The sequence below is a fragment of the Collinsella aerofaciens genome (genome assembly GCF_015555045.1).
In the GTDB taxonomy this organism is placed as follows: Bacteria; Actinomycetota; Coriobacteriia; order Coriobacteriales; family Coriobacteriaceae; genus Collinsella; species Collinsella aerofaciens_W.
Genome location: NZ_JADNJQ010000016.1, coordinates 1 through 52366, shown reverse-complemented (window position 1 = coordinate 52366; position 52366 = coordinate 1). Strand labels below are relative to the sequence as shown.

Genomic DNA, 52366 nt, shown 5'->3' with positions numbered 1-52366 from the left:
GTCTCAAGAAGGAGTAACATCGGGACTTGCAGCGACGGACCTCAGGACACTCTTACACCACGTCTGCGCGCGCGACCTTTGCATGCGAAAAAAATGGGGTTTTCAACAGAACTTCGTCCAGCTCTTGGCAAGCTTTTGGCCAGTTGGGGAGGGCTGTTGAAAACTTAGCAGTCCGTTCGGTGCCATTTTTGGTGCGTTCGCGCCAATGCGTGACTGACTGGGTTGAAATTCGTGTTTTCCTGTGCCTATGAAGGATCTACTTTGTGACATATCGGCTTTTAGGTACTGGCGTTTGCCCCCTCAGGTTCGCGCTTTGTGTCCGCCGCTTCCACGGCCGGAAGAAGACCGGCAGCGATATGATCTCGCCCGTAACCCGACTGCTGCGGTTGCGCTCGGCTTTCCGTTGCATACATTGGTTCGGACGAGAAACAAACGGACTTGTCCTGCCAGCATTAGGCAGCGGCTGTTTCTTGGTGAGCTCCCCAGGGAATCCGTGCTGGAAACGGAGCATGGATTTTTGATTACGTCTCCTCTACTGACGGCATTCATCATGTCACGGCATCTGACGGATCTTCAGCTTCTTTTGGTATTGGCGGAGATGTGTGGCTTGTTTGCGGTGTGTGCCCTGCCGGCGTTACTTGAGACGGAGCTTTCGCGTGCAATTGATTCGGGTGCGATTTCGACAACGTTCGGTTGGGCGCGCTGCCCGTCCGAGGACGGCACCGCCTCAAATTTATGGCGTCGAGACGCTTTGGTTTTGGGCGGAGACCTTGACCGTTTTTGTTCAGATGTTTGCGGGATGCGTTGCGGCAATAGATTTATGGCGGTATCGCAACTCGTTCCATTGGGTGCCGCGTCGCCTTTTGAGGTCGAGGCGTATTTGTTGCTTGGACTGCCGCGAGCCCTGGGAGGCGAAGGTTTTTGCGGCATAGAGCTTAATGTTGAAGTGATGCTAAACACAAGTGCTCGAGCGATTGTGGAAAAGTCCCGTGTATATATCGACCTACTTCTTTCTTCGCCGGACGGCAGGCGACAGGTGGCCATTGAATGTCAGGGAAAGGCCTCGCACGGACGCGCAGGGGATGGCTTGCGTGACGCTGACCGCATGACGGCCCTTCAGGCCATGGGCTACGATGTACTTCTCCTGACGCACAGACAGATATCCGATGAGGATAGATTCCGCGCGATCGTTAAGGCCATATGCAGGATGCTCGATGCTGAATATCGTGAAAAAAGCTCAGATGAGCAAAGGGCTGAGACATTACTCCGGTCTGAACTATTCGTTGACTGGACAAAATTGGGAGTAATCGACGGGAAGATGCCCGTTAGACACAAAACGGCTCAATCGTGGACGGCTGCGGTTCTAAGTGAGTAGACTTTTGGCACTTTGGCGACCAGGCCGTTTTGCAACAAGTCATTTACCTGCGGCTTTATAAAGCAATATGGGTGGTGTGCTCGGCAAGTTCCAAAAAGTCTACTCACTTAGTTTTTGACGAGAAGCCGATGCCGAAGGCGGTCCTATTTCAGGGCGTTAACAAGTTCGTGAGGCACGAAAAAGGCCCGAACCAATACGGTCCGGGCCTCATCGAGCTTGAGGTTATGTCTCAGGCGGTTGGCTTAGCCAAAGTAGCGCTTGAGCAGGCCGGCGAAAGCCTTGCCGTGGCGGGCCTCGTCGCGAGCCATCTCGTGCACGGTGTCGTGGATGGCATCGAGGCCGGCGGCCTTGGCACGCTTGGCAAGATCGGTCTTGCCGGCGGTGGCGCCGTTCTCGGCCTCAACGCGCATCTCGAGGTTCTTCTTGGTGGAGTCGGTCACGACCTCGCCCAGGAGCTCGGCGAACTTGGCGGCATGCTCGGCCTCCTCGTGGGCAGCCTTTTCCCAGTACAGGCCGATCTCGGGATAGCCCTCGCGATGAGCGACGCGAGCCATGGCCAGGTACATACCGACCTCAGAGCACTCGCCCTCAAAGTTGGCGCGCAGGTCGGCAACGATGTCCTCAGAGACACCCTCCATCTTGGCGACGCCCACGACGTGCTCGGCGGCCCACTCGAGCTGGCCCTCCTCCTGCTTCAGGAAACGAGAACCGGGAACGCCGCACTGGGGGCACTTAAAATCCTCGGGCAGCTGGTCGCCGTCGAACTCTTCCACATAACCGCAAACGGGGCAAACAAACTTCATGATTCGATCCTTTCGATCGATGGCGATTGCGCGCTCGTCCGGTCCCATAAGGGCCCTCTCCGGACGTGCGTCTTGACGAGTTCTATTATCCATAAATGCAACCAAATGTGAAGCCTATTAGGAATGATTTTTAATAAAACAATTTTGAGATATGAAGATGTTGATTGATTAACGATTGGCAGGCCGTCTTTGACCGCCGCTGAGTACAATCGGGCGAGCAAATGTTGACCTATCAACAAATGAAGGAGTTTCCTTTATGCATCTAGCCCGTCGTGCCTGGTGCCGAACATATCAGACGGTTTTTCGCATTGCATTGCCGATCCTGCCCTATACCGAGCCGCGCATTTTAGAGCATGCCGAGGATGTGCCCGCGGTGCTTCAAAAGCGCTCGATCCAGAAGGTCCTTATCGTGACGGATCCCGGCATTGCACGTTTGGGGCTCACGGCATCACTCGAGCGTGCGCTTACGGCTCAGGGGGTTGGCGTTGCGGTCTATGCCGAAACGCGTGCGAACCCCACGGTCTCGAATGTGGAGGAGGCGGCGTCCCTGTATCGAGAGAGCGCCTGCCAGGCCATTATCGGTTTTGGCGGAGGATCGGCCATGGACTGCGCCAAGGGCGTGGGTGCACGCATCACGCAGCCAAGCAAGCCCATCAACAAGATGCGCGGCCTGCTGCGGATTCATCGTCGCCTGCCGCTGCTTATCGCCGTCCCCACTACGGCGGGCACGGGAAGCGAGGTCACGCTCGCGGCGGTTATCACCGATGACGAGACGCACTACAAGTACCCCATTAACGACTTTGTGCTTATCCCGCGCTTTGCGGTGCACGACCCCGAGTTTACGCGCGGTCTGCCCGCCTCCATTACGGGGCAGACGGGCATGGACGCCCTGACGCATGCCGTCGAGGCCTTTATCGGGCGAAGCACCACGCCCTATACGCGCAAGATGGCGCGTCAGGCGGTGCTGCTCATCCACGACAATTTGCTCGATGCTTATGAGCGTGGGGACAACATACGGGCGCGCCGCAATATGCTTTCGGCAGCGTATAAAGCGGGTGTTGCCTTTACGCGCTCCTACGTTGGATACGTTCATGCCATCGCGCACAGTCTGGGCGGACGTTATGGGATTCCCCACGGTTTGGCCAACGCCATTATCCTGCCGCACATGCTTCGCGCCTATGGTGAAGCTGCTGCTCCTAAGCTCGCCGACCTCGCCCGCATGGCTGGTATCGCGCCGGCTAACGCACAGGACAACCTGGCGGCCGAGGCCTTTATCGATTGGGTCGATCGAATGAACGCCACCTTGGACATTCCCAAATATGTCTCGGGCATTCGCCGCTCCGACATTCCGCAGATGGCGGCGAATGCCGATGCCGAGGCCAATCCCCTGTACCCCGTTCCGCTTTTAATGGACCGCTTGGAGCTCGAGCATATGTATGAAGTCGTTGCAGGTGGTATGTTTGAGGGCGAGAACTAGGAGGGCACATGAACACCGAGGAAATTGCGCGCATCGTCGGCGATCAGCGCGCCTACTTTAAGACGCGCGCCACGTTTGATGTCGATGCTCGACGTCGCGCGCTCGTGAGTTTATGCGATGCGGTGCGGGCCCACGAGGCTGATATCGCCCATGCGCTCAAGACCGATTTGGGGAAGTCGCATGACGAGGCCTATATGTGCGAGATCGGCACGTCGCTTTCCGAGATTCGACATCAGATCGCTCACGTGGCTCGGTGGAGTCGTCCGCGCCTGCGTCCGTGCGATCTCGCTAACGCCGTGAGCGCGTGCAAAACGCAAGCCGTGCCCTATGGCGTCACGCTCATCATGGCTCCGTGGAACTACCCGTTTTTGCTAACACTCGAGCCGCTCGCCGGCGCCCTTGCCGCGGGCAATACCGTGGTCATCAAGCCGAGTGCCTATGCTCCGGCATCGAGCGCGGTGCTCAAGCAAATCTGTGAAGAGGCATTTGATCCGCGCCTGGTGACGGTTGTCGAGGGCGGGCGCGCCGAGAACGAAGCGTTGCTCGATGAGTGCTGGGACAAGATCTTCTTTACCGGTAGCGTTCCGGTCGGCAAGCTCGTCATGGAGCGCGCAAGTAAAAACCTTACGCCCGTGACGCTTGAGCTGGGCGGAAAGAGTCCCTGTATCGTGGATGCGACGGCAAACTTGAAGGTTGCGGCACGGCGTATCGCCTTTGGTAAGTGGCTCAACGTGGGGCAGACCTGCGTGGCGCCCGACTACCTACTGGTCGATGCGCGCGTGCACGATGAGCTGCTGGACCTTATCAAGGAGGAGGCCCGCCGTATGTTTGGCGAGCATCCGCTCGATAACGAGGACTACGGGCATATCGTCAACGCCAAGCATTTTGCGCGCGTGCGCGGGCTGATCGATCCCGATAAGGTTGTGCTTGGAGGTACCGCGCGCGAGACTTCGCTCAAGATCGAGCCGACGATTTTGGACGGCGTGACCCCCGATGACGCCGTGATGCAGGAGGAGATTTTCGGCCCCATCTTGCCGGTGCTGACGTTTGAGAGCCTAGACGAGGCCGAGACGTTTATTACGGATCGTCCGACGCCGCTGGCCCTGTATATCTTTAGCCAGGACCGTTCGGTTCAGCAACGCTTTGTGCGCTACGTGCCCTTTGGCGGCAGCTGTGTCAACGACACGATCATGCACTTGGCTACGAGCCATATGGGCTTTGGCGGCATGGGCGCGAGCGGTATGGGGCAGTACCATGGCCGCGAGAGCTTCGATACGTTTAGCCACAAGAAGAGTATCGTGAACAAGGCAACTTGGCTGGACGTGCCATTCCGCTATGCTCCTTACGCAAGCTGGAAGCACAAGTTCGTGCGCATGTTTGTGCATTAGAATCAGATGGTGTAGCGACAAACGGTCGAAAAGGCGCGGGTGGGGCGAATTTGTGTCCGCGCGAGTTCGTAGACTTCTCAATAAGGTTACACACCGGTTTATCCGGCCGTTAGGGGAGTTGCTATGTACGAGCCTTCACGTGTTCTTCTGTCATTTCACATTGCAGGATTTCAGTATGCCGATGGCGCTTTGGTCCTAGGCGATCTTAAAGCGGGCGATAAACTGACGCTGTGTGCCGAGCGCGATAATCCCCATGACCCCGAGGCAGTTGCGATCTACTATGGCAAGACCAAACTTGGCTACGTTCCGGGAAACGAGGTCGGCCCACTGTCCTTGATGATGTATTACGGCCACGAGGACGTATTTGAGGCCCGTGTGCAACAGGTTGCCCCCGAGCGCAGCCCGTGGCATCAGGTGCGCGTTGGGCTCTATGTGGTGGATGCTCGCTAGTCGGCAATGGAGGCTGCCATGTTTGATGACGATGACCTGTTTGATCTGACAGATGATCCGTTTGAGTGGGATGTGCTACTCGATGACGATGAGCTGGAACAGGACCGTAAGATGCGGCAGGACAAGAAAACTCAGAGTGACGCTTCGAAAAAGCAAGACAAGCGCCGCCGCGGACTGTTCGGTGGGCTCTTTGGATAACCGCCGCATCGCTACGTCTGTATACTTAGCACGAGTTGAACACGTTGCGAAATGAGGGCATAGACGATGATGTGGTTTACCGCCGACCTGCACCTGGGCGATACGAATATCTTGCACGACATGGACCGGCCGTTTGACTCGGTCGAGGAGATGAACCGCAAGGTCATCGATGCCATCAATGAGTGCGTGGCTGCGGACGACCGCCTCTATATTCTGGGTGACTTTACCTATCGTTTGCCCCTGGCGGAGGCGGTGCGCCTGCGCGAGCGTATCGAATGCCAGAACGTGACGCTCATCCGCGGTAACCATGACGGCGACTGGGAAGATTCCGACGTACCGCAGATTTGGGAAGACGTGCGCGATTACCTGGAGATTGCTCCCGGCTATGCCAAGGGCTATCGTCTGGTTATGAGCCACTACCCCATGCTCAGCTGGAACGGCAAGGCACGTGGCGCCATTATGCTGCATGGGCATATCCACAGCAGGGGTGACCGCGCCAACGCACGCAACCGCGATCGCGAGCGCCCTATCTTTCGCTACGATGTCGGTCTCGATGCCAACGATTACAAGCCCGTAAGCCGCGATCAGATTCTTAGCTTCTTTGGGTTATAGGGCGCCAGAGCCACCACAAAGGGGACAGGCACCTTTGTGGTGGTTCTGGCGCCGTTGCCATTATGGCGGCGGCGCCTTTTTTGTCCGCGCGGCGCGGTAGAGTGTAGCCGGTTGATATTTGCGTCCATCGAGGAGCTGCTATGAACGAGATCAAGTGCCCGCATTGCGGCGAAGTTTTTAAGGTCGATGCGTCCGGCTATGCGGATATCGTCAAGCAAGTACGCGATGCCGAGTTTTCGCGCGACCTGGACGAGCGTGTGAAGGCAGTCCAGCGCGAGGGCGAGCAGGCGCTGGAGCTTGAGCGCTCGCGTTCGACGGCTGCCTTGCAAAAGGCAGAGTCTCAGCGCAACGCTCAGCTTGTCGAGCAGAAGAACGCTGCAGCTCAGCAGCTGGCACAAGAAGTCGCCAAGCGCGATGCCGAGCTTGCCGAGCTGCGTGCCAAGCTTGAGGGCGCTGCCGCAGAGCGCGAGAGTGCAAGCCAGCGCGCGGCGGTTGAGGCCCGTGCCGATGCTCAAAAGGAGAATGCCGAGCTGCAGCGCGAGATCGATAGCCTGCGTGCGCAGCTTGGGCGCAAAGATGACGAAGCAAAGCTTGCCGAAGCCGCGGTACGCAATGCGACTCAAAATGACCTCGCCGCGCGCGATGCTCAGATTGCGGAGTTGCAGGCAAAGCTTGCCGCCGCAGATAAGGCTCAAGAAATGGCACTCGCAACTGCTGCGGCCGAGGCGCAGCGTAAGCTCGAGGCTGCGCAAAACGAAGCGAATCGTAAGCTTTCCGATTACCAGACAGAAGTGCGTGAGAAGTTCTCGAATGCTAAGACTCAGTCCGAGCGCGAGGCCGAGGGCCTTCGTGCACAGCTTCGTGAGCAAGAACTTTCTGCAAAAATGGAGCTGTCGAAGGCGGTCGCCGCGGCGGAACGAGAGCGCGATGAGGCACGTGCCAAGCTGACGAGCGAGCTGGCGGTGCGCGATTCTCGCGAGGAACAGGTCAAGGCGGCGCATGAGCTCGAGCTCGCGCAGGCCAAGCGCGCGAGCGATGACCTGATTCGCTACAAGGACGAAGAGATTGAGCGTCTTAAGGACATGAAGGTACGCCTGTCCACCAAGATGGTGGGCGAGTCGCTCGAGCAGCACTGCGAGACCGAGTTTAACCGTTTGCGCATGACGGCGTTTCCTAACGCGTACTTCGAGAAGGATAACGATGCGTCCGAGGGCACCAAGGGCGACTTTATCTTCCGCGAGTGCGACGCAAGCGGTAACGAGGTCATTTCGATTATGTTCGAGATGAAAAACGAGAACGACGAGACCGCGACCAAGCATAAAAACGAGGACTTCTTTAAGAAACTCGATCACGATCGTCGCCAGAAAGGCTGCGAGTATGCGGTGCTCTGCACCCTGCTGGAGCCCGAGAGCGAGCTCTATAACGCAGGGATAGTCGACGTGAGCTACCGCTATGAGAAGATGTACGTGATCCGCCCGCAGTTCTTCATTCCCATGATCACGCTGCTGCGCAACGCCGCCATGGGTTCGCTGCGCTATAAGCAGGAGCTGGCGGAGTACAAGCAACAGAACATCGACGTCACGAACTTCGAGGCCAAGATGGAGAAGTTCAAGAACGACTTCGGCCGCAACTATGAGCTTGCGAGCCGTAAGTTCCAGACGGCGATCGAGGAGATTGACAAGACGATTAGCCATCTGCAGAAAACCAAGGAGGCATTGCTGTCCTCCGAGAACAATTTACGTCTAGCCAACAAGAAGGCCGACGATCTTACCATTCGCAAGCTCACCTGGGGCAACAAGACCATGAAGGCGGCGTTTGACGAGGCGCGCGGGGCTGCGACAGGGGCAAACGATGAGCCCGCCGAGGCGGATTCGTATGAGGTCGAGGATGCCGAGTAGGGGATAGCGTATAGTGCAAAAGCGGGGCCGCTGGCGATATTGCCAACGGCCCCGCTTCGTTCCAGTATGTACGGCTAGTCCTCGAGCAGGTCCTCGATAAAGCCGACGCGGTAGTTTTTGAAGATGACCTCGCCGCCGTCTTGCGTGGCATCCAGGTCGACATCGCCCATGATGCCAAAGTCGTGGTCGCCATCCTCGTCGGCAAAAATCTGGTGCACGTGCCACACGTGATCGGTCTTCTCGTCGCTCCCGTCGATGGTAAACATCGCGGCGCTGCGGGCATCTCCGTCGGTGAGGATTTCCTCGTGCTGCTCATGGTAGGCATCGAGCGCCTTTTGCCAGCGGACCTCGCTCATGCCCCAGTCCTCGTCGAGTTCGCCCAGGTCGCGAACGTGCTCGCGGGCGGCAAGGGTCACGCGGCGGAAGAGTGCGTTGCGCACCAGCAGCGTGCAGCCGCGACGGTCCGCAACGACCTCGTCGATGCCCTGCGGCGGCGCGGCGTCGAGGGCCGCCGGGTTGCCGGCGTTCTCCCACTCGTCCACCAGGCTCGAGTCGACCGAGCGCACCACAAAGCCGAGCCACGAAATGATGTCGCGCAAGCGCTCATCGCGCTTCTCAATGGGCACGGTGCGATCGAGGGAGCGGTAGGCCTCGGCTAGGTAGCGCAGCAGAATGCCCTCGGAGCGGGCGATGCCGAGCTTTTGGATATAGCCCTTAAAGTCGCTCGCGCTCTCCAACATGTCGCGCAGGACGCTCTTGGGCGAGAGCTGGTAGTCGTTGGCCCAAGGTACTTCCTGGCAGTACTTGTCGAAGGCGGCATCGAGCAAATCCTCGAGCGGCTTTTCGTAGGTGACATCCTGGATGCGCTCCAAGCGTTCCTCATATTCGACGCCGTCGGCTTTCATCTCGGCCATAGCGCGGTCGCGCGCGGCGCGCTCCTGCGCGCGCAGCACCTGCTTGGGATCCTCGAGCGTAGCCTCGACCATTGAGATCAGATCCATGGTATAGGTCTCACTCTCGGGGTCGAGCAGCTCCAGCGCGGCAAGCAAAAACGGCGAGAGCGGCTGGTCGAGCGCAAAGTCCTCGGGCAGATCGACCGTCAGTGCATAGTCGATGTCTGGCGCGGCGTCAGTCGGGGCGTCGGGCGCGGGCGGCACCTCGGTGCGAACGACGACGCCGGAATCGATGAGCGTGGCGAAGATTTCGTCGGCGCGAACCTCGAGCTTAGCCTTTTCCTCGGGAGTCTGCAGGCTCGTCTCGATGAGGTCGTGTACGCGGGCTCGGGCATCGCCGCCCTGCTCGACCACGCTAATCACCATGGAGTGCGTGATGCGCAGGCGCGGCTTGAGCGTTTCGGGCTGCGTCTCGATCAGGCGCTCAAAGGTCTGCTTGTTCCAGGTGACAAAGCCCTCGGGGGCCTTTTTCTTTTTAATCTTACGGAGCTTCTTGGGGTCGTCGCCCGCCTTGGCCATAAGCTTGGCATTCTCGATCTCGTGCTCGGGTGCCTCGGCAATGACCATACCTTCGGTATCGAAGCCCGAGCGGCCGGCGCGGCCGGCAATCTGATGAAACTCGCGGGCGCGCAGACGACGCATCTTGTAGCCATCGAACTTGGTGAGCGCGGTGAGCACCACGGTGTGGATGGGTACGTTGATGCCGACGCCGAGCGTATCGGTACCGCAGATGACGGGCAGCAGACCCTGCTGCGCCAAGCGCTCGACCAGCAGGCGATAGCGCGGCAACATGCCAGCATGGTGCACGCCGACGCCGCATCCAAGCAGGCGCTTGAGAATCTTACCAAAGGCCGTCGAGAAGCTCGTTCCCTTTGCCGCTTCCTTGATGGCCTCACGCTGCTCCTTGCTGGCGATGCCAAAATTGGCGAGCGACTGCGCCGTCGCAAGGGCGGCATCCTGGCTAAAGTGCACGATATAGAGCGGGGCTTCGCCACGGCGCATGGCGAGCTCGACCGTGCCCTCGAGGGAGGTCGTCACATAGTCGTAGCTCAGCGGAACGGGACGTGGGGCATCGACAACCAAGTCGCAAGCAGTGCCGGTGTGTTCCTCGAGTGAGGCGGCGATGGCGGTGACATCGCCGAGCGTGGCGCTCATGAGCATAAACTGCGCGTGGGGTAGGGTGAGCAGCGGCACCTGCCAGGCCCAGCCGCGGTCGGGGTCGGCAAAGTAGTGGAACTCGTCCATGGCCACGCAGCCCACGTCAGCGCCCTCGCCCTCGCGCAGTGCATCGTTGGCAAGGATTTCGGCCGTGCAGCAGATGACGGGCGCTTTGGTGTTGATATGCGTGTCGCCGGTGATCATACCGACGTTATCGCGGCCGAGCACCTGTACCAGATCGAAGAACTTTTCACTGACCAAGGCCTTGATAGGGGCCGTGTAATAACAGCGCTTGCCCTGCGCCATGCCCATAAAGAGCATGCCCAGCGCGACGAGCGACTTGCCCGATCCGGTCGGTGTTCCCAAAATGACGTGATCGCCGGCAGCCAGGTCCATGAGGGCCTCTTCTTGGTGATCCCACAGCTCAATGCCGCGATCGCTCGTCCATTCAAAGAAGCGTTCGAAGGCTTGGTCGGGCGTGAGCCATGGTTCGGGCTCGCTGCCGTCCTCGGGCTCCCACCAGGTGGGGGAGAGCGCGCCGAGCGAGCCGAACTCGGCTTCGGTTCCGGTGCCGCCCGAGAATGAGCTGGCAGCGCCGGCGCCGGAGACGGTGCTGGCGGCGGTATCTGTCGTGGTCTGTGCCATGTGGTTGCTTTCTCTCGCGATTGTCCGCCAACTATTATGGCGTAGCGGCGGCGTGGGGTGCCAGCGCGCGAGAAAATGCAGGAAATGGGCGTTCTGCCCAGCCGTTTAGTGTAGTCGCTAGCTAAGTGAGTAGACTTTTTGCGATATTGCGAGCACATGGCTTTTGCGCAAGGGTTCTACCTGCGGTTTTATGTTTCGCTATGCGGGCTGTGCTTGGCTATTGCAAAATAGTCTACTCACTTAGGTTTGAGGGCCGTTCGCTGGAGCCTATTTGCGCTTGTTTGCCAACGCCGCGATCATCAGAAGCCCCTAGGACTCTTGCGGTAGACGCTTCTTGCCCTTGCGGGCACGGTTTCTAAAGTTCTCGACGGCCTCTTCCATGCCCAGAGGCACATAGGCGAGCTCATCGAGGTTATCGGGCAGGTAGCAGGCTAGGCTTTGCTCCTGCGCGCGGCCCGCCGCGAGCTGTTCATCGCTGGGCTGCGCTCCAGGTGTGGCGCAAATGCCATAGACGGCGGCACCCATCTCGCGCGTGCGGCGCTCGTACTCGGTCTCGGGATGCTCGGGATGGTCGCGGCGGACGTCGTCGCTTACCCAAAGCGTATCGTAGCCGGCCGCGGCAAACTGTCCCAGGGCGTAATCGCGCAACGGCTTGCTGTCGCTGCGCAGTGTGACGGTAGCGCCGGCTGAAAAGAGCGGGCGGTAGAGCATCAGATGGTGGACATGGACGAGTCGTTTTTTGGCGTACTTGGCCTTGGGCTGCGGCGTGGGAAAGTTGATGGTGATGGCATCGAGCTCGCCTGTGTCAAACAGCTGCGGCAGCGATGCGGCGCCTCGGGGCAGGACGAGTGCGTTGGTCAGTTCCTGTTCGCAGATTTTCTGTGCGGCATAGGCGATGCAGATGGGCTCCTGGTCCATACCGATAAAGAGGGTGTTTGGCTCGTGGGCCGCGCGTTCTACAAGGTACGTTCCCTTGCCACAGCCAAGATCCAGGTGAAGGTGTTCGAAGGGCTTGCTGCCTGCGGGAGCACAGGCCTTGCGCCAATCTCCGGCATAAGCCTCGGGGTTCGTCTCGATCGCATCGGCGTAGCGCTCCAGGCGCTCCTCGAGCACAAAGTTCTTAGGCGTGCGAACGTGGATGGCTCCCATGAGGCTCCTTGGTCATAAGTATGGAACGCATAGCTGCACGTTCCGTCAATGGATTGAAAAAGGGCGGGCATAGTTTGCCCGGAAGATGCGGTGCGGCTCGGCGGCGAGTCGTCGGTGCCTACAGACGCTTGAGAATCACATAGCGGTTGAGCTCGCCGCTGCGACCGTCGGCATGGAAGCGCTCAAGCTCGCGCACGGGGACCTCGCCGCTTTTGTAGAACGTACGGACGCCGCGCACCAGGTCGGTGATCTGCTGATCGTCAAAGTGATGGCAATAGCGGTAGGCGTGGCGGTCGTTTTGCCAGCCAATGAGGTGGTCGCCGGCTTCAAACTGCGCGGAATCGTAACCCTCAAACGGCGGGGTGAGCTCGGCGCGGGCTTCGGCTCGAACGGCCTTGCGCGCCATGCGCTCGTCGTTCATAAACTCCCAAAAGCTGATGGCGATGATGCCGCCCGGGCGCGTCTGCCGCACCAAGGCGTCGAGTACGCGTACGCGGTACTCGCACGACGGCACGTGGTGCATAAAGCCAAAGCAGACCGAGATGTCGGCGAGCGGGGCGTCGAAAAGCACGTCGGGCGTCTCGGCGGGGTTGAGCTTCATAAGGGCGTCGAGCACGTCGAGTTCCTGGAAGTGCAGGTTGGGAATGCGCAGGGCGTGGCCATGTGCATCGATAGCCAAATCTTGACACGAGTCGACACCATAGAACTCAAACGGGCAACTGGCATCTGCTGAGGGGTTTGCGCCGTCGACGCCCTTGGCGGCAAGTGCGCCGCCGGCGGCAAAATTCTCGAATCGCATATTGCCGCAGGCAAGATCGAAGACGCGGACGGGATGCTCGATCGTGGCGGCGTTGAGCTGCCCGAGCGCGATGTCCATGGTGCGCACCCAGCCGGGCCACGGGGCCTGGCGCGTATCGGAAAAGGAAGCGGAGTGCTCGCGATAGAACGTATTGTTGAGCTGGATGAGCGATGAGGCGAAATCGCGGTTCACGGCGCGGAACTCCCTCCGTTGGCGGTGCGGAATAAACAGTACGACCATACTACCGTTAACGCCGCAACGGGGACAACCGAGCCGTGGGTCATTGCTTTGTTTGGACACATTTTCGCAGCTCATATGTGCCCGCAACCGCCGGTTGTCAAAAATCTCACTAGAATAGGTGGCATGCTTTTGGCGGTGGCGGATAGATTTTTAACTGTGCAAGGCGCCTTAAGAACAAAAACGGTCCGGCGGCACGGCTGGCATCACATAGGAGGAACCATGAATGTAGAAACTGCGCAGCGGCTCGCCGACCTTCGTCGCAGCAAGGGTTTTAGCCAAGAAGGGCTGGCGCGAAAGCTAGGGCTGTCGCGCCAGGCGGTCAGTAAATGGGAGCGTGCGGAGAGCTCGCCCGATACCGAGAACCTGATCTCGCTCGCCAAGCTCTATGGCGTGAGCCTGGACGAGCTGCTCAATCCGAGCGATGAGATTGAGGACGATATCGAGTTTGAGAATGAGGACCGCGCTCGTCAGCGCGAGGCCGAGGCGGCAGAGCGCGCACGCACCCATGAGGCGGCGGCACGAGCTACCGAGGCGGCAACACAGGCGAGTGACGCCGCCGCCAAGGCGGCGCAAGCGGCAAGCTGGAGTGCACAGGCCGCTAATGCCGCTACGGCGCAGGCGACGAGTGGCGGCGCAGTTGGCTCGACTCCGGTGAAGGGCCCGTTCCAGTCGTTCCCGTATTGGGCCGTGTGTTGGCTGCTGTTCTTTTTGCTGATGTTCCTGTTTGGTGCCGGCCCCTTTGCTGCGCTGATCTTCTTTACGATTCCCATCTATCACTGGGTGGCGCGTGCGCTCGATGGCGATTGGGCGCGCGGAGATATTCAGGTTGGTTCGGCGCCGGTGGTCGCTAGGGCTCAGGATGTTTCCGCTCCGGTTGATACTGACGTGGCTACCGTGACTACCGCTGACCCGATCGCCAAAGAGGGTGATGAATGATGAAGCTTTCGCATGAATCCAAGGTACGCTTGGGCGTTGGCATCGGAGCGTTTGTGCTCATCATCGGGCTTGTCTTTGGTACTTCGCGGCTATTGGCTCATTCCGATATGGTGCGTACGACCGGTATTCTATCTGGCCATTTGTCTGATTTTGACGATATGTTTGACGAGGACGATTCCTTGAATAGCGGTAACTATTCTGCTCGGCCTCAGCAGCTTTCGAGCACGACTTTTGATGCCGATGAGTTCCGCTACCTCGATTTCGATATCGCTGCGGCTACGGTGGACGTCAAGGTTGTTGATGGCAACAAGGCTCGCGTTATCGAGCGGGGACGCGTTGCCAATGGTATGGATGCCTCCAAGGCCGCGACGCAAAACATCGCATCCGTCGAGGACTCGACGCTCAAGGTTTCCCAGTTTGGAAGTGATGACGGTAAGGCAATCGATCGCTCGGTTACGGTCGAGCTGCCGCGCCGTGTTGCCGAACATCTGAAGGGAGTCAACGCGCACGTGGGCTCGGGCGATCTGCAGATTGCCGGTGTCACCTGTGATGGTTTCGACCTTTTCCTGGGTGCGGGAGATGTAGAGTTTACGGGCAGCGTGACTGATGCGCTCAGCGCTGAGGTCGGTTCGGGCGATGTGACATTCGAGCTCTACCAGGCCCCCGCGAAGTCGATGGACGTGAGCGTGGGCTCGGGCGATGTGGAGATGACGGTTCCGAGCTCTACGGGCTTTAAGGCGAGCCTCACCTTGGGCAGTGGCGACTTCGAGAGCGATTTCCTTCCGCTTGGCTACGACGGCGAGACCATTTTGAATCTTGAATTCGATAACGGCGATAAGTCTGCCACGTATCGTTTTGAAGTCGATTCGGGCGACATGTCGTTTGATTCGGAGTAGTGAGGCAGACGAAAGCCTAGGCGAAGACATAGACGCGCTGTTTGATGAAGGCGCCGAAGCCGAGATCGGCTCCGGCGCCTTTGCCTTTACAATGGGGGCATGGAACAGATTATCTTGAACATACTCGAGGCTCTGCGTCGCGGCGAGACCGTGGACGACAAAGCGCTCGTCAAACTGATACATGCCGAGGCGCGTTGTGAGGGTGCCGACAAACGCGATTTGGCCAAGCGCCGTCTGCTGCCGTTTTACCAGCGGGTAAAACGTGAGGAGCCGGCTCGTTGGGCTGGGTGGAATGTCGATGCCGAGCTGGAACGTCGACTGCTGCAGGTGCTACGCATGAAGCCTCGTCGCACGGCTTCGGGCGTGGCGACCATTACCGTCATCACCAAGCCCTGGCCATGCTCGGGCGATTGCCTATTTTGCCCCAACGATCTGCGCATGCCCAAAAGCTATCTGCACGCCGAGCCGGCGTGCGCCCGTGCGGAGCAAAATTGCTTTGACCCGTATCTGCAGGTAAGCGCTCGTCTGACCGCGCTTTCGCAGATGGGGCATGCGACCGATAAGATTGAGCTCATTGTGCTCGGCGGTACCTGGAGCGACTATCCGCAAGGGTATCAGACGTGGTTTATGTCGGAGCTCTTCCGCGCGCTCAATGACGATGCCGTGGCTGGTGTGGCGGCTAACCCCATGTTGGCGCGTCCGGGCATCAGTCGTGCCGAGGCGGGGCGTCTGCTCGATGACGCTCCCGCCGATGCCCTGCCGCCTGTGGTAGCAGAGCGCCGTGAGCGCTATCGGGCCGCCGGCATTGCGACAGACGAGGTCGAGCTTGCTGCCGGCGTTGCCGACGAGCAGGGGCGTGTGGATGCTGCCGTGGGCGGCTATAACCGTGCGGTGCGTCGTCTGTACGGTCCCGGTACGCCGTGGGACAAGGTCACTGAGTGGCAGACGGCAACGATGGAGGAGCTCGAGCGTCAGCAGCGCATCAACGAGACGGCGAAGCATCGCGTGGTGGGACTCGTTATCGAGACGCGCCCCGATGCCGTAACGCCGCAGGCGCTTACGCTCATCCGCCGCCTGGGCTGCACCAAGATCCAGATGGGTATCCAGAGCCTCGACCAGCACCTGCTCGATATCAACGAGCGTCGCATTTCGGTGGCGCAGATTGAACGGGCGTTTTCGCTTGCGCGCCTGTTTGGCTTTAAGATCCATGCGCATTTTATGCTTAACCTGCTGGGCGCCACGCCGGAGGGGGATAAGCGCGACTACGAACGCTTTATGACCGAAGGGGCCTTTATGCCCGACGAGGTCAAGGTCTACCCGTGTGCGCTCATCGAGGGCTCGCGTCTGGTGGGCTGCTATGAGCGCGGCGAGTGGCGTCCCTATACCGAGGAAGAGCTGCTCGATGTGCTGGCCGACGACATCGTGGTGACGCCGGCGTTCTGCCGTATCAGTCGCATGATCCGCGACTTTAGTTCCGACGACATTATGGTGGGCAACAAGAAACCCAACCTGCGTCAGCTCGTTGAGAACCGTCTGGCTGCTCGGGGTGATGGTGCGACGGTGCGCGAGATTCGCTATCGCGAGATCAGTACGGCGGGTGCCGACTTGGATGAGCTATCTCTTGATGAGGAAGTGGCGTACGAGACGCCAGTGACTTACGAGCGCTTTTTGCAGTGGGTGACGCCGCAGGGCAAGATCGCGGGCTTTTTGCGGTTGTCGCTGCCCGACCATTCGTTTGTTGCCGCGCATGCGGACGAGTTGCCGACGACGCCGGACGAGGCGATGATTCGCGAGGTGCACGTGTATGGCATGGCGGCACGCGTGGGTGACCAGGGCCAGGCGGCGCAGCATCACGGGTTGGGGCGTTTGCTCGTAGAGCGTGCGTGCGAGATTGCCCGGGATGCCGGCTATGCGCGCATCAACGTGATCAGCGCGATTGGTACGCGCGAGTACTATCGCCATCTTGGATTTTATGACCATGGCCTTTATCTGCAAAAGGAGCTCTAGATGAACAAGCCGAGTGTTTCTGCCGGCGTCGTTGCCGGCGTTGCTCTGGGAGCCGCGGCGCTTGGTGCGGCTGCTGTCGCTGTTCGTGTTGCCTGTCTGCAGGTTGCGCGAACCTGCAATGGGTTGGCGCGTGTGAAGCGCGTGCACGACGAGGGCGGCGACGAAGTCCGCGTATTGGTGCAAGGCGGCGTCTACCAAAGCGCGAGTTACGTTGGCGAGCGTTGGGCTGAGCCCGTCTTTGCGTACTATCGTGCGTTTGACGACGTGTTTGAGGCCGAGGGTGCAATGCACGACGCTTATGGTCACGGCATCGACCGTATGCTCATGCTGGGTGGCGGCGGGTTTGCCTATCCCAAGTTTGCGCTGATGTCGCACGAGGGCTTGCGCATGGACGTTATCGAGTATGACGGAGAGATTACGCGCCTGGCGCGCCGTTGGTTCTATCTGGACGAGCTGGAGCGCACGGTGGGCGACCGCTTGCGGGTGATTACTGCTGAGGCTCGCTCGTATCTGGGTGTGACGAGTGTGGGTCATCGTCGCTACGACGTGGTCGTGAGCGATTGCTTTGGCGGTGCCGAGCCCGTACGCGAGCTGGCGACCGTTGAGGCGTTGCGTCTAGTGCGGGGCAGCCTGAATGCCGGCGGCATCTACGTGGCCAATATCGTGAGCGCAAGCGAGGGGAGCGATGTGACGTTCCTGCGCGATTGCGCTGCCACGGCACTCGAGGTATTCGCCCACGCCTGGGTGGTCCCATGTGGCGATGCGGAGTTCGGCGGCGAGGAAAACTACCTGCTCATCGCCAGCGACGGCAACTACGCCTTTGCCGAAGCCGTGCCCTTCGACACCGACTTCCTCGGCACCGTCCTTCACGACAAATAAGTCTCCTCGTCCCAAAAAGACTGGTCTTAGGCGTGGTCGCGCCAGTCGAGAACGCGCTGCTTCATGCCTTCGATGTCGAGCACGCCTTCGGCAAAGCCCTTGCGCACGAGCTCTTCGGGAACAAACTCGTCGTAGCGGTCAAAGTAAGGCACTTCGCCGGGATAGACGAGCTCGATGGGGTCGAAGTCCTTCTCGGCCTCGGCTGCGAGCACCTCAAAGAACGTTTCCTCGTCGGCCTTCATCTTGAACTGCATAAAGTATGGACGCGACGGATCGAGCCCGCGAAGGCCAAGCTCCGCGGCGCATTTAATCTTGAGCATACGCTCGAGCGCCAGAAAGGCGTAGCTTCCCAACCAGGGGAAGAGCACCCAGGTGTCGCCGCCCAGGTTAATGAGCGGCTTGGTACCCGCCCCCGAAATCTCGGCGGTATGACGAGCCTGTGCAAGGCGTGCCCGCGCGTTGCCCATGAGGTACGGATATGCCGCGTGCTCGTTGAGCGCCTTGCGCATGCGCTCGAGTACGTGTGTATTGATGTCACCGGGGCAGTCGCCAAAGTAGGCCGGCACACGACCTTTAACTTGCGTGGCAAAGACGGTGTGTCGCTTCCAGTCCACTTCCTCGACAATCCAGCAGTGCCCGGCTATGGCGATGCGCTCACCGGGCGGTGGAGGATTGACGATCGTGCCCAACTCGGCCGATTCGCTCCGGACGGTAAACTCCTCGTTTTCCTGGAACACGGCGAAGAACTTAAAGTTGTTAATGATGCGCTCGCCCGCGAGACCCACGATGAGCCCACCGCCCTCGGTGACCTGGATGTGGTCGATCTTGATGAGGTGGCGCAGCAGTACGCGATAGTCATCGGCCGAGACGCGGTGGAAATAGCTGAGCGTGAGTACACGCTGAGCAAGCTCGGCCGGCGTGAGCTCGCCGGTGCTGGCGAGCGTCGACATGGTCTGGTGGTAGAGCAGGCTGTAGGGGAGTCGATCGAGCTCGGGCGGCTCGACCCACTTTTCCTCGCGATAGAGTTGTACGAGCGCGATGCCCTGCAGGAGCTTCCACGGGATGGTCTCGGGCATCATCGTGCGCGGCTCGGGCTCTTCCTCGCGCATAACAAACCACATCTCGGGCGGAAGATCGCGGCGTCCCGTGCGGCCCATTCGCTGCAAAAAGGAGCTGACGGTAAACGGCGCATCGATCTGGAACGCACGCTCCAGACGGCCGATATCGATACCGAGCTCCAGCGTAGAGGTGGTGACGGTTGTCTGTGCCTGCTCCTCATCGCGCATGAGTTCCTCGGCCGTCTCGCGCAACGATGCCGAAAGATTGCCGTGATGAATGAGGAAACGGTCGGGCTCGTGCCGGTTCTCGCAGTAGCTACGAAGCATGGAGCACACGGCCTCTGCCTCCTCGCGCGAGTTGGCAAAGACCAGGCACTTGCGGCCGCGCGTATGCTCAAAGATATAGCCCATACCGGGGTCGGCGTTGTCGGGCGCCGTGTCGGTGGGGTTGAGAAGCGCCTGCTCGGTCGCTCGTGGGATGTCGACTTCGCCCTCGGGGGCCGAGGAAGTGCGACGGTCTTTGGGAGCGGCTTTGCCCCGTGCCCGTTCGCGATGTTGACGGCGCTCCTCTTGTGTGAGCTGTCCGCTGTGACGCATGTCTTGGGCGCCGGCGGGCAGTGCCGCGGATGCCGCCGCCTCGATGCGCTCGCACGCAAGCACTTCGGCCTCTTGAGGACCTGTGCCCATGAATCCTCGTTGCTGTGCCTGGGGGCCCGAGTTGTAGAAGTGCTCCATGGAGATGCGCCACACGCGGCGCGGCTCTTCAAAGCGTGGGATAACGCAGTCGCGCCCCGTTCCCTGTGAGAGAAAGGCACCCGTGCGCTCGGGGTCGCCGATGGTGGCCGAAAGGCCAATGCGTCGAGGTTGCACGCCGGCCATGCGCGAGAGTCGCTCGATAAGGCAGAGCGTCTGCCCGCCACGGTCGCCGCGCATGAGCGAGTGGACCTCATCGATGACCACATAGCGCAGGTCGCAAAACATGCGCGGGATCGCCATGTGCTTATGGATTAAGAGCGCCTCGAGTGACTCGGGCGTAATCTGCAAGATGCCGTTCGGTTTTTTGATGAGCTTAGCCTTGTGCGACTGCGAGACATCGCCATGCCAGTGCCAGACAGGGATATCGGCCTCTTCGCACAGGTCATTGAGACGGACGAACTGATCATTGATGAGTGCCTTGAGGGGGCCAATGTAGAGGGCACCAACGCTTGTGGGCGGGTTCTCCCAAAACTCGGTCAGGATGGGAAAGAAGGCCGCTTCGGTTTTGCCGGAAGCTGTGGATGCCGTTAGGAGCACATTGTCTTGTGTGTTAAAGATGGCGTCTGCCGCCGCAACCTGGATAGAGCGCAGGCTCTCCCAATCGTGGGAGTAGATGAAGTCTTGGATAAACGGGGCGTAGCGGTCAAAGGCGTTCACGGGGCCTCCTCTCAAAAACGAATCTCTCAACGCGGCTGGCAACGGCTTGCTGCATTACAGTCTCAACGTTCGCCCAGATAAAACCTGCCAAAATAAACCTGTCCCTTTTTGGCAGGTTAGATGGTGAATTCGGCGAAGTTACGGTCGCCGCCTGCGGTGCCGGTGTCGCCTGTTGCTGCTGCCGGCACCAGCGCGTCGCCGCCGACGCTTTGCAGCAGCTCGGCTACGTTGGCGTCGGGGTTTTGGCATAGGATGTCGAGCAGCTCGATAAAGTCGCGAATGACTTCACGCGGCGTCAGATGTGTGTCGGCTCCCACACGACCGAACTCGATCTTGAGGAAGTCCACCAAGTCGTTCTCGGTAAGCGTGGGCGTCCAGCCAAAGTAGCCGGCGTGAATTTGCATGAGTTTTTCGATCAGCACCAGCAGCTCCTCGTAGGTGAGTGGCTGCAGACGGATGATGGGCGCGAGCATGTCCTTAAGGTCCTCGCGTGCAAAGCGGCCTTGAGCGAGTCGGCTGCGCAGGGCCTCGTAGGAGAACACGCCGCGGCGGCGGTCTTCGATGGAGGTTGGCGTGCCGCCCATGATCATGCCCAGGTACTGCGCCTTGCCCTGGAGTGTGTCGTTGTACATGGTCAGGATCTTCTCGTAGTTGTACTGGCGCGTGATCGCGTTGGGAATCTTATACAGATTCACGAGCTCGTCGATGAGCACCAACATACCCTTGTAGCCGCTGCAGACCAAAAAACGCGCGATGAGCTTAACGTAGTCGTACCAGTCGTCATCGCTGATGATGGTCGAGGAGCCCAGCTCGGCGCGAGCCTCGCTCTTGGTACGGTATTCGCCGCGGATCCATTTGGTCACGCGGCTCATGGCTTCTTCGTCGCCCTCGGATACGGCCGTGCGATAGCGGCGGAGCATGCGGGTGAAGTCGAAGCCGTGGACCATTTCCTCGAGCGGGGCCAGTTGGGCATTGACGACCGACTCGTCGACGTCGGCGTACGAGGCGACCCAGCGATCAAGAATAAGGTTGAGCGCACCGCCCTCGGGGCGCGTCTTGGTCGATATATTGCGTATGAGCTCGCGGTAGGTGGCAAGGCCCTGCCCCTGCCCGCCCTGCAGACGGCGCTCGGGGGATAAGTCTGCATCGGCGACGACGAATCCCTCACCCATGGCGTGCGTGCGGATGGTCTGGAGCAAAAAGCTCTTGCCGGCGCCGTAACGACCGACCAGAAAGCGGAAGCTCGCACCACCGTCGGCGATGAGACTCAGATCGGTGAGCAGGGCGCGGATCTCGACCTCGCGCCCTACGGTAATGTAGGGAAGGCCGATGCGCGGGACCACGCCGCCCTTGAGCGAGTTGAGAATGACGGCAGCGACGCGCTTGGGCACGCGGGGTGCTGCGGATGCGGTATCACTCATGGTCTAGGTATCCTCTCACGTCTGCTTCGTAGTCCTCAATAATCTGCGGCCCTGCCGCGCTAAATTCAATTACGGTGTCGCCCACCAGGTCAAAGAGCGCCTCGTTGATGGTATCGACGAGCATGTCCTCGCTCTGTCCCGAGTGCGCCACTGCCGATGTCGCTTGCGCTGCGTTTTGCTCGAGCAGTGCGCGAAGGAAGGCATCTGCGGCGGGCGCGAGTTCGTTTGTGGCGTCAGCGGGCGCAGCAGCTGCGAACGCGGGCGTCGGCGCGAGAAGCGGTGCCACGACACCAAACTGTTCGGTGGATATGGTCGGCTCGTCGGTCAAGTCCTGCCGAATGGGTGCCACGACCGGTTCGACAATCGCGTCGGTTACGGGCTCGGCTTCCGGTTGCCCTGAGTCCGCTGCCTCGGCTTCTGCGGATGCGTCGTCCTCGCGTTCCTCATCGATCAAAAGCGCTTCGCGCGTTTGCGCGGCGGCGCTCCGAATGTGCCCCAGCTGGCTCAAATCGATATCGATCTTGATGGGCTGGTGTGCGGCGTCCCACGAAAGCCATGCCATGATCTCGTCATCGATGATCTTGGCCAGATATTTGGGGACCTTCTCCTCCTTCAGGGGGTGGGTGGGGTCTAGGGCCAGGCGTAGGCGTTGGTCGCAGGCGCGCATCATCTCACCAAGCTTGCTGCTTTTTTGCCTGCTGCCGTGAATTCGCATGCATTCCCAAAAGCCGTTTTGGCAGCGGTAGATGTGAATGGGGTCCAGGCGATATTCGCAGTCCTCGTGGCGCTCGGGCGCAAAGAATACGGCCGAGGCAAACATGGTGTAGGGCATGGCCGTCTCCTCCCCAAATAAGCTCGCCACGATGTCGGTCTTTCGGTGCGTGTCATAGTAGCGCGCCATACGGACATACACGGCGCACGCCACGTGGCGCAGATCGCGGTGGTGGCTGCGGTCGAGCCGCGAGTTACTTAGGTTGTACGTGGAGAGGGCGTTGATGGCGGCCATGAGTCGCTCCTCGCGCATCTCATCGGGCGGAAGGGGGAGCGTGGGCTCGGAGGTTTTGCGACGCTTAGGGGTCTGGCCGGACGGTGCCGGTGCTGGTACAAGGTCTCGTGCCGCGCGCCGCAGCTCGATAAGGGCGTTATCGAACATGACGGTTTTAGAGTCGCGAAGTAGCTTGGGGTCGAGTCCGTGGAAAACGGCGTAATCCTGCAGCCACACGCGCGCAAACCGGTCGATGCCGGGCTCGAAGGCGCGATAGACATCCCAAAAGGCCTTGATCTTGTTAAAACCTTCGAGCGGATCATCTATGCCAATGCCGCAAATCAGCTCATAGAGATACAGAAAGGCAAAGGATGTAGACGTTTCCTCGACGGTTCCGCGGCGCACTTGGGCACGCCAGGTAAAGTAGCCGCGCAACTGCCGGTCGCTCATGGCATTGTAGGTGGGAAAGTACGACTTAAAGGTGCCGTTGTAGGGACAGTCGTCCTCAAAGTCGGCCATCAGCAAGCCCTGGCGGTAGAAAAGCTCGGCCTCCGATAGCCAGCGGCCCGCGCCGCCCTTGGGGTCATCCTGCCAGCGCGATATCTCGCGCATCTTGCGGTATTGGTCGGGGAGGAAATTCTGCATCTGTCGGCCGGTTTTGAGAATCGGCTCGTCGGCGTAGATTTCGTTTGAGAAGCGGGCGGACTGATGGGTCCGGGCCTCGGCCATAATGCGCTCGATGAGCATCTTGATGTCCTGGTCGGCCACCGCTTCTCCTCTCCTAACGCAGCTTCGGTGACCTCATATCATAGCACAGCATCAAACAGGTGTTCGAGATACTGCTGCGTAGATAGATTTAGAACAGGAGGGCGTAGATGACGGCGATGACGACGGAGGGGAGCATATTGGCTGTGCGGAAGGTCTGAGGACGGATGAGGTTGACGCCGACGCAGAAGATGAGCATGGAGCCTACGAGCGAAAGGCTGTCGAGGGCTGCCGTAGTCATGATGGGGGAGAGTGCGCCGGCAAACAGCGTGATCGTCCCCTGGAACACGGCGACGGGCAGGGCGGAGAAAATGCAGCCGCGGCCAAGCGACGCCGTCATGGTGCAGACGATGATGCAGTCCAATGCGCCTTTCAGGGCAAGCGTTGACCAGTCACCGAGCAGACCGTCCTGGATCGATCCCACAATGGCCATGGCGCCGATACACACGGTGAGTGAAGTCGAGACAAAAGCGTTGGTGAACTCGTTATCGCCCTCGCTGCCGGTTTTGCGCTTGAGCCATTCGCCAAGGTTCTCGATGGCGGCCTCCAAGTTGATGGCCTCGCCGATGAGCGAGCCGAGGGCGAACGAGACGATGAGCATGGTGGTGCCGGTGGTCGCTAGCGCCTTCCCATCGATAAGGAGCATCTTTTGCATGGTGCCGCCAAGGCCGATAAACAGGACGCACAGCCCCGATGCTTTCATGAGCGTGTCTTGGATGCGCGGTGTAATGAAGCGGCCGCCCGCTAATCCCAAAAGACCGTCCGCAACTAAAAGCACAACGTTGATGATTGTTCCCAAGCCCGGCATGAGCCCTCCTGTATTGATGCCAACGTGGCAATCGTAGCAGAACGAAATGCGAGGTACATCGCGACTCATCTAATACGTTATATAAGTGGTATTAGGAATGATGCGCGGCATTTAAGCCTCAGGTGGTTGTCGGGACATAGGGATAGTATTCAAAGCGCAGTGTCATAAGCCGCTGTGGGGATTCAATAGCCGCGGCGATGATATTGGCATCGCGGGCACGATCAAACCCTTCGAGTTCGATCTGATACGAGACGTCTTGCATAATGTCCAGACGTCGCCAGGCCAGGAGTGTGTCGCCATCGAATTCCAAGGTCTTGCCTCCGTCTGGAGCAACGGCGTATAGACGCAGCTTGGCGGTGGTTGCAGGGTCGACAACTGTGACCTTTTTAATTTCGTTTCGAGTATTCTTGGCGCCCAACAAGGTGAGCAGTGTTGGGGCCACGACCTCGCCCGATGGCAAAAAGACGACTTCGATGGATTCAGGAAATGCGATGATAGCCGACTTGCGGACGGGCTGATTGGCGGCGGCAACTTCGATGTTCGCAGCGTCGATGACCTCTGTGTGGTCGAGCGCGGCAAGCACGCAGCAGTTACCTTCATCGATCTCTTGAGGATCAGCAAGCCCCAGACTGTCCGCGAGCTCGGGATCGTTTGGATCGGCAGCGGGCTCATTCGGCGCTTCGAGAGAAGCTGGGACGTTGTTTGTCGGCGACGGCGTGTCGCCCGCACCTGCTTCTTTGTCCGCGCTCTCTTCTTGTATGGTTGCGTTGATGGGTTCGTCGTTTGGGGGGAGCGTCTTGGCGTCAAACGCGGAGGGGAGAATTCCGATGGCTCCGGATCCGTTCCACTCCATTTCGAGAAGCGCCGGGTCGGCAAGAATGCGTTGCCTGCTTTGCGCGTGGGCATCGATTTCAATAGGGCCTGCCTCTATCCCTCGTGTAAGGCTGAGTGATCCGGCTGGCTTCTCGAAATGAGCGTCTGTGTCTTTGGTGCTGACGGCGTAGAACAGCAGGGACGCTTCTCCCGCCGCGATAACATCGGTACCGGCTTTGGTCAGCCGCAACGATGCCGTGAATGAGAGGGTGGGCTGCGCATCGTCTGCATTCGCGGCGGCGCAGCCCAGACATATACCGCCTCCTTTCTCGAAAAATGCACCGTCGAAGGCGACCTTCGCTCCGTTCGCCGAGTCATCGACCGAAGCGATGTCGATGCGCAGCTCTAAATTGCATGGATCGCCATCCGCATCGAGCACAACCGAGCGCCACGTGCAGACGGCGCACCCCGCCTGGGAGCCGTTTGCCTTGTTCGAACGCTTGATATCCACGACTATCGAGCCGTCCGTATTACGACGAAGGCATCCCGAGGTTGAGATCACGGCCTGTGCGATCGAAAAACGCTCGCACGCAATGGCGCTCGACGGATTTGGTGCGGAACTTAGGGCTACTGGTAAGGAGTCTGCCATGACGGGAGTCGCCCAAGCGGCGACAGGCGTTCCGGTTGCGAGCGCGCCGCAGAGTGCGACGACGGGCAAAAGGTTCTTCGATGCCATGGGGTCTCCTTAGCTAATTTAGTGCGGCCTGTCCGTGTTTTGTTTCTGGCTGCGTTTGATGTGCAGACCGAGGCCGGCGGTTCCCGCGCCTGCTGCTGTGGCGCCTGCTGCCAAGAGCCATCGTCTGTCGCCTGTCTGCGCTAACGGTTCCTCGCGGTCGCCGCGGTCGAGCTCCGAGAGGTCGACCGTCACTTGCGTGGCGGCCTGCGCCTGTTCTTGCTGGGCAAAGGCCATGGCTGGCCCAAACGCTAGGATGCTGACGGCGGCGGCCAGGGCGACGGCCTTATGCCGTGTGCGCACCGGGCTCGACCGTCCAGGTGATCGTCGCAACCTGATCGCCTTCGCCGGTTACGCGGAAGATGTCGCGCGTGACGCGGGCGACGTTTCCGCTTGTCTTGAGCTTGATTTTGTCCGTGCCGCCGGCAATGCCCTGGTAGCCCATGTCGAAGGCTGCATTCTTGGAAAGATCGAGGCCCGTCCCTTGCGCGGCGGCGCTGGCGTTCTGGAGCGCGCCGTCGGGGCCGACCTTAAAGTCGATGGAGTTCTGCGCGGTTCCGGCCTTGGCGTCGGCGGCAATGGTCCAGGTGTTCATGGCGTCGATCTTCATGTTGGTGACATGGATGCCGTAGGCCGAATGATTGTCGATGGTGGTCGCGTCTTCTGAGGGGCCCTGAAGCGTGCCGTCGGCCTTGGCGACGAAGGGAATAACCGTCGGAACTTTGAACTCAACGTTGTCGATCTCGGTCCTGACCATTACCTTCGTGGTTCCAACGCGCCCGGCTGCCATAGCTGGCGTCGGGGCGGCGCCCATTGCGAGCGCGAGCGCGAGCCCTGTGCCCACGACGAGCGCTCTGACTCCGTTCATGTTCCTGGTGATGTCCATGGTCGTTCCTTTCTATTCGCCGCGGGCCGTCCCCGCGATGATTGGACGAATGCTGGTGAATTGCATGCGGTGCCGTGTCGGCCGGAAGGCTAGTTCTCGGTTTGCTCAACCCGTACCTTGACACGTGTCGGATTGCCGTGGCTGTCGAGGGTCTTTGCATCGAGTGCCTGGATCTCGATGTACGCCTCGCCTTCTTTGATGTCGCCGGCGGGGCACGTCTCGATTGTCTTGTCGGTCTCGACCACACCGGATTCGTACATGGTCTCGTCGTTTTGGATGACGCGGAATCGCTGGGGAAATTTATTGTCTTGGACGTTTTGCACGTTGACGCGCAGTTTGCCGTCCTCCTGCAGCTGAGCGACCGGCGCGACCGAAATCGTCATCATGTTGTCGCGGACGATGGCGTCGAGCTCATCTTGGATTTCCTGGCGCGTTTTGCCCTCGGCCGTCGTAACCGAAGCGCCCGCCTCGGGTACGGGCTGCGACTGCCAAACGTATAGTCCTACGGCGACAAGGGCACAGACGATGGCCAAGCAGGCAACGATGAGCTTCTTGCGACGACCCAGGCCTGCAAAGTGGGGTGGCTTCTTCGCGCTCATGCGGCATCCTTGGCGGTATAGATGCGCGCAAAGGTGGACGGGTCCGCTCCAAAGAGCATGTGAAGCATCAGACGGCGCGAGTAGACGAGCTCGTCGAAGTCGGGAGGGAGCTCGATGTCGTGGATATGCGCGATGTGGTGGGCGAGCGCCGAGAACGACTCGGGGTCGCAGATCACATCGGTGGTAACGTGGTAGACCGTCGTATCGGGGAATGCCTCTTCGTCGAAAGGCAGGAGATGGGGATCGTCGTCGACTTCGATGGCGATGCCGTACTGGGGCCAGTAATATGCCATGGGAACCTCCCTGCTTCTGGGCCAAAACTTCTATCGGTTTTGGCTGTCGACGCCGACCTTATCAGCCGCTACTTGACCAATTTCTGACCAAATGCTTGACGGATTGGCGTCTCCGCAGGTAAAAGGCGGCAAAAAATACTCCAACTTTTTTCGAGCGACAATCGCGCGGTCGGCGACGGCGGGGCCATATGTGTCAAAAGCATCGTCTGCCGAGGAAATCAAGCCGCTCGCCGAATTGCACGAACGTAAAAAACGCCAATTATGGAGACGGTCTCGAACACGTCGACGAAACGATGCGGTAACATCTCCCTGCAAACACTGTAGTTAGCTAAAGGGGGAGTTCGCGTGTCTGCAACCATCAAACCCTTCACCGACGAGTTCGAAGAGTATGGCCGCGATGAATCTCGCGCATCGGGCGAGGCCTCGAGCATCTCGTTTCCGACAACGGAAAACGAGGTCCGTGCCATTTTGGAAAAGCTCCATGCCGAGCGTGTTCCGGTAACGGTTCAGGGCGCCCGAACCGGCCTTGCCGCCGGCGCCGTGCCCCACGGCGGGCATATCCTCAATACTTCCCGTATGAATCGCTATTTGGGCCTTCGCCGCGATGAACAAGGCCAATTTCTGCTGCGCGTGGAGCCGGGCGTTGTGCTCTCGGAGCTGCGCAAGCAGCTGAGCAAGAAGGTGCTGCCGACCGCTGGTTGGGACCAGGCATCGCTTGAGGCCTACGAGGAGTTCCAAGAGGCTCCCGAGCAGTTCTTTCCCACCGATCCCACCGAGGCGTCTGCCTGTCTGGGCGGCATGGCGGCATGTAACGCCTCCGGTGCCCGCAGCTACGCCTACGGCCCCATGCGCCCACATATCACGGGACTCCACGTCGTGCTGGCTGATGGCGATTTGCTTGAGCTTCGGCGCGGCGAGGCTTTTGCCCAGGGCCGCCACCTGTCGCTCGTGACGGCAGCGGGCCGTACACTCGAGCTCGATCTTCCCGGCTATACCATGCCCAAGACAAAAAATGCTTCGGGCTATTTCGTTGCTGACGATATGGATGCCATCGATCTGTTTATCGGTGCGTGTGGCACAATCGGTGTCATCACCGAACTCGAGATTGCCCTGCAGGTGGCACCCGCGGTCGTTTGGGGCGTGAGCTGCTTCTTCGACAGCGAAGACAAGGCCGTGTCCTTCACCGATTCTGTGCGTCCCGTCCTGTCCCATGCGGCTGCCATCGAGTACTTCGATGCTGGCGCCCTGGATATCCTGCGTCGTCAGCGTGAGCAGTCGACGGCGTTTGCCTCGCTGCCTGCGCTCGACAAAGACGCCAAGGTCTGTGTCTACGTGGAGCTCGACTGCGACGACGAAGCCCAGGCGACTGAGGAGCTGTATCACTTGGGGTGGGTACTGGAGCTTGCGGGCGGCAGTGGCGATGCGACATGGGTCGCGCGCACCGAGGTCGATCGCGAGTGTCAGCGATTCTTCCGCCATGCGGTGCCCGAGAGCGTCAACATGCTCATCGACGAGCGCCGCCGCATGGATCCCACCATCACCAAACTGGGTTCGGACATGTCGGTGCCCAACGCGCACTTGGCCGATGTTATCGCCCTCTATCGCCGCACGCTGGCGGAAAGTGGGCTTGAATCTGCCGCCTGGGGGCATATCGGTAACAACCATCTGCATGTGAACATTCTGCCGCGCGATGCACAGGATTATCGCCGCGGCGCAGAACTCTTTGCCCAGTGGGCTTCCGAGGTCACGGCCATGGGCGGTGCCGTCTCCGCAGAACACGGCGTCGGCAAGATCAAGGCGGGCTTCTTGGAGACGATGTACGGTCACGAGGCCATGGTCGAGTCGGCGCGGCTCAAGCTCCAGCTCGATCCTGCCGGGCAGCTGGGTCGCGGTAACCTGTTTTCGGAGAAGCTCTTGGATGAGCTCGTCCAGAAAGGGGGCGCGTGAAGATGAGCGATTTCCATATGGTGGTGTGCGTCAAGGCCGTGCCGGGCAGCACTGAGGTCAAGATGGACCCCAAGACCAATACCATCGTGCGCGATGGCAAGCAGGCGGTCATTAATCCCTTTGATGCGAGCGCTTTGGAATGCGCGCTGGCGCTGAAGGACGACTTTATCGGCTTTGGCATGGATGTGCGCGTGACGGTGGTGTCGATGGGCATCCCCGCGACCGAGTCGCTGCTGCGCGACTGCATCGCTCGAGGCGCCGACGATGCGCTGCTGCTGACCGATCGCGCCTTTGCAGGTGCCGATACCCTGGCAACCACCTATGCCCTCAAGTGCGGCATCGAGGCGCTCGACGAGGACTTCGACCTGCTCATCTGCGGCAAGATGGCGGTGGATGGCGATACGGCCCAGATTGGTCCCGAGCTTGCCGGTGCCTTTGATATTCCCTGCGTGACCGACGTGAGCTGCGTGCAGAGCGCGGGCTTTACGACCTGTGGCTCGCTGGCGCTCGTTCACGGATGCGATGCCGGCGAGGAGACGGTGTACCTTGAGATGCCGTGCGCGATGACGACTGCCAAGGAGATTGGCCAGTTGCGTATGCCGAGTATTGCCGGTATTCGCGCGGCGGAGGAGGCGGACGTGCGCGTGGTCAGTGCCGCCGACGTGAACGCCGACCCCGCGCGTTGCGGTCTTGCCGGGTCGCCGACACAGGTCGTGCGCTCGTTTGTGCCCGACCGTGACCAAACGTGCGAGGCCGTTGAGGGGACGGCGTCCGAGCAGGCGGCAAAGCTTGCCAAGATTATCGAGGGGATGGCATAGATGAGCGGACTGATTATCGATAGCGAAGCCTGTATCGGCTGCGGTCGCTGCGTTCGCGCCTGTGCCTCGGGCGGCATCGTAGTGGAAGGCGAGCGACCCAACCGATGCGCCCGCGTAACTGACGGCTGCATCCTATGCGGTGGGTGCGTCGACGCCTGCCCCGTCAATGCTATCTCGATCGAGCGTGACGAGGCCGCTGGTGCGGTGGACCTTGATGCATATCGAGACATTTGGGTCTTCGTGCAGACTGACGAGCACGATGCCGTGGCTCCCGTGGCCTACGAGCTCATGGGCAAGGGGCGCGAGCTTGCCGATGCTCGCGGCTGCCGTCTGGTGGCACTGGTCGGCATGAGCCCCGAGGGCTCGCTTGGGGACCTGGAGCATCTGGTTTGCGCGGGCGCCGACGAAGTCCTGGCCTGTCGCGACGAGCGCCTGCGCCAAAACGATGCGGAGGTCTACGCCCGCTTGATCTGCGATTTGGCAGCCGAACGCAAACCCGAGGCCATCCTATATGGTGCAACCGCTTTTGGTCGCGAACTGGCACCCGGCGTTGCCGTGCGTTCGCAGACGGGTCTTACGGCCGACTGCACCGTGCTTTCGATGGATGCGGAGTCGGGCCTACTGCAGCAGACGCGCCCGGCGTTTGGCGGCAACTTGATGGCCACCATTATCTGCCCCAATCATCGTCCCCAGATGGCAACGGTGCGTCCCGGCATCTTTGGAGCGCCCGAGTTTGATTACGGCCGCTCTGGCACGATTACCCAGGTATCGCTGGCGGATGATGTTAAGGCCCGCGTCAATATCTCGATTCCAGCCGAGGAGTGGGGGCAGCAGGCATCAATTGCCGATGCCGAGCGCCTGGTCGTGGTGGGCCGCGGCATTGGCTCCAAGAAGAATCTGCCTCTGATGCGAAAGCTCGCCGATGCGCTGGGTGCCGAGCTTGGTTGCACGCGTCCCGTCGTGGAGGCGGGTTGGCTGGAGTACCGCCACCAGATTGGCCAGACCGGCGTGTCGGTTTCGCCTAAGCTCCTCGTGAGCATCGGCGTTTCGGGTGCTATCCAGCACCTAGCCGGCATCGGCGGCGCGGAGTGCATCATCGCCGTCAACGAGGACCCGGATGCTCCCATCTTTGGCGCTGCGCAGTACAAAGTTGTCGGCGACGCCGTCGAAGTCGTCGAGGAGCTCCTGGCCCAGCTCGAGCGCTAGGCGCGCGCCAGCCAGTCGCGCATCTCGTCCTTTAAGCGCTCCCAGGTCGCTTGCGTGGCGGGATCGGTAAAGGGCCGCACGATACCAAAGGGCGCGTCGAGCAGGCGGTAGATATCGCCCTGCTTGCGCGCCAGCGCGCGGCTTGCGGGATAGACGAGCTCAAACATAAAGCAGATGAGCCCCACCAAGTAGTCGGCCGGCTCATCGCGTTCGTCGCGTGCGACGCAGCGGTGTTCGTCAAAGGCGGCAAGCGTCGGTACCGAGAAGTGGCTGGTAAGAAATGTATCCTCATCAACCTTGAGGATGGTGTCGACGGTGCTGTCGGCGATGGTGCGCATAATGTCGATCTTGTCGCCATCGCACACGATATCGCAGAAGCTCCGCGTGCGCTCGTCGAGCTGCGCGGATAGACGGAAATCGCTGTGATAGGCAATGCTCGCTCGGATGAGCTCATCTTCTGCCGGGTCATCTATAAAGTCGCGGATGCTCGTTACGGCGGGTGCATCGGCGGGATTCTCGCCAAAGAGGACCTCGATGCCCAGCGCCGCATGGCTCATGCTCTCGACGTCCTTAAAGGTGTCCCAGCGTCGCAGCTGCTCAAAGCGGCCCATATCGTGTAGCAGGCCGCAAAGCCATGCCAGGTCAATATCTTCTGACGACCAGCCCTGCTCGCGCGCTACGGCATCGCATGCCTCGGCCACGTGGTACGTATGCTCGATTTTGAGCGCGATGCGTGGGTTGGTGGCGTCGTAGGCATCGGTGTAGCTTTTGAAGGCCGCGCGCGCCCGGTCTCGATCGATAGCTGTCATAATGACTTCCTAAAAAGTTGTGTCTTTCGATCCGGTGGCAATTGTAGGTGAACTCGGTTGCTGTCGGATGTTGATTCTGCCGTATCGCTACATGCGGCTCGGAGACCTTGTCAGGATGAGAAGCGTATGGTGCTCAAAATCGTTAGAACCGTCTGGCCGGTGATGCTTACCTATGTTGCAATAGGCGCGCCGTGCGGAATGATCATGGGGCAGACGGGAATGGAGCCCTGGATGGTCTTTGCCCTGAGCAGCACGTTTGTGACGGGCAGCGGGCAGTTTATGATCTGCAATCTTTGGCTGGCGGACGTGCCGGCACCTTCGATTATCGCGAGCGTTGCCGCCATCTCCTCGCGTTTTGCGCTTTACTCGGCATCGATCGCACCGCATCTGAGGGGTGCCTCGAAGCGTCAGACGCTGGCTGTTGCCGCGACACTTACCGAGGAGGCATATGGCATCTCGCTTGCCAAGTTGGTTGAAGGGGAGGATTGGGGCCCGCGCGAGTCCTTTGTGCTCAACGTGATCCTCATCGCAACATGGGGCATTTCGTGTACGATGGGCGCCATCGTCGGCGCCGTTGTCGATGTTCCCACCGCCATTGCAGCCTTTGTCTGCACCTCGCTCTTTATCTGCCTGCTCTTTTCGCAGCGGCTGTCGCGCGGTAACGTTGTCGCGGCGGTTTCGGGCGCGGTGTCCGTCGCCGTATGCAAGTTCTTGGGCCTCGCGAATATTGCCGTGCCGGCAAGCGTCGTGGTCGGCATTGCCATTGCGCTGGCGTGCGATGCTGTATTTGACGGAAGAGGTGCCCGCGATGCCCGTTAACGAGTTCTTGGTTCTGTGGCTGTCGTCGTGGGCTGCTATCGCGTTCTTTCGCATCGCGCCGGCGTTCGCCTTGCGCGGGCGGACCCTGTCGCCCCGTATTACCGAGGCCCTGGGCTATATCCCGCCCGCTGCCTTTGCCGCGCTGGTCGCCAACGACTTGGTGAGCCCCGGCGCGTTCGACGCGGGACTCTGGCCTGCCTTGGTTCCCTGGATTGCGGCCGCCGGCGTCGTGGTCGTGGCGGTCAAGACAAAATCGATGCTGTGGTGCTGCGTCTCGGGCACCGTACTCTATATCGTCTTGAGCCTTATATAGGGGTGGCGTCGCGGGCGCCGAATCTCGTTCCATCCCAACTTGTCGAATTTTTCACCGAGCTGGTCTATTTCTTCTGGTACCATGGTCAAACTTTACTGTAGCAAAGCGTGACGTGGGCTTTTGTACCCCGTCAGCGGAAATGGGGGTTTCATGGCACAGGAAGCAACCGCCAACGAGCAAAAGAAATTCAAGGTCCCGCGCATTCCGGGCGACATCATGATCTATCCGATGATCGTCGGTCTTTTGCTCAACACCTTCTGCCCGCAGGTCTTTGAGGTCGGCGGCTTCTTTACGGCTGCCTGCCGCGGTGGCTCCAACACCATCGTTGCCGCGATCCTGCTGTTTGTGGGCGCCGGCATCAGCTTTAAGTCCACGCCGGGCGCCATCAAGACCGGCATCGTCGTGCTGATCCCCAAGCTGGTCGTCGCAGCGGTTCTCGGCCTAGGCGTGGCATATTTCTTTAACGACAACTTCCTGGGTCTGAGCTCCGTGTCTATCATCGGCGGCATCACGTTTTGCAACATGGCGCTCTATACGGGCATCATGGGCGAGTTCGGCGATGAGTCCGAGCAGGGCGCCGTCGGTATCCTGTTCTTTACGGCCGGCCCCGCCGTCACGATGATCATCCTTGGTGTTTCGGGTCTTACCAACATCCCTGTCGGTACTATCATCGGCTCCATTTTGCCGCTCGTTATCGGCATGGTTCTGGGCAACTTGTTCCCGTTTATCAAGAACCTGCTGGTTCCCGGCGCCAATCCCGCGATCGCTGTAATTGGTTTTCAGCTCGGTGCGTCCATGAGCCTTTCGAGCTTCATCGCCGGTGGTATTTCCGGCATCTTGCTGGGCCTTGTCACGCTGTTTGTCGTCGGTCCCATCACCTTTGCGTTCGAGCGCCTGTGCGGTGGTAACGGCAAGGCTGCCGTGGCTTGTTCCACCATCGCCGGCACGGCTATGACCACGCCGGTTGCTCTCGCCGAGGTCGCTCCGCGCTATGCCGAGCTTGCGCCCACCGCGTATGCGCAGATCGCCACTGCCGTCATCATCACGGCAATCATGGCCCCGATTCTGACCGGCTGGGTCGATAAGAAGTTCTGCCAGAGCAAGGAAGACCTGTCGCCTGCCGGTGTCGAGGCCATCGAAGAGGCTGTCGCGACCGACATCGATGGCGAGTAGCAATCGATATCCATCAATGATTCCGGCGTGCAACTCGCGCCGTTTGAGCGCCCGAACGAGAGCTGTCTTGCAGTGACGTTCGGGCGCTCTGCTATTATTCCCCTTACCCCTGCGGAGTAGGGGGTGTTTGTTGCCCAGATTCGAATTGGGCGATTCTGGCCACTTGGATATTGAAGGGAGGGCGTCTAGTGGTAAAGGCACTCAAGATCGAGATATTCCTGCTGTGCATGATTATTCTTATCGGACTTGCCGTACGAAGCCGTCGCTCCCTGTTCTCGAGCACCCAGCAGCTTTTGTTTAGCATGCTGGGCTACACGTCTGCTGCCTACATTTTCTTCGATATGATCTGGACGCTCTCGGACGGCGTGAGCACTCCTGTAGGCATCACGGCCAACTGGATTTCCAACGCGGTTTCGTTTTCGCTGTTCGCCATCGCGTGCCTCATTTGGTTTTTCTATTCCGAGACGATGCAGGGCTCACGGCTCCTGACCACGCCCTATAGGGTGGTACTTTTAACGTTGCCAACCGCATTGGTGGTCGTTCTGGCATTTACCAGCTACTGGACGCACGCTATGTTCTATATCGATGCGCGGGGCGTATATCGTCGCGGAGCGCTTTATATGATTCAGCCTATCGTTAGCTACTGCTACGTCATATATACGTCCTTGCATGCCTTTATTCAGGCTCGAAAAGTCGAAAGCCTGCAAAAGAAGGCCATTTATCGCACCCTCGCCTTTTTTGCGGTTCCCGCTCTGGTGGGCGGTACCTTTCAGATCGTATACTCGGTGCCTGGCCTTTGTGTCGGCATAATGATTAGCATGTTGCTGCTCTATATCATCTGCCAGGAGCAGCTCATCTCGACCGACCCGTTGACTGGCCTCAACAATCGCAACCGTTTTGAGACCTATATGCTGTCGCTCTTCTCAAATGTGGATCAGGCCGAAGATGTATATCTGCTTATGATGGACGCTGACGGCTTTAAGCAGATTAACGATCGCTATGGACATGTGGAGGGTGACCATGCTCTTCAGGTAATATCCGCTGCGCTCAAAGAGGTCTGCTCGGCGTCTGGTGGCTTTATCGCGCGTTATGGTGGCGATGAGTTCGTGGTGCTCCAAAAGGCAGCGGCGGAACAGGACATCATACGTCTGTGCGCGGCAATCAACGACGAGCTCGCGCGCGCCGAGGTGCCGTATCTGTTGCGGATGTCCATCGGCTACGCACGGGTCGGTGACGGCGTCGATACCTGGCAAGACTTGCTTCGCGCTGCCGACGCGGAGCTCTACCGCGTCAAGGCCGAGAAAAAGAAGGCCGGCGTCCAGATACGCTAGGAAAAGGGTCGCACGCTTGCGTGCGTGGCGGCCCTCAGCTCATCGATGTATTCCATTAAGCTAAAGTGTGCGAACGCCCTCCCTAAAAAGGCGAGCTTGCTAGGCTTTTTTGGGTTTGTTGACGATGATGATGCCGCCGCAGACCAACAACAGGGCAACGATGACGGTAACGGGGCTCGTGCCAGCGCCCTCGCCGAGCAGCAGTGCGCTCAACAGCACGCCAAAGACCGGGTTCATAAAGCCAAAGACCGACACGCGGCTGACGGGGTTGACGGCGAGCAGGCGGGACCACAGCGAGTAGGCGACCGCGGAGATAAGCGCCATGTAGATGATGAGCGCGATGGCGGGGGCGATTTCGGTGGGGGACAACGTGCCGCCCATCAAAAACCCGATGGCGGTAAGGACCACGCCACCGACTAAAAACTGCCAGCCGGCGAGCAAGACGCCGTCATGCTCGCGCGAGAAGATGCCAATGAGGCAGGTCGACAGGGCGCCCGCAACAGTGGAGGCCAAGATAAATCCCTCGCCGTCGAGCGTAAAGCCAAAGGTGCCATCCGCGCCCGAAAGGTTGACGAGCGCGACACCGGCAAAGCCCAGTACGCAGCCGAGCACTTTGGCCGCATCGAGCTTTTCGGTGCGAAACGCCAGGGCGGCAAAGAGGATGGCTAGGAAGTTGGCGCTGGCCTCGATGATGGAGCTCGACATGGCGCTGGCGCGCGAGAGGCCCAGATAGAAAAAGAAGTACTGACCGATGGTCTGAAAGAGCGACAAGATAAAGATGGGCTTGATATCGCGTACCTGTGGGACGAGCGGGCGGCGCTGGGCCGCACTCATACCGGCGATAACCAGGATACCGGCAAGCGTGAAGCGCAAACCTGCAAAGAGCAGTTGCGAGGCGCTATCGTGCGCGGGGATGCCAAAGAGCTCGTAACCGATCTTGATGCAGGGGAAAGCCGACCCCCAGAGCGCACAGCAGACGAGGCAGCCCAGGACGAGTCCGGGCAGGGTGGCGAGATACGGCTTGCGGCTTTCCATGATGTCCTTCCTACATGCGCGAAGTAAAAAAGAACCCGCCACCGGATGTGTCGGTGGCGGGTGTTGTTACCCGAAGGGATTGTACCTGATGGGAAAGGTTTAAGCGAAGTAGGCCACGCCGCTCTCAAAGATCGGCATGAACTTATCGCCGGGGACATGCTCGGGCACGTTACGGTACAGGTTGTCGCCGCGACGCTCGGCATGGCCCATCTTGCCCAGGACGCGGCCGTCGGGGCTCGTGATGCCCTCGATGGCGAGTGCGGAGCCGTTGGGGTTGACGGAGAGATCCATGCTGGGCTTGCCGTTCTCGCCCACGTACTGCGTGGCGACCTGGCCGTTGGCGATCAGCTGGGCGAGCACTTCGTCATTGGCGACAAAGCGGCCCTCGCCGTGGCTGATGGCGACGGTGTAGGGGTCGTCCAGGCTGCACTGCGACAGCCACGGGGACAGGTTGGACGAGATGCGGGTGCGCACCAGGCGGCTCTGATGGCGACCGATGGTGTTGAACGTCAACGTGGGCGCATCGGGCGTGGCATCGACGATGTCGCCGTAGGGCACCAGGCCGAGCTTGATCAGGGCCTGGAAGCCGTTGCAGATGCCCAGCATCAGGCCATCGCGGGCCTTGAGCAGGTCGCGGACTGCCTCGGTGACCTCGGGAGCGCGGAAGAACGCCGTGATGAACTTGGCGGAGCCATCGGGCTCGTCGCCGCCCGAGAAGCCGCCGGGGATCATGACGATCTGGCTCTGGCGAATACGGCGGGCGAGCTCGTGGGTGCTCTCGGCGACGGCCTCGGGCGTGAGGTTGTTGATCACGAAGGTGTCGGCCTCGGCACCGGCGGCACGGAAGGCGCGGGCGCTGTCGTACTCGCAGTTGTTACCGGGGAACACGGGGATGATCACGCGCGGGCGGGCGATCTTGGCGCCGCCGTACACGTGGATATCCTTGGCGCGGAAGTCGATGGTCTCGACCTCGGGGGTCTCGCCGGCGCTGCGGTAGGCGAAGACGCCCTCGATGCCGCTCTCCCAGGCCTCCTGGAGCTTGGCGAGCTCGATGACCTCGGAGCCGGTGTCGATGACATAGCCCTCGACGGTGGTACCCAGGGGCTCGACGACAACGCCGTCGGCGACCTCGGGCAGCTCGGCGTCCTCGGCGAGCTCGACGATAAAGCTGCCGTAGAGCGGGGTGAAGAGGCTCTCTACGTCTACATCCTCGGCAAGCTCGATACCGATCTGGTTACCGACGCACATCTTAAAGAGGCTCTCGGCGCCGCAGCCGTAGCCGGGCGTGGAGATGGCCAGGGCGTTGCCGGTAGCAGTGAGCGCCTCGACGGCGTCAAACGCCGCGAGCAGCTGCTGAGCGTCGGGGCGGTAGTCCTCGCCATAGGTGGCGGGGGCGATGCGGACGACGCGGTGCGTGAGGCCCTTGAACTCGGGCGAGACGGCGCGGGCGGCCTTGCCCACGGCGACAGCGAAGCTGATCAGGGTCGGCGGAACGTTGAGCTCGCCGGTCTCGTCCTCAAACGAGCCGCTCATGGAATCCTTGCCACCGATGGCGCCGGCACCCAGGTCGACTTGGGCCATGAGGGCGCCCAAGACGGCTGCCGTGGGCTTGCCCCAGCGCTCGGCCTCGGTGCGCAGACGCTCGAAGTACTCCTGGAAGGAGAGATAGGCGCGCTTGTGCTCAAAGCCGGCGGCAACGAGCTTGGCAATGGACTCGACCACGGACAGGTAGGCGCCCGCAAACTGGTCGGCCTCCATCAGATAGGGGTTGAAGCCCCATGCCATGGCACTCGCCGTGGTGGTCTCGCCGTCCACGGGGAACTTGGCGACCATGGCCGAGCTGGGGGTGAGCTGCGTCTTGCCGCCAAAGGGCATGAGCACGGTCGCGGCGCCGATGGTGGAGTCGAAGCGCTCGGAAAGACCCTTGTTGGAAGCGACGTTGAGGTCGGTGACAAGCGAGGTCATGCGCTCGGCGAGCGTGGTGCCGGCCCAGCTGGGCTGCCACACGCTACGGGCGCACACGTGGGCGACCTGGTGCTTGGGTGCGCCGTTGGAGTTGAGGAACTCGCGGGACAGGTCGACGATGGCGACGCCGTTCCAGGCCATGCGCATGCGCGGCTCGGCGGTAACCTCGGCGATAACGGTTGCCTCCAGGTTCTCCTCGGCGGCGTAGCCCATGAACTCCTCGACGTCACCGTCGGCGACGGCGCAAGCCATGCGCTCCTGGGACTCGGAAATGGCGAGCTCGGTGCCATCCAGGCCGTCGTACTTCTTGGTCACGGTGTCAAGGTCGACATACAGGCCGTCGGCAAGCTCACCCACGGCGACCGAGACGCCGCCGGCGCCAAAGTCGTTGCAGCGCTTGATCAGACGGCAGGCGTCGCCGCGGCGGAACAGACGCTGCAGCTTGCGCTCGACCGGGGCGTTGCCCTTCTGGACCTCGGCACCCGAGGTCTCGATGGACTCGGTGTTCTGGGTCTTTGAGGAGCCGGTAGCGCCACCGATGCCGTCACGGCCGGTGCGGCCGCCCAGCAGGATGATCTTGTCGGTGGGGGCGGGGCACTCGCGACGAACGTGGTTTGCCGGGGTGGCGCCCACGACGGCGCCAACTTCCATGCGCTTGGCCACGTAACCGGGGTGATAGAGTTCATTAACCTGACCGGTGGCAAGGCCGATCTGGTTGCCGTAGCTGGAGTAGCCGGCGGCAGCGGTGGTCACGAGCTTGCGCTGCGGCAGCTTGCCCTCGAGCGTCTCGGAAACCGGGACGGTGGGGTCGCCGGCGCCGGTGACGCGCATGGCCTGGTACACATAGCTGCGGCCCGAGAGCGGGTCGCGGATAGCGCCGCCCACGCAGGTGGCGGCACCGCCGAAGGGCTCGATCTCGGTCGGGTGGTTGTGGGTCTCGTTCTTAAACAGGAACAGCCAGTCCTGGTCCTCGCCGTCGACATCGACCTTCACCTTGACGGTGCAGGCGTTGATCTCCTCGGACTCATCGACATCGGTCATGATGCCGGTCTTCTTAAGATACTTGGCGCCGATGGTGCCCATGTCCATGAGGCAGACGGGCTTGGCGTCGCGGCCGAGTTCGTGGCGCATCTCCATGTAGCGGTCGAAGGCTTGCTGCACCACGGCGTCGTCGATCGTCACGTCGTCCAGGACGGTGCCGAAGGTGGTGTGGCGGCAGTGATCGGACCAGTAGGTGTCGATCACGCGGATCTCGGTGATGGTGGGGTCGCGGTCCTCATCGCGGAAGTACTGCTGGCAGAAGGCGATGTCCGCCTCGTCCATGGCAAGGCCGCGATCGGCGATAAAGGCGGCAAGGCCGGCCTCGTCGAGCTCGCGGAAGCCGTCGAGCACCTCGACGGGCTGGGGCTCGGGGGTCTCCATGTACAGCGTCTCGGGCAGGTCGAGCGAGGCGATGCGCGCCTCGACGGGGTTCACCACGTAGTGCTTGATGGCCTCGATGGCGGCTTCGTCCAGAGCGCCCGAGATGATATAGACCTTGGCGGAGCGCACGGCGGGGCGCTCGCCCTGGCTGATGAGCTGCACGCACTCGCTGGCGGAGTCGGCGCGCTGGTCAAACTGGCCAGGCAGGAATTCGACGGCAAAGACGGCGCCATCGCTTGCGGGGAGCTCGTCGTAGGTCACATCGACCTGGGGCTCGCTAAAGACGGTCGGCACGCAGGAGCGGAAAAGCTCCTCGTCGATGCCCTCGACGTCGTAGCGGTTGATGATCCTCAGGGCCTCGATGCCCTTGATGCCGAGAATTTCGGTCAGCTCGCCCTTGAGCTGCTGAGCCTCGACGTCGAACCCGGGTTTCTTCTCCACGTAGATACGAGAGACCATTGGTTCCTGCCTTCCTGATCGGTTGGGCGTACGGTACGGTATGCGGCAGCGGTCGGTTTGCGGGGTCTGCCCTGCGGTCGCCTTGAGCCACATGTTTGTAAACCTCACTATGATACGACAGCTCGCGGCGCGTTGAGGACGGCGAGGGTGCTACAGTGAAGCGCAAACAAGAGAAAGGCATCACATGGCATTCGTTTCGCTCGCCATCATCGCACTCGTGGCCTTTGCGAGTCCTTTTATCGCCTCGGCGATTCCCGGAAAACCCGTTCCCGAGACGGTCTTTTTGCTCGTGCTCGGCGCGGTGCTGGGACCCCATATGCTCGGCGTCATCCATGTAGATGCTGAGGTCTCGCTTGTGTCCGAGCTGGGCCTGGCCTTCTTGTTCCTGCTTGCCGGCTTTGAGATCGACCCCAAGAGCATCACGGGCGTCGAGGGGCGCTACGGCTTGGCGACGTGGGTCGTCACGTTTGGTATCGCCTGGCTTGCCGTGCGCTTTACCCCGTGGTTCTCAGTCAGTCATTTCGACGGTATCGCCGTGACGCTTGCCCTCACTTCGACGGCGCTCGGCACGCTCGTGCCCATCATGCGTGAGCGCTCGCTCACTGGCACGCGTGTGGGCGACTCGATTCTCGCGTATGGCACCTGGGGTGAGCTCGGCCCTGTGCTCGCCATGTCGGTGCTGCTGTCTGCCCGCACTGGCATCCAAACGCTCGTAATCCTTGGCTTGTTTGCGGTGGTTTGCGTGTTGCTGGCTGTGGTCCCAAGCCGCTCCAAGCGTGTCGGCAGCCGCTTCTTTGCGTTTGTCGAGGAACGCGCCGATACCACGTCGCAGACCTTCGTGCGCCTGACGGTGCTCATCCTGGTCACACTCGTGGCGTTCTCGGCCGTCTTTGATCTCGACATCGTGTTGGGTTCTTTTGCCGCCGGCTTTGTCTTGCGCTATATCATCCCCGAGGGCAACCATACGCTCGAGACCAAGCTCGATGGCCTGGCCTACGGCTTTTTGATTCCGGTATTCTTTACCGTATCGGGCGCAAAGATCGATCTGACGGCCGTGGCGTCGCGCCCGGGTCTGCTCGTGGGCTTTATCGTGGCGTTGTTGATTATTCGTGCCGTGCCCATTCTTATTTCTATGAGCATTTGTCCTGCGACGCGCGATGTGTCGGCGTATGGTCGCATTACCGTGGCCCTGTACTGCACCACGGCCCTGCCGATCATCGTTGCCGTGACAAGCGTTGCCGTCAACGCGGGCGCGCTGTCGCAAGATATCGCGTCGGTCATGGTTGCCGCCGGTGCCATCACGGTGTTCTTGATGCCGTTGCTCGCGCAGCTCTTCTACCGCGTGGTCGACGCCGCGCCGGTCGCCGCCGTGGCAGAAGTTGCCGAGCATCCATCCGATGCGCTCGACATCCTGCGCGCCCATCACGATTTGGCGAGCCTGCTCGCACGTGAGCACGAGCTGCTGACTTCGCATGGCCATGGTCGCGTATTCGAGGGCTTGCCTACGCTCGATACGATTGCCGAGCGTCTTTCCGCCGAGGCGGCGAGCGGCCACATCGATGCCCGCATCGTGGACGCGGCGCATCTTCTTGCCGATAAGACCTATGGTGATGAGGTCGACCCGTCCGAGCTGACCCCGCGCGAGCGTCGCCGCCTGGAGCGCGCCAAGCTCGCCGTGCGCGAATACCGCCGCCGCATGCTGGAGCTCTATGCAAGAGAAGAAGCCGAGGACGACGACGGCAAGTAGTCGATACTCTCTCGGGGAAGCCGCGTCCCGCTTTGAAGGCTCGGAACGGGATGTGGTTTCCGAAACGGGGGCCGTTGGGAAACTGTGTCCCGGAATGGGCGCTCAGAGTGGGATGCAATTTCCGCTTTGGACCCCTGCCGGAAAGCGCGTCCCAGTCTGAAGGTTCAAAATGGGATGTGGTTTCCGAAACAGGGGCCGTTGGGAAGCTGTGTCCTGGAATGGGCGCCCGGAGTGGGATACCGTTTCCGCAGGAGGCCCATTGCGGAAACGGTGTCCCAGAATCGACGTTCAAAACGGGGTGCAGTTTCCGCAAGGAGGTCCTGGGGAAACCGTGCCCCGTTCTGAGCTGAAATACCGGGACGCAGCTTCCCCTGCAAACAGAACAAGGCGAGCTGCCTGTAGTTGATGCAGGCAGCGCGCCTTTTTGGTCGAGCCATGTTGAGGCTAGGAGCTGAGGCTTGTGGCCCCTTAGGAGCGGGCGGCTCCGTCGACGGGGAGCACGGCGCCCGTGACATAGGAGGACATGTCGCTCGCCAGGAAAACAAAAGCGTTGGCGACATCCTCGGGCTCGCCCATGCGGCCGAGCGGAATAGTGGCGACGATGGGCTTGATGACCTCTTCGGGTAGGTTGGCGACCATGTCGGTCTTAGTCACGCCGGGTGCGATGGCGTTGACGCGGATGCCCATGGGGGCGAGCTCGCGCGAGAGCGACTGGACCATGCCGTTGACGGCAAACTTGGACGTGGGATAACCGACGCCGGAGGGCTGGCCGTACTTGGCGACCATCGAGCTCGTGGTAGTGATGGTGCCGCCGTGGCCGGCCTCGGTCATAATCTTGGCGGCCGCCTGGTGACCGTTAAAGACAGCGACGACGTTGAGGTCCATGACTTTGGCGAACTCCTCGGCCGTGTAGTCCAAAAGGGGCGAGCGCTGGGAGATGCCGGCATTGTTGACGACCGTGTCCAGGCCGCCCATGTCGGTTGCAGCCTGGGTAAAGGCCTCGGTCACGGCCTCGAGCGAGGTGAGGTCGCAGGAACGGCCCCAGACCTTGGCGTCGGGATAGGCGGCTGTCAGCTTCTCAACGGCCGCGTCGGCAGTCTCCTGGCGCGAGCCAAAGACGGTGACGGCAGCGCCTTCCTCGATAAAACGGCAGGCGATCGCATAGCCGATACCGCGCGTGCCTCCGGTGATGATTGCTTTCTTGCCCTCGAGCAACATGGTGCTTCCTCTCATCGCGGGCGGACATACACGGCACAGCATAGCGGCGGCAAAATACAGCTGCCGTTGCATATCGGCAAACGGTATCCACGGTTGTTGACGAACGGTCAAGTTGTCCAAACGTTAGTCGACCACTTCGTGCAAAAGATGTAACTAAAAGGGGCTCCCATCCGATCGGACGGGAGCCCCTCATGCGTTGTTTGATTTGCCGAGAATCGGGCTAGTTGGCCATGACGCCTTCGGTCCAGGCCTCGACATCTTCGATGCGCAGGACGTTGGCGACCTCGGCCACGCAGTCGACGCTGGCAAGCTCGGCGGCGGCAGCCTGGACGTCCTTCTCGAGCGCGCGGTGCGTCAGGAAGATGACCGAGCAGGCATCGCTGACGCCCGACTTGCCGTCCTCGACCTGGTTGATGAGCGAAATCGAGATGTTGTGCTTGGCAAAGATGTCGACCGTCTCGGACAGGGCGCCCACGCGGTCGGCGACCTTCAGGCGCACATAGTACTTGGTCTGGAGCTCGTCCATGGGCTTAAAGGCGAGGTTGTGGCCATAGGGCTCAATCTCGGGCAGCGGGGCCACGCCGCGGCTGATCTGCTCGGAGAGCGACAGGATATCGCCCACGACGGCGCTCGCGGTGGGGAAGGAGCCTGCGCCGGCACCGTAGAACATGGTCTCGCCCACGGCGTCGCCTACCACGTAGACAGCGTTCATGGCGCCGTTGACCTTGGCAAGCATGTGGTCGGCGGGGATCAGCGTGGGGTGCACGCGGACGTCGACGCCGGCGTCGGTATTGCGGGCGATGCCGAGCAGCTTAATGGTGTAGCCGAGTTCGCGGGCCTGGGCGATGTCCTCGGCACCGATGGTACGGATACCCTGCTGGTACACATCATCGGTGGTCACGCGGGTGCCAAAGCCGATGGAGGCGAGGATCGCCGTCTTGCTGGCGGCATCGAAGCCGTCGACGTCGGCGGACGGGTCGGCCTCGGCATAGCCCTTGGCCTGTGCGTCGGCAAGCACGTCGGCGTAATCGGCGCCCTCGGCGTCCATGCGCGACAGGATGTAGTTGGTGGTGCCGTTGAGAATGCCGGCGATGGTGAGGATCTTGTTGCCCACCAAGTCGTGCTCGAGCGTGCTCACGATGGGGATGCCACCGCCGCAGCTGGCCTCGCACTTAATCTGCACGCCGCACGCGCGTGCCTTCTCGGCAAGCGTCTCGACGTGACGGCCCAGCAGGGCCTTGTTGGCAGAGACGACGTGCTTGCCGTGCTCAAAGGCAGTGGTGAAGATCTCGGTCGCGGGATGCTCGCCGCCGATCAGCTCGACGACGATGTCGACGGCGGGGTCGGTGACGACGTCGTGCCAGTCACTCGTAAAGGCCTCACGCTCAATACCGGCTGCTTCGGCCTGCTCCCAGGCAAGCGCACAGGCGCGGGTCAGCTTAAGGTCGATGCCGTAGGCGGCCAGGTACTCATCGTGGTGGCTCTTGATCAGACGGGCCACGCCGCCGCCGACGGTTCCCAGACCGATGAGGCCGACGTTCACGGTGCGCAGGGATTCGCTCATAGATAGCTCCTTTGTGCATCTTATAGATGGATTAACCGATTACAGGTTGAGTGCATTCTAGCGTGAACCGAGGGCGCGTGCTTGCCAGGCAACAGGAGCCGCATAAAACGGCACCCCCGAAACGCTGCGGAAACATTGGAAACACGCTCGCTACAAACGAACTTCTGTAACAAACTGTCAGCGTTTGCACCATAAGGTTTGCCCTGTGCGACTGGGGCATGCAGGCGCTCGTCGGCGTGGAATGACGAGGGCCAGGTCGAAAAGCCCGCTACGGCTTATGTGTTCCAGGACGGCAAGTACATCGCCACCTAAGCGCGCATAAAGCGCGACCGGTGAGGCTGTTTTATGCAGGGCGGGGATGTCTGTAGCAGAACGGAAACATTGCTTTTACACAATAAAGTGGCATTACTGCATAAAGCAATAGAAATACGCAGAAATATGGATAAATGAACAAATCCAAAGAAAAGTCGAAATAACCGCCACTTTTCCTAACTAAAGCGTCTACTATTTTGCGAACGCCGAACACGGCGAAGGATGGCCTGTCGGGTAACCGAAACCCGACGAGATTTGAGAGGAGAGCCGCATGTCGAGCCTCACCGGTAAGTCATTGAACCCTGTTATGAATCGCAGGAGCGTTATCGCGAGCGCAGCAGGTCTGGGGGCGATGTCCATTCTAGCTGGCTGCTCCTCCAACGGCGGCGACAGCGGTTCCGCTTCGGGCGACGCTTCGTTTAAGATCGGCACCATCGGCCCGCTGACCGGCGCCAACGCGTCCTACGGCAAGTCCGTTACCCAGGGTGTCGAGCTTGGCTGCAAGGATTTCTCGACCAAGGAGCTGCCGCTTGCCAGCAAGGCCGAGGATGACCAGGCCGATGGCGAGAAGGCCGTCAACGCCTTCAACACCCTGCTCGACTGGGGCATGCAGGCCCTCGTCGGTCCGACCACCACGGGTGCGTCGGTTGCCGTTGCCGCAGAGTGTGGTAACGACCCCAAGACGTTCATGATCACCCCGTCCGCGTCCTCCGAGGACGTCACCGACGGCAAGGATTGCGTCTTCCAGGTTTGCTTCACCGACCCCAACCAGGGTGTCAACGCTGCCAAGTTCCTGGCGCAGAAGTATGCGGACGAGAAGTTCGTGCTGTTCTATAACTCCGGCGACGCCTATTCTTCGGGCATCGCAGATTCCTTTAAAGCCCAAGCCGCTGAGTCCAAGCTCGAGATTGTTGACGAGGAGACCTTTAAGGACGACTCCGCCACGAGCTTTACCAACCAGCTGACCAAGGCCAAGCAGGCCGGCGCCACCATGATCTTTGCGCCGATCTACTACACGCCGGCGTCCGTCCTGCTCAAGAACGCCAAGGACATGGGCTACGACGTCAAGATGATGGGCTGCGACGGCATGGACGGCATCCTGGGCGTTGAGGGCTTCGATACCTCTCTTGCCGAGGGTCTGCTGCTCATGACCCCGTTCTCCGCCGACGACGAGAAGAACGCCGACTTCGTCAACGCTTACAAGGATAAGTACGGCGATACCCCCGACCAGTTTGCCGCCGACGCCTACGACGGCGTGCACGCGGTGGCCGAGGCCGTCAAGGAGGCCGGTCTTGGTGTCGACGCCGACCCGACCGAGGTCGCCGAGAAGCTGTCCAAGGCTATGCTCAAGATTACCGTTGATGGTCTGACCGGCAAGCTCACCTGGAACGATAAGGGCCAGGTCCAGAAGGAGCCCACGGCGTACGTCATCACCGACGGCAAGTACGTACAGGCCTAATTGGCCGCCTTACATAGAGCGGTTTTGATCCCAAGCAGGGGAGGTTTTGGCCTTCCCTGCTTGCTTGGTATCTAGGGACAGTGTAACGTCCCTGTTTCATACATCAACTGGAAACCTATTCGAAAGGGGGATGTGGAACATGACGGTCTTTATCCAATACCTGGTCAACGGCCTGTCCATGGGCAGCGTCTACGCCATCATCGCGTTGGGCTACACCATGGTCTACGGTATCGCCAAGATGCTGAACTTCGCTCACGGCGACGTCATCATGGTCGGTGCCTATGTCTCGTTCTGTGCCACGTCGTATCTCGGCCTCCCGGGCTGGGCATCTGTAATTCTCTCTTGTGTGGTCTGTACCGTTCTCGGTGTTCTTATCGAGGGCCTGGCATACAAGCCGCTGCGCCAAGCAGGCCCGCTGGCCGTTCTGATCACGGCCATCGGCGTGTCTTACTTCCTGCAGAACGCCGCGCAGCTTCTGTGGGGCGCCACGCCCAAGAACTTCACTTCGCTCGTCACCTTCCAGGTGCCGGAGTTCTTGGCCAAGTTCAACGTAAGCGCCGTCTCGCTCGTCACCATCGTCGCCTGCCTGGTTATCATGGCCGGCCTGATGTTCTTTACAGGTAAGACCAAGATGGGCAAAGCCATGCGCGCCGTGTCCGAGGACAAGGCTGCCGCTCAGCTCATGGGCATCAACGTCAACCGCACTATTTCGATGACGTTTGCCATCGGCTCCGCCCTTGCCGCCATCGCCGGCGTGCTCCTGTGCTCCTACTCGCCGGTGTTGCAGCCCACCACGGGCGCCATGCCTGGCATCAAGGCCTTCGACGCTGCCGTTTTCGGCGGCATCGGCTCCATCCCCGGTGCCTTTGTCGGCGGCATTCTCATCGGCATCATCGAGGCGATGGCGCAGGCTTACATTTCCACGAGCCTTGCCAACTCCATCGTCTTTGGTGTTTTGATCATCGTCCTGCTCGTCAAGCCTGCCGGCCTCTTGGGCAAGTACGTCCCCGAGAAGGTGTAGGTGAGCGTTATGAAGTTTCTTAAAGACAAGCAGACGCGTCACGACTTTGTCACGTACGCCATGTGCGTTGTGGCGTTCGCCATCGTGTTCTTTATGCAGTCCAACCACATGATCCCGCGCATGATCGCCGGTCAGCTGGTTCCCATCACGGCCTATATCGTCATGGCCATCTCCCTTAACCTCGTCGTCGGCATCGCGGGCGACTTGTCGCTGGGCCACGCGGGCTTTATGAGCGTCGGTGCCTATACGGGCATCGTCACTGCCGTCGCGCTGGAGAGCACCGTTCCGTCCGATCCGATGCGTCTGATCATCAGCATTGTGGTCGGCGCTATCGCCGCTGCCATCTTGGGCTTCTTGATCGGTATCCCGGTCCTGCGCTTGAGCGGCGACTATCTGGCTATTGTGACCCTGGCTTTTGGCGAGATTATCAAAGAGGTCGTCACCTGCCTCATTGTGGGCGTCGATTCCCGCGGCCTGCATGTGATCTTTAACATCACGGGTAACTCCACGATCGACGACCTGCACCTGCTCGAGGACGGCACCGCCATCATCAAGGGCGCGCAGGGCGCATCGGGCGTGTCGACCTATTCGACCTTCCTTGCCGGCGCAATCCTGGTTATGGTCGCGCTCGTGATTGTGCTCAACCTGGTTCGCAGCCGTACCGGTCGTGCCATTATTGCCGTGCGCGACAACAAGATCGCTGCCGAGTCTGTGGGCATCTCCGTCACCCAGTACCGCATGATCGCCTTCGTGGTTTCCGCTGCCCTCGCCGGTGCTGCCGGAGCCCTGTTCGGCGGTAACTTCTCGCAGCTTTCCGCCACTAAGTTCGACTTCAATACGTCCATCCTCATTCTGGTGTTCGTGGTCCTGGGCGGCCTGGGCAACATGCGCGGCTCCGTTATCGCCGCGGCGCTGCTCACGGTGCTCCCCGAGCTGCTCCGTCAGTTCTCGGACTACCGCATGCTCATCTACGCCATCGTGTTGATTCTGGTCATGGTCTTTACTAACAACCCACAACTCAAGGCGTTCTTCGCACGCATTAAGGACCGCTTTGCTTCCAAGAAGGAGGTGGCAGCCGATGCCCAGTAAGTTTGAGTTCAACAAGGGCAAGATGGTCCCGTATCCTTCTGGCGCCATCGTTCCCGACCGCGACTTGGGCCAGCGCCCGGCGCTCGAGTGCATCCACCTGGGCATTGAATTCGGCGGCCTTAAGGCGGTAGACGACTTTAGCCTAACCATCGGCAAGACCGAGATCGCCGGTCTCATCGGCCCCAACGGTGCCGGCAAGACCACGGTCTTCAACCTGCTCACCAAGGTGTACCAGCCTACGCACGGCACCATCCTGCTCGACGGCGAGGACACCTCGGGCAAGTCGGTCTACCAGGTCAACCGCATGGGTATTGCCCGTACGTTCCAGAACATCCGCCTGTTCAACACCATGACGGTGGAGGACAACGTTAAGGTCGGCCTGCACAACCAGGAGCGCTACTCCGGTTTTGAGGGCGTGCTGCGCCTGCCGACGTATTGGAAGCACGAGAAGGCCGCCCACGAGCGCGCCATGGAGCTGCTGTCCATTTTTGACATGGAGCACCTGGCAAATGAACAGGCCGGCTCGCTTCCTTACGGCGCTCAGCGTCGTCTGGAAATCGTCCGCGCGCTTGCCACCAACCCCAAGCTGCTGTTGCTCGACGAGCCTGCCGCCGGTATGAACCCGTCCGAGACCGCAGAGCTCATGGCGAACATCGTCAAGATTCGCGATACCTTCGGCATCGCCATCATGCTTATCGAGCATGATATGTCGCTCGTCATGAACATCTGCGAGGGCATCTGCGTGCTTAACTTTGGCAAGGTCATCGCCAAGGGCACGGCAGAGGAAATCCAGAACAACGACGCCGTTATCGAGGCGTATCTGGGTAAGCAGGATAAGGGGGAGAACTAAATGGCAGAGCCGATGCTTTCCGTCTACAACATTAACGTCTGGTACGGCGCCATCCACGCCATCAAGGACATCTCCTTTAACGTTAACGAGGGCGAGATCGTGGCCTTGATTGGTGCCAACGGTGCCGGCAAGTCCACAACGCTCAAGACCGTCTCGGGCCTGCTGCGCTCCAAGACCGGCTCCATCAAGTTTATGGGCGAGGACATTACCCATACGCCTGCCGACAAGCTGGTGGGCAAGGGCTTGGCCCAGGTTCCCGAGGGCCGCCGCGCCTTTTTGCAGATGACGGTCGAGGAGAACCTGGAGATGGGCGCCTATACACAGCCCAAGTCCACAATTGCCCCGGGCCTGGAGCGTGTCTACGAGCAGTTCCCGCGCCTGAAGGAACGTCGTCGCCAGGTTACCGGTACCCTTTCAGGCGGCGAGCAGCAGATGCTCGTTATGGGGCGTGCCCTTATGAGTAACCCCAAGCTGCTCATGCTCGACGAGCCTTCCATGGGCTTGGCGCCGATTCTGATTGAGCAGATCTTCCAGATTGTCGAGGACCTGCACAAGGCCGGCACCACGGTGCTTCTGGTCGAGCAGAACGCGCAGATGGCACTTTCCATCGCCACGCGCGGCTACGTGCTTGAGACCGGCAAGATTACCATGACCGGCACGGGCCAAGAGCTCCTGCACGACGACAACGTCCGCAAAGCCTATCTGGGCGGTTAGGCGGTTCCGCCGTTCTACCGAACGGCGGATCGGCCGACGCTGCGCGGGCACCAGAGCGACAACTAGTCATTCAAAGAAGACGGCATGACCAGAAGGTCTATGCCGTCTTCTTTTCATGCCAATTTGTTCGCCCTGGCGCACGCCCGCTGTCCGTCCTCTTACTGCGACTGTACCATGGTCCAAGGTGATCGATGGGCGGGCCGCTGTTCCTGGCGCTGTGCGCACGGAATGGGCTACTTGCTAACCCAGTGGCTAACGTCCCTCCTCAGCTTTCGATCGCGGCTGTCGCGTCGTTGGTGTGCCGCGCGCATCACGGCGCGGCGGGCATCCTCCTTCATGGCGTGCTCCTGAGCGAGGTTCCTGACAATGCAAAACGGGCATTCGCGGGTCGGATCCTCGTGCCGACGGTCTATCATCGAGACGGGCCGTCGGCGACGAGCCAGTCATCAAAAACTCTCATTATTCGCCCCTTGGACGCGAGGACTGCGCTGCCTTGTTGCCCCATGCTCTCTTCTCGGAAGGATGGTGACCCGATGGGCTGGATAGAGGGCCTCAACGACGCGATGGACTACATAGAGGCGAACCTCGAGGGGGACCTCGACCTCGCCCATGCGGCGCGGCTCGCCGCCTGCACCGAGGGACAGTTCCGGAGGATGTTCTCCTATATCGCCGGCATCGGTCTCGGGGAGTACGTGCGCCGGCGCCGCATCTCCCGCGCCGCGCTCGACCTGTCCCGCGGGGAGCGGGTCGTCGACGTCGCGGTCCGGTACGGCTACTGCTCCCCGACCGCGTTCAACCGAGCGTTCAGGGACGCCCTCGGGATCTCGCCCAGCGAGGCGAAGCGCCCGGGCGCCCCGCTCTCGGTCTTTCCGAGGCTTTCGTTCTCCCTCACCGTCACGGGCGCCGAGCCCCTGCCGTGGAGGATCGTCCCATGGGGCGGGATGCGCCTCGTCGGGGTGTCGCTTCCGTGCGGGCCGTCCGAGGCGGGCCTCCTCGCCCAGATGGGGGAGGAGGGGAGAGAGGAGCTCGGGAGGTTCTGGGGTGGCGCCTCGCGCTCCGGGAGCATCGAGGCCCTGCTCGCCCTCGCCGATGGCTCGGGACCCGAGGGGGTTCTCGGGGTCAACGTGTCCGAGGGCGGGGAGTCGAGCTACCGGATAGCGGTGGCGTCCTCGGGGGAGGCCCCCGGCTGGGCGGACGAGATTTACGTCCCCGCCGGCACGTGGGCCGTGTTCGGCTGCACCGGGCCGTGCGACGTCGCGACCGCCGAGCACTACCGCAGAATCTTCTCCGAGTGGCTCCCGTCCTCGGGCTACGAGCTCGCCGGCGACGTCAGCCTCGAGGTGTACCCGCATGGCGACTTCGCGTCGAGAGGGTATCGCAGTGGATTGGCAACACCTATTTGGACGATTCCGGGAGGGACAGCCCCGCCTCCCTGAACTCGACCGGAGACATGTAGCC

Annotated in this window: 43 protein-coding genes; 25 read left to right on the top strand and 18 right to left on the bottom strand. The window is 60.7% G+C overall.

Annotation, left to right across the window (positions count from 1 at the left end):
• Positions 1–493 precede the first annotated feature (493 nt).
• Positions 494–1375: a hypothetical protein gene (locus tag I2E45_RS06695; RefSeq protein ID WP_195445168.1), complete on the top strand. Its 882-nt coding sequence runs from the start codon at positions 494–496 to the stop codon at positions 1373–1375.
• 242 nt (positions 1376–1617) lie between these two features.
• On the opposite strand, the gene I2E45_RS06690 is transcribed toward I2E45_RS06695, so the two are convergent.
• On the bottom strand, positions 1618–2178 hold the full coding sequence (locus I2E45_RS06690; protein ID WP_022094328.1) for a ferritin family protein: 561 nt from the start codon (positions 2176–2178) through the stop codon (positions 1618–1620).
• A 256-nt stretch (positions 2179–2434) separates the two neighbouring features.
• On the opposite strand from I2E45_RS06690, the gene I2E45_RS06685 reads away from it, so the two are divergent.
• The 6 genes from I2E45_RS06685 to I2E45_RS06660 all read left to right on the top strand — a co-directional run bounded on the left by I2E45_RS06685 (position 2435) and on the right by I2E45_RS06660 (position 8201).
• Complete coding sequence (locus tag I2E45_RS06685) at positions 2435–3655, top strand: iron-containing alcohol dehydrogenase (RefSeq protein ID WP_195445167.1); 1221 nt, start codon at positions 2435–2437, stop codon at positions 3653–3655.
• An 8-nt stretch (positions 3656–3663) separates the two neighbouring features.
• Positions 3664–5043 carry an aldehyde dehydrogenase gene (locus I2E45_RS06680; protein ID WP_195445166.1) on the top strand — a complete coding sequence of 460 codons (1380 nt, stop codon included), beginning with the start codon at positions 3664–3666 and terminating at the stop codon, positions 5041–5043.
• Between the two features lie 123 nt (positions 5044–5166).
• Positions 5167–5493, top strand: a complete 327-nt coding sequence (locus I2E45_RS06675) for an HIRAN domain-containing protein (RefSeq protein ID WP_035137041.1) — start codon at positions 5167–5169, stop codon at positions 5491–5493.
• Positions 5494–5511: 18 nt separating this feature from the next.
• On the top strand, positions 5512–5691 hold the full coding sequence (locus I2E45_RS06670) for a hypothetical protein (RefSeq protein ID WP_195445165.1): 180 nt from the start codon (positions 5512–5514) through the stop codon (positions 5689–5691).
• 66 nt (positions 5692–5757) lie between these two features.
• Positions 5758–6303, top strand: coding sequence for a metallophosphoesterase (locus I2E45_RS06665; protein WP_195445164.1), 546 nt, complete (start codon positions 5758–5760; stop codon positions 6301–6303).
• A gap of 140 nt (positions 6304–6443) precedes the next feature.
• Positions 6444–8201 carry a DUF2130 domain-containing protein gene (locus tag I2E45_RS06660; protein WP_195445163.1) on the top strand — a complete coding sequence of 586 codons (1758 nt, stop codon included), beginning with the start codon at positions 6444–6446 and terminating at the stop codon, positions 8199–8201.
• Positions 8202–8275: 74 nt separating this feature from the next.
• On the opposite strand, the gene I2E45_RS06655 is transcribed toward I2E45_RS06660, so the two are convergent.
• From I2E45_RS06655 to I2E45_RS06645, 3 genes are all read right to left on the bottom strand, one after another.
• The gene (locus I2E45_RS06655; RefSeq protein ID WP_195445162.1) at positions 8276–10957 is read right to left on the bottom strand and encodes a DEAD/DEAH box helicase; all 2682 of its coding nucleotides are present in this window, start codon (positions 10955–10957) and stop codon (positions 8276–8278) included.
• 309 nt (positions 10958–11266) lie between these two features.
• Positions 11267–12106, bottom strand: coding sequence for a tRNA (guanine(46)-N(7))-methyltransferase TrmB (gene trmB, locus I2E45_RS06650; protein ID WP_195445161.1), 840 nt, complete (start codon positions 12104–12106; stop codon positions 11267–11269).
• Positions 12107–12224: 118 nt separating this feature from the next.
• Positions 12225–13097 (bottom strand): methyltransferase domain-containing protein, encoded by an 873-nt coding sequence (locus I2E45_RS06645; protein WP_195445159.1) that lies wholly within the window; start codon positions 13095–13097, stop codon positions 12225–12227.
• Between the two features lie 267 nt (positions 13098–13364).
• Between I2E45_RS06645 and I2E45_RS06640 the strand changes: the two genes are divergently transcribed.
• The 4 genes from I2E45_RS06640 to I2E45_RS06625 all read left to right on the top strand — a co-directional run bounded on the left by I2E45_RS06640 (position 13365) and on the right by I2E45_RS06625 (position 17863).
• The gene (locus I2E45_RS06640) at positions 13365–14081 is read left to right on the top strand and encodes a helix-turn-helix domain-containing protein (RefSeq protein WP_195445157.1); all 717 of its coding nucleotides are present in this window, start codon (positions 13365–13367) and stop codon (positions 14079–14081) included.
• Positions 14081–14977 carry a DUF4097 family beta strand repeat-containing protein gene (locus tag I2E45_RS06635; RefSeq protein WP_158553153.1) on the top strand — a complete coding sequence of 299 codons (897 nt, stop codon included), beginning with the start codon at positions 14081–14083 and terminating at the stop codon, positions 14975–14977. The genes I2E45_RS06640 and I2E45_RS06635 overlap by 1 nt, the downstream gene beginning before the upstream one ends.
• Before the next feature lie 99 nt (positions 14978–15076).
• Complete coding sequence (locus tag I2E45_RS06630; protein WP_195445154.1) at positions 15077–16984, top strand: elongator complex protein 3; 1908 nt, start codon at positions 15077–15079, stop codon at positions 16982–16984.
• Positions 16985–17863 carry a spermidine synthase gene (locus tag I2E45_RS06625; protein ID WP_195445151.1) on the top strand — a complete coding sequence of 293 codons (879 nt, stop codon included), beginning with the start codon at positions 16985–16987 and terminating at the stop codon, positions 17861–17863.
• A gap of 26 nt (positions 17864–17889) precedes the next feature.
• Here the strand turns inward: I2E45_RS06625 and I2E45_RS06620 are convergent, their stop codons facing one another.
• From I2E45_RS06620 to I2E45_RS06580, 9 genes are all read right to left on the bottom strand, one after another.
• Positions 17890–20334: a DEAD/DEAH box helicase gene (locus I2E45_RS06620; RefSeq protein WP_195445149.1), complete on the bottom strand. Its 2445-nt coding sequence runs from the start codon at positions 20332–20334 to the stop codon at positions 17890–17892.
• 116 nt (positions 20335–20450) lie between these two features.
• Entirely contained in the window at positions 20451–21755 is a 1305-nt protein-coding gene (locus I2E45_RS06615; RefSeq protein ID WP_161115338.1) for an ATP-binding protein, read from the bottom strand.
• Complete coding sequence (locus I2E45_RS06610; protein WP_271742232.1) at positions 21748–23508, bottom strand: TerB N-terminal domain-containing protein; 1761 nt, start codon at positions 23506–23508, stop codon at positions 21748–21750. The genes I2E45_RS06615 and I2E45_RS06610 overlap by 8 nt, the downstream gene beginning before the upstream one ends.
• An 88-nt stretch (positions 23509–23596) precedes the next feature.
• Complete coding sequence (locus I2E45_RS06605; RefSeq protein WP_195445147.1) at positions 23597–24313, bottom strand: DUF554 domain-containing protein; 717 nt, start codon at positions 24311–24313, stop codon at positions 23597–23599.
• Positions 24314–24431: 118 nt separating this feature from the next.
• Positions 24432–25862: a hypothetical protein gene (locus I2E45_RS06600; protein ID WP_195445144.1), complete on the bottom strand. Its 1431-nt coding sequence runs from the start codon at positions 25860–25862 to the stop codon at positions 24432–24434.
• Between the two features lie 18 nt (positions 25863–25880).
• Positions 25881–26162 (bottom strand): hypothetical protein, encoded by a 282-nt coding sequence (locus tag I2E45_RS06595; RefSeq protein WP_035137055.1) that lies wholly within the window; start codon positions 26160–26162, stop codon positions 25881–25883.
• Positions 26146–26745 carry a hypothetical protein gene (locus I2E45_RS06590; protein WP_035137056.1) on the bottom strand — a complete coding sequence of 200 codons (600 nt, stop codon included), beginning with the start codon at positions 26743–26745 and terminating at the stop codon, positions 26146–26148. Before I2E45_RS06590 ends, I2E45_RS06595 begins: the two co-directional genes overlap by 17 nt.
• Before the next feature lie 89 nt (positions 26746–26834).
• Positions 26835–27344, bottom strand: coding sequence for a hypothetical protein (locus I2E45_RS06585; protein ID WP_195445142.1), 510 nt, complete (start codon positions 27342–27344; stop codon positions 26835–26837).
• Positions 27341–27637 carry a hypothetical protein gene (locus I2E45_RS06580; RefSeq protein WP_055287150.1) on the bottom strand — a complete coding sequence of 99 codons (297 nt, stop codon included), beginning with the start codon at positions 27635–27637 and terminating at the stop codon, positions 27341–27343. The genes I2E45_RS06585 and I2E45_RS06580 overlap by 4 nt, the downstream gene beginning before the upstream one ends.
• 345 nt (positions 27638–27982) lie before the next feature.
• Here I2E45_RS06580 and I2E45_RS10560 point away from each other — a divergent pair, with 345 nt between their 5' ends.
• The 3 genes from I2E45_RS10560 to I2E45_RS06565 are packed head-to-tail and all read left to right on the top strand — an operon-like array spanning position 27983 to position 31608.
• Positions 27983–29584, top strand: coding sequence for an FAD-binding oxidoreductase (locus I2E45_RS10560; protein ID WP_195445139.1), 1602 nt, complete (start codon positions 27983–27985; stop codon positions 29582–29584).
• Between the two features lie 2 nt (positions 29585–29586).
• Positions 29587–30402, top strand: coding sequence for an electron transfer flavoprotein subunit beta/FixA family protein (locus I2E45_RS06570; protein WP_117769804.1), 816 nt, complete (start codon positions 29587–29589; stop codon positions 30400–30402).
• A complete protein-coding gene (locus I2E45_RS06565) occupies positions 30403–31608 on the top strand; it encodes an electron transfer flavoprotein subunit alpha (RefSeq protein WP_195445137.1) in 1206 nt (401 codons plus the stop codon).
• On the opposite strand, the gene I2E45_RS06560 is transcribed toward I2E45_RS06565, so the two are convergent.
• Positions 31605–32417: an HD domain-containing protein gene (locus I2E45_RS06560; RefSeq protein ID WP_195445135.1), complete on the bottom strand. Its 813-nt coding sequence runs from the start codon at positions 32415–32417 to the stop codon at positions 31605–31607. The genes I2E45_RS06565 and I2E45_RS06560 overlap by 4 nt on opposite strands.
• Before the next feature lie 126 nt (positions 32418–32543).
• Between I2E45_RS06560 and I2E45_RS06555 the strand changes: the two genes are divergently transcribed.
• The 4 genes from I2E45_RS06555 (at position 32544) to I2E45_RS10555 (ending at position 36053) form a co-directional block, all read left to right on the top strand.
• Positions 32544–33236: an AzlC family ABC transporter permease gene (locus I2E45_RS06555; RefSeq protein ID WP_195445133.1), complete on the top strand. Its 693-nt coding sequence runs from the start codon at positions 32544–32546 to the stop codon at positions 33234–33236.
• The gene (locus I2E45_RS06550; RefSeq protein WP_195445131.1) at positions 33226–33549 is read left to right on the top strand and encodes an AzlD domain-containing protein; all 324 of its coding nucleotides are present in this window, start codon (positions 33226–33228) and stop codon (positions 33547–33549) included. The genes I2E45_RS06555 and I2E45_RS06550 overlap by 11 nt, the downstream gene beginning before the upstream one ends.
• A 150-nt stretch (positions 33550–33699) precedes the next feature.
• A complete protein-coding gene (locus I2E45_RS06545; protein ID WP_195445128.1) occupies positions 33700–34722 on the top strand; it encodes a 2-keto-3-deoxygluconate permease in 1023 nt (340 codons plus the stop codon).
• A 188-nt stretch (positions 34723–34910) separates the two neighbouring features.
• Positions 34911–36053, top strand: a complete 1143-nt coding sequence (locus tag I2E45_RS10555; RefSeq protein ID WP_055287166.1) for a GGDEF domain-containing protein — start codon at positions 34911–34913, stop codon at positions 36051–36053.
• A 99-nt stretch (positions 36054–36152) separates the two neighbouring features.
• Here the strand turns inward: I2E45_RS10555 and I2E45_RS06535 are convergent, their stop codons facing one another.
• Entirely contained in the window at positions 36153–37088 is a 936-nt protein-coding gene (locus I2E45_RS06535) for a DMT family transporter (RefSeq protein WP_055287167.1), read from the bottom strand.
• Positions 37089–37187: 99 nt separating this feature from the next.
• On the bottom strand, positions 37188–40934 hold the full coding sequence (locus I2E45_RS06530) for a phosphoribosylformylglycinamidine synthase (protein WP_195445126.1): 3747 nt from the start codon (positions 40932–40934) through the stop codon (positions 37188–37190).
• 184 nt (positions 40935–41118) lie between these two features.
• On the opposite strand from I2E45_RS06530, the gene I2E45_RS06525 reads away from it, so the two are divergent.
• On the top strand, positions 41119–42681 hold the full coding sequence (locus I2E45_RS06525; protein ID WP_006234446.1) for a cation:proton antiporter domain-containing protein: 1563 nt from the start codon (positions 41119–41121) through the stop codon (positions 42679–42681).
• Between the two features lie 468 nt (positions 42682–43149).
• Here I2E45_RS06525 and I2E45_RS06520 read toward each other — a convergent pair whose 3' ends face one another.
• Both I2E45_RS06520 and I2E45_RS06515 read right to left on the bottom strand, forming a co-directional pair.
• Positions 43150–43899, bottom strand: coding sequence for an SDR family NAD(P)-dependent oxidoreductase (locus I2E45_RS06520; protein ID WP_195445124.1), 750 nt, complete (start codon positions 43897–43899; stop codon positions 43150–43152).
• 220 nt (positions 43900–44119) lie between these two features.
• A complete protein-coding gene (locus I2E45_RS06515) occupies positions 44120–45463 on the bottom strand; it encodes a homoserine dehydrogenase (RefSeq protein WP_118934275.1) in 1344 nt (447 codons plus the stop codon).
• Between the two features lie 583 nt (positions 45464–46046).
• Here I2E45_RS06515 and I2E45_RS06510 point away from each other — a divergent pair.
• The 6 genes from I2E45_RS06510 (at position 46047) to I2E45_RS06485 (ending at position 52344) form a co-directional block, all read left to right on the top strand.
• Positions 46047–47234, top strand: coding sequence for an ABC transporter substrate-binding protein (locus tag I2E45_RS06510; protein ID WP_035137075.1), 1188 nt, complete (start codon positions 46047–46049; stop codon positions 47232–47234).
• Positions 47235–47373: 139 nt separating this feature from the next.
• Complete coding sequence (locus tag I2E45_RS06505; protein WP_117582912.1) at positions 47374–48255, top strand: branched-chain amino acid ABC transporter permease; 882 nt, start codon at positions 47374–47376, stop codon at positions 48253–48255.
• Positions 48256–48264: 9 nt separating this feature from the next.
• On the top strand, positions 48265–49344 hold the full coding sequence (locus tag I2E45_RS06500; RefSeq protein WP_006234440.1) for a branched-chain amino acid ABC transporter permease: 1080 nt from the start codon (positions 48265–48267) through the stop codon (positions 49342–49344).
• Positions 49334–50194, top strand: a complete 861-nt coding sequence (locus I2E45_RS06495; RefSeq protein WP_006234439.1) for an ABC transporter ATP-binding protein — start codon at positions 49334–49336, stop codon at positions 50192–50194. The genes I2E45_RS06500 and I2E45_RS06495 overlap by 11 nt, the downstream gene beginning before the upstream one ends.
• Complete coding sequence (locus I2E45_RS06490) at positions 50195–50908, top strand: ABC transporter ATP-binding protein (RefSeq protein ID WP_229058867.1); 714 nt, start codon at positions 50195–50197, stop codon at positions 50906–50908. It abuts the gene before it with no gap.
• Between the two features lie 533 nt (positions 50909–51441).
• Positions 51442–52344 (top strand): AraC family transcriptional regulator, encoded by a 903-nt coding sequence (locus I2E45_RS06485; protein WP_195445122.1) that lies wholly within the window; start codon positions 51442–51444, stop codon positions 52342–52344.
• Positions 52345–52366: the final 22 nt, after the last annotated feature.

Excerpts from the sequence above, each read along its gene's own strand:
- I2E45_RS06690 (WP_022094328.1), bottom strand. The coding sequence starts at position 2,178 with ATGAAGTTTGTTTGCCCCGTTTGCGGTTATGTGGAAGAGTTCGACGGC.
- I2E45_RS06685 (WP_195445167.1), top strand. The coding sequence starts at position 2,435 with ATGCATCTAGCCCGTCGTGCCTGGTGCCGAACATATCAGACGGTTTTT.
- I2E45_RS06680 (WP_195445166.1), top strand. The coding sequence starts at position 3,664 with ATGAACACCGAGGAAATTGCGCGCATCGTCGGCGATCAGCGCGCCTAC.
- I2E45_RS06675 (WP_035137041.1), top strand. The coding sequence starts at position 5,167 with ATGTACGAGCCTTCACGTGTTCTTCTGTCATTTCACATTGCAGGATTT.
- I2E45_RS06670 (WP_195445165.1), top strand. The coding sequence starts at position 5,512 with ATGTTTGATGACGATGACCTGTTTGATCTGACAGATGATCCGTTTGAG.
- I2E45_RS06665 (WP_195445164.1), top strand. The coding sequence starts at position 5,758 with ATGATGTGGTTTACCGCCGACCTGCACCTGGGCGATACGAATATCTTG.
- I2E45_RS06660 (WP_195445163.1), top strand. The coding sequence starts at position 6,444 with ATGAACGAGATCAAGTGCCCGCATTGCGGCGAAGTTTTTAAGGTCGAT.
- I2E45_RS06655 (WP_195445162.1), bottom strand. The coding sequence starts at position 10,957 with ATGGCACAGACCACGACAGATACCGCCGCCAGCACCGTCTCCGGCGCC.
- trmB (WP_195445161.1), bottom strand. The coding sequence starts at position 12,106 with ATGGGAGCCATCCACGTTCGCACGCCTAAGAACTTTGTGCTCGAGGAG.
- I2E45_RS06640 (WP_195445157.1), top strand. The coding sequence starts at position 13,365 with ATGAATGTAGAAACTGCGCAGCGGCTCGCCGACCTTCGTCGCAGCAAG.
- I2E45_RS06635 (WP_158553153.1), top strand. The coding sequence starts at position 14,081 with ATGAAGCTTTCGCATGAATCCAAGGTACGCTTGGGCGTTGGCATCGGA.
- I2E45_RS06630 (WP_195445154.1), top strand. The coding sequence starts at position 15,077 with ATGGAACAGATTATCTTGAACATACTCGAGGCTCTGCGTCGCGGCGAG.
- I2E45_RS06625 (WP_195445151.1), top strand. The coding sequence starts at position 16,985 with ATGAACAAGCCGAGTGTTTCTGCCGGCGTCGTTGCCGGCGTTGCTCTG.
- I2E45_RS06615 (WP_161115338.1), bottom strand. The coding sequence starts at position 21,755 with ATGAGTGATACCGCATCCGCAGCACCCCGCGTGCCCAAGCGCGTCGCT.
- I2E45_RS06605 (WP_195445147.1), bottom strand. The coding sequence starts at position 24,313 with ATGCCGGGCTTGGGAACAATCATCAACGTTGTGCTTTTAGTTGCGGAC.
- I2E45_RS06600 (WP_195445144.1), bottom strand. The coding sequence starts at position 25,862 with ATGGCATCGAAGAACCTTTTGCCCGTCGTCGCACTCTGCGGCGCGCTC.
- I2E45_RS06590 (WP_035137056.1), bottom strand. The coding sequence starts at position 26,745 with ATGGACATCACCAGGAACATGAACGGAGTCAGAGCGCTCGTCGTGGGC.
- I2E45_RS06585 (WP_195445142.1), bottom strand. The coding sequence starts at position 27,344 with ATGAGCGCGAAGAAGCCACCCCACTTTGCAGGCCTGGGTCGTCGCAAG.
- I2E45_RS06580 (WP_055287150.1), bottom strand. The coding sequence starts at position 27,637 with ATGGCATATTACTGGCCCCAGTACGGCATCGCCATCGAAGTCGACGAC.
- I2E45_RS06570 (WP_117769804.1), top strand. The coding sequence starts at position 29,587 with ATGAGCGATTTCCATATGGTGGTGTGCGTCAAGGCCGTGCCGGGCAGC.
- I2E45_RS06565 (WP_195445137.1), top strand. The coding sequence starts at position 30,403 with ATGAGCGGACTGATTATCGATAGCGAAGCCTGTATCGGCTGCGGTCGC.
- I2E45_RS06560 (WP_195445135.1), bottom strand. The coding sequence starts at position 32,417 with ATGACAGCTATCGATCGAGACCGGGCGCGCGCGGCCTTCAAAAGCTAC.
- I2E45_RS06555 (WP_195445133.1), top strand. The coding sequence starts at position 32,544 with ATGGTGCTCAAAATCGTTAGAACCGTCTGGCCGGTGATGCTTACCTAT.
- I2E45_RS06550 (WP_195445131.1), top strand. The coding sequence starts at position 33,226 with ATGCCCGTTAACGAGTTCTTGGTTCTGTGGCTGTCGTCGTGGGCTGCT.
- I2E45_RS06545 (WP_195445128.1), top strand. The coding sequence starts at position 33,700 with ATGGCACAGGAAGCAACCGCCAACGAGCAAAAGAAATTCAAGGTCCCG.
- I2E45_RS06535 (WP_055287167.1), bottom strand. The coding sequence starts at position 37,088 with ATGGAAAGCCGCAAGCCGTATCTCGCCACCCTGCCCGGACTCGTCCTG.
- I2E45_RS06530 (WP_195445126.1), bottom strand. The coding sequence starts at position 40,934 with ATGGTCTCTCGTATCTACGTGGAGAAGAAACCCGGGTTCGACGTCGAG.
- I2E45_RS06525 (WP_006234446.1), top strand. The coding sequence starts at position 41,119 with ATGGCATTCGTTTCGCTCGCCATCATCGCACTCGTGGCCTTTGCGAGT.
- I2E45_RS06520 (WP_195445124.1), bottom strand. The coding sequence starts at position 43,899 with ATGTTGCTCGAGGGCAAGAAAGCAATCATCACCGGAGGCACGCGCGGT.
- I2E45_RS06515 (WP_118934275.1), bottom strand. The coding sequence starts at position 45,463 with ATGAGCGAATCCCTGCGCACCGTGAACGTCGGCCTCATCGGTCTGGGA.
- I2E45_RS06510 (WP_035137075.1), top strand. The coding sequence starts at position 46,047 with ATGTCGAGCCTCACCGGTAAGTCATTGAACCCTGTTATGAATCGCAGG.
- I2E45_RS06505 (WP_117582912.1), top strand. The coding sequence starts at position 47,374 with ATGACGGTCTTTATCCAATACCTGGTCAACGGCCTGTCCATGGGCAGC.
- I2E45_RS06500 (WP_006234440.1), top strand. The coding sequence starts at position 48,265 with ATGAAGTTTCTTAAAGACAAGCAGACGCGTCACGACTTTGTCACGTAC.
- I2E45_RS06495 (WP_006234439.1), top strand. The coding sequence starts at position 49,334 with ATGCCCAGTAAGTTTGAGTTCAACAAGGGCAAGATGGTCCCGTATCCT.
- I2E45_RS06490 (WP_229058867.1), top strand. The coding sequence starts at position 50,195 with ATGGCAGAGCCGATGCTTTCCGTCTACAACATTAACGTCTGGTACGGC.
- I2E45_RS06485 (WP_195445122.1), top strand. The coding sequence starts at position 51,442 with ATGGGCTGGATAGAGGGCCTCAACGACGCGATGGACTACATAGAGGCG.